Origin of the sequence: Citrobacter sp. Ct235, assembly GCF_030332305.1 — a bacterium.
Taxonomy (GTDB): Bacteria; Pseudomonadota; Gammaproteobacteria; order Enterobacterales; family Enterobacteriaceae; genus Citrobacter_A; species Citrobacter_A telavivensis.
Genome location: NZ_JAOWIC010000049.1, coordinates 622932 through 680602, shown reverse-complemented (window position 1 = coordinate 680602; position 57671 = coordinate 622932). Strand labels below are relative to the sequence as shown.

Here is a 57671-nt window from a genome sequence, read left to right as displayed (position 1 = left end):
GTTGCGCAGGATGTGCCAACTGATCAAATGCCAGCGGGAGGCGCCGTACGTGCGGGCAGCCTGCACATAGGCAAACTGGCGCACGACCAGCGTTTGTCCGCGCGCCAGTCGCACATAAAAGGGAATGCGCACAATGGCAATTGCCAGCATCGCGTTAAGCAGGCTCGGACCCAGCGCGGCGGCCAGCGCCATCGTCAGCACCAGAGAGGGGATCGACAGCATGATATCCATCATCCGCATGATGATGGCGTCAGCGCGACCGCCCATCACGCCGGACAGACAACCGAGCAGTGAGCCAACGCCGCCGGCAATCCCGACCACCACCAGCCCGGCGACAATTGACTGCTGGCTGCCCACCAGCACGCGACTGAACAGATCCCGTCCGACCTCATCCGTTCCGAACCAGTGCGCCGCCGTCGGCGGCAACAACCGCGCGCTTAAATCAATGGCATTCGGATCGTAAGGCGTTAGCCACGGCGACAGCACCATCAGCAACAGCATCAAGACAATGATCGCCCCGCCAATTAGGGTCAGCGGACTGCCCTTCATCAGCCAGAACAGTCTGGCCCAGTCTATGCGCCGACGCGTCGCGCGAACCGGCGTCGGGGTCTCTTCGGTTAACATCATTCAGCACCTCCGCGCCCGATGCGTGGGTCCACCCACAGATAGAGCAGATCGACCACCAGGTTGACCAGCACATAAGCAAAAGAGACCACCACGGCAAAGCCCATCACCGCCGGGAAATCAAGCGCCTGAATCGACGTTACAACCCAGGCGCCCATACCGGGCCAGGCAAAAACAGTTTCGGTCAGTACTGCGCCATACAGCAAATCGCCCAGCGCCAGTCCAAGTACGGTGATCGACGGGATCAGCGCGTTGGGCAGGGCGTAACACAGTACGATGTACCAGCCGGGAAGACCGCTGGCTTTAGCCGTGCGGATATAATCTTCACTGAGCTGTTCCAGCATCGCAGAACGAATTTGCCGTGCCACAATCCCCAGATGAACGAACGCCAGCGTCAGCGACGGTAAAATCAGATGCTGTAGCGCATTGAAAAAGACCTCGCCGTTGCCTTCCAGCAGGGCATCAATCAGATAAAACCCGGTGACATGCGTCGGCGGATCCAACCAGTCATCCAGTCGTCCGCCTCCCGGTAAAATGTGCAGTTGTCCGTAAAACAGCACGATAACGCCCAGGCCCAGCCAGAATGCCGGCGTTGAAATACCGGTGATCGCCATCAGGCGCACCAGATGGTCCAGCCAGCGATTACGCCAGACGGCGGAGAGGATGCCTAACGGAATACCGATGACCAGCGCCAGCAGCAGCGAGCAAAAGGCCAGCTCCAGCGTGGCCGGGAAAAAGACGCGCAGCTCTTCCATCACCGGACGTCCGGTGCGAATCGAAATGCCTAAATCCCCCTGGAAGACATCGCCTACGTAGCGGGCAAACTGCACGTACAGCGGTTGATTCAACCCAAGCTGTTGGCGAATGTTCTCGACAATCTCTTCGCTTGCCCGGTCGCCCGCCAGCAGGCGCGCCGGATCGCCGGGGATCAGGTGCGAAATAATAAAGGTGATGACGCAAACGCCGGCCACGACAAGGACAAGTCCCCAGCAGCGCTGGCGCAAAATGCTCCAGAAAGTCATTGGCTTCCCCTGGCGGAGCCAGTACGGCTCCGCATTAACGTGGCTTATTTGCTCATGGTGCCGATATTAAAGACCTGCTCGAGCATCGGATTGAACACGAAGCCTTTGACCTCTTTGTTCATCGCTAACTGGTAGTTCTTCTGGAACAGATAGACGTAAGCCGCTTCATCAATGACTATCTTCTGTGCCTGTTGGTAGTCCGTGGTTCTGGCCGTCTGATCGGTCGTGCTCAGCGCACTGCGCAACAGCTTGTCGACCTCGGCGTTTTCATAGAACGAGCGGTTTCCGGGCAGTCCTTTCTTGTCAGACTCGAACCAGTAGTTCATGAACATATACGGGTCAGCGAAGTCCGGACTCCAGTTGCCGATGGCGATGTCGTAATCGCCTTTACCCACGCGATCGCGCATCGTGGCATTCGCCAGTTTTTCCAGCTTCACGGTAATGCCCAGTTTGCCGAGGCTGGCCTGGGTGGCGAGGGCAATTGGCTCCCAGTTTGGATCGTTATCGGAATAGAGGAAGCTCAGGCTGGTGGGTTTGCTGGCGACTTTCTCCCATTCTGCTTTCGCTTTGGCTTCATCAAAGTGATATTGCAGCGCAGTGGGGTCATAGCCCCACATGCCTTCCGGGATCGGCCCGCGCATCTGTTTGCCGTTACCGCTGAGGATCCCTTTCACCATGCCCTGATAGTCGGTGGACCAGGAGATGGCCCGACGCAGTTCCGCCTGATTCAGCGGCGCTTTGCTGTTGTTCAGATAAAGATAGGTCACGCGCAGCGACGGATAGTCCGCCACCGCAACGCTGCCTTCCTGTTTTAACGCGCTGAGCTGATCCACCGGCAGGGCATCGGCGATATCGATATCGCCACGTGACAGTTGCAGGCGACGCGACGCGCTCTCACCAATGATTTTCACCGACACGCGTTTAAAATTCGGTTTTGGCCCGGCGTAATGCGGGTTCGGAACCAGCACCAGTTGTTGACCTTTCTGCCAGCTTTTCAGCATAAACGGCCCGGAGCCTGCGGTGTTTTGCGCCAGAAAGCCGCGAGCGTCATCCGCCGCATGCGCTTTCAGCACGGCAGGGTTGATGATCGATGCACCGTCATTGGCCAGGGTATAAAGGAACGGGGCGAACGGTTGGCTGAGGGTAAATTTCACCGTGTGCGCATCAACGGCTTCCACTTTGAGATCTTTGGGAAACGCTTCTGCGGGCCCCTGGCTGATTTTCAGCAGACGCTCGAAGGACTGTTTCACCGCCTCGGCGGTCACGGCGGAGCCGTCGGCAAATTTGGCCCGATCGTCAAGCGTAAAGGTCCACTCTTTCTGATCGTCAGAGGCTTTCCAGCCGCTTGCCAGATCGCCTTCCACTTCGGTAGAGCCTTTGTCACCCTCGGTTTTATACTTCACCAGCCGCTGATAGGACGGATAAGTGACCGTCCAGTCGTTATTATCAATGGTAACCGCCGGGTCAAGGGTTTGCGGATCGGCGGCTTTGCCGATCACCAGCATGTCTTTCGGGACGGCAGCCTGAGCCGCAGGCAGGGTCATCGCCAGGGCAACAGCAATCAACGCGGGGCGAAATAGCAGAGTTAATTTCATGATGAAGCTCCGGAATCAAAAGGATGTGTGTGTCGTTGTGGTCGTAACGGGAAAGCAGGCAATACAGTCGTCCAGCAGCGGATAGCGACTCGCGGCGGGTAACTCAAAATGCCACCACTCGCTGCTGATGCCGACGAAGCCACCGCCAAACATAATGGCGTTGAGTAACAGTCGGTTACGCTGCGCGGCGGCAGGAACAGAAGGGTGGTACGCATGGGAACGGTCGTGCATCTCATCAAAACCCGCGCCCATATCCAGGATCTTGCCGTTCGCGTCTTTCAGGGTGACGTCGATGGCCGTTCCGCGACTGTGGTTAGAGCCGATGGCGACATCGACCACGTACTGCGGATCGGGGCAGGCATCCCACAGGATCGACTGCGCCTGCTGTGGGCGATAGGCGTCATAAACCACCAGAGAAAGGCCCGCCAGTTGCGCGATGCTGATGCTTTTTGCCAGCGCGGTGACGGCATCCTGATGCAGCAGGCAGCGCGATTCGCGATAAATCGGCGCGCCGGTCAGGTTATCGGCGGTCGCGTATTTGAGGTCGATATCCAGCGTCGGAAAAATCACCGACAGATCGGCCAGTTGCGGAGTTTCAGACATAGCACGTTTCCTGTTTATTGTTCGAATTGACCAAATTCTTGTTGTAACTGGCGGTTGGTCTGTAACCGCCCGGTAAGTGAATCGCCCAGTTGTTCCGCCACGCCGGAAAGCAACAGGTTGAACAGACAGCTCACGGGAGCCAGCGAATCCCAGAAGTGTCCGGTGTCGGTTTTCACCTGCAGTAAGTCGATGGCGTAATCTCGCGCCCAGGGGCACCAGATATCGGTTACCAGCGCCAGCGGTATTTGCCGCTCGCTGGCGACGCGGCAATACTGCCGGGCGATGGCGGAATAGGCGCGGGTATCGGTCAGCACCACATACGGTTTCTCAAACCCGGAATTGAGGGACTCCACCCAACTGCCGGAGAGTCCTTCGGAATAGTTCACCCTGGGCCGCAGATACTCGAGGTGACTGAAAAAAGCGTTGGCGATACCCCGCGTCGACTGGATCCCCAGCACATATACCGCTTCCGCCTGTGCCAGTTGCCGGATAATGCGCTGGAAAGTTTCCCCTTGCGCCAGTTGATAAACATGGGCGATCGCATCTATCTCCAGCGACAGCGACTGACGTGCGCGGTCCGGCAACTGCTGCTGTTGCTGCCAGGAGTCCAGACGCTCGTTCATGCCCCAGGGCTGATAGGGAACGCCCGGCAGTTCCCGCAGGCTGGCTTTGACATCTTCCAGATTGCGGTAGCCGATTTTGCGCAGGTAGCGTCCGACGGTAATCCCGCTGGTGCCCGTCGCTTTGCCAATGCTGTCGGCGGTTTCAAACGGGATCTGCGCCGCATGGGTTAACAGCCAGCTGGCAACGCGCTTTTCGCTCGGCGTATGCAGGCTGAAGGTCTGTTCAATTCGGGTCAGTAACTCAGGTTTTGCTGTCATCACCGTCTCGCTGTTACCAGGCTGTCAAAAGTCCGCTCACTGTTAGTCAATTAACAATGCAGGACGCGTGCCATGTTCGGAAACGCCGCCGCTGCGGGCGTCAATTGTTAAAATGACGCCGATTTTATTAACCAATGATCAACATTTGTGCAGCGTAGTGCAGTTTTGGTGCAACGGTAAGGTGGAAGGGCGTTTATCTGCAGGATACGCAGGCGGGATCACATTCTCGCGGCGAAATAAGCGGCAAACATCGGGATCGGTACAGGGAAATATCAATAACAGCCATAACACGTGTACATGTATTTATTTCTTTGAGGGGAAGGGTATTATTTTTCTCGTTCTACATTAACGGTTTAAAGCGCTCATGTAGAGGTTATTTATATCATTAACGGAGCCATCATAATGAACAAATTCTCCCTTTCTACAGCAGGTATTTTAGTGGCAGCGCTGTTGACCAGTGTTAGCGTAAATGCAGCAACAACAGACGCGAAAACCGACGTCACCCCCAAAAGCATGAGCTGCCAGGAGTTCATCGACCTGAACCCGCAGACGATGGCACCGGTTGCCTTCTGGGTATTAAATGAAGATGAAGACTTTAAGGGCGGGGACTACGTCACTTTCGATGAAACCGTGACAACCGCCGTTCCTCTAACGGTTGAAATCTGTAAAAAACATCCGCAAAGCGAATTGGCTAAAATCAAAGACGAAATCAAAAAAGAATTAAGTAAATAAGATTAAGCGCTTATTTAAACCCAGCCAGAGTGCTGGGTTTTGCTATTTGTGACAACGTCACATTATTAATTTAAGACAATATTGGATTTTGTATAAAGCTCTAAAACCACGTGCCGATACTGAATATAAATTAGTCTGGAAATAAAAGGATGTTTATATGGTCTGGTATCCGTCACGTATTTCGACTCGTTTGACACTCGGGGGGATCGCGTTACTTGCCGTAACGACGTTAGTTATTGTAGTTATTATGCTTTGGCGCGGGCAACCTCGCGTCGTTGAAATCAACACGGCGTTGATCGAGGAGACCGGGCATGGCCTGACGCGTCAACTCAGCAGCGTCCTGTCACGCATTGAGGGAGAAACCGTTAGCCTGTCGCGCCTGGCCGAAGTCCTGCCAAATGACGAAGCGCTGTACCGCGCGGTTGTGCCGCGTTTACTGGGCGAACAAAATAAGTCGATCATCACCGGGGGCGGAATCTGGCCTGAGCCCGATGCCTTCACGCCCGGTGTTGCGCGTCGCAGCTTTTTCTGGGCACGCAATACCGACGATAAGCTGGTGTTTTCCGATGAATATAACGCCCCTGGCGGCAACGGTTACCACAGCGAAAGCTGGTATCAGGGGGCGAAAGGTCATTCAAAGGAAAACTGCGTCTGGTCTGATGTTTATCAGGATGCTATTTCCGGAATCAACATGGTGACCTGCAGCATTCCGTATCAACTGGCGGGTAAATTCGCCGGTGTGGCAACGACAGATATTCGACTCGATAACGTTGCCAGCTTTATGCAGCAGCAGGGTGGGCGCACCGGTGGATACGCCTTTGTGGTCGATAAGCAGGGACAAATTCTCTATTTCCCGCAAAACGATCGGGATCATTACAAAACCGTTGGCGATCTGGTGAAGGCTTCCGCGTGGCTGAGTCCGGTCGCGCAGCGTTTGCAGAAACTGCGCACCGCAACCACCGATGTCTCCTCCATTGCACTGGAAAACGACGGCATTCTGAACGCGCCGTCACGCGTGATGCTGTTCCCGATGGCTGATACCGGTTGGGTGGTGGGGCTGGTGACGCCGCAAGAGCGCATCGTCGGACTGGCGAAAGTGATGATGCGCGATGTTCTTGAAGTGCTGATCCCGGTCATGACGCTGTTGCTGGTGGGCTCCTGGCTGGTGGTCCGCCGTTTAATTGCCCGTCTGGACGACACGCGCCGGGCGCTGGACGATATCGCACAGGGTGAAGGCGATCTGACCCGTCGCTTAGAAGTGAGAGGTAAAGACGAAATTTCGGCGATTGCGCAGGCGTTTAACCTTTTCGTGGATAAAATCTCCGCCATCCTGCTTACGGTGCGCAGCAGCAGTGAGGTGGTGGCGAACAACGCCGTCAGCCTTGCCGACAGCAATACTGAATTGTCATCACGCGTCACCCAGCAGGCGGCGGCGCTGGAAGAGAGTGCCGCCGCGATGGAGCAACTTAATGCGACCGTACATCAAAATGCCAGTAATACCCAACTGGCCGATGAGCTTTCAGAAAGTACAGCGCAAACGGCTAATCGTTGCGGAGACGTCATGCATGGGGTGATTTCGACCATGGATAACGTCAGTGCCTCATCGGGTCGAATGGTTGAGATCGTATCCGTGATTGACAGCATTGCTTTCCAGACGAACATTCTCGCGCTCAATGCCGCCGTGGAAGCGGCCCGCGCCGGGGATGCCGGGCGCGGATTTGCCGTCGTGGCATCGGAAGTCAGAACGCTGGCCCAGCGTAGCGCTACCGCCGCCCAGGAGATCAAAGCGCTGATTGATGAGTCGGTATCTCATGTCGATAACAGCAGCCAGCAAATTCATCATGCCGGCGATCGTTTACAGGAACTGGTGGGGCATGTTCGTCAGGTGCGTCAGTTAATGGGGGAAATTCGCGTGGCGGGAGAAGAGCAGCGCAAGGGCGTGGCCGAAGTTACGCTCGCCGTGACGGAAATGGACAGCACGGTTCAACAGAACGCCTCGCTGATTGATGATGCGGCGGCGCGCACGCATATCTTAAAAGCCGAAGCGGAAGAACTGGCCTTGCAGGTATCATCGTTTAAATTGCCGTAACGTCGTTGTGATGGAATTGCCGGAGGCGACGTTGTCTTATCCGGCCAACACATGACATCCCCCCAGAGGCCCGGTAAGCGACAGCGCCATCGGGCCTCTCATCACGGTGAATCAGATTTTCAACGGCAGCGCCGTCTGCATCCAGGTGGCTATCTCATCTGCCGGAATGGGACGGGAAAAATAATATCCCTGAATCACCGGACAATTCATTGAGCGCAACAGCTCAAATTGTTCCTTCGTTTCAACGCCTTCCGCAATTACCATCAGGTTCAGACTCTGCCCAATGCTGATAATTGCTTCCAGCAAAGACTGAATGCGTTTCTCGGTCTGGCAGCGATCGACAAAGGTTTTATCAATTTTTAATTCTGTTACGGGCAGGCTGACCAGGCGGGAGAGGCCGGAAAAACCGGTGCCGAAATCATCGATCGACAGTCCCACGCCCATGTTGCGTAAGATCTCAATGCGCCTGAGGATCTCTTCATCCTGCTCCATCATCATGCTTTCGGTGATTTCGACCGTCAGCTGATCGCCCGGAATGGCAAATTCCACCATCGCTTCCGAGACCTGGTCCGGCAGCTGATTGCTGCGAAAGTGCAGGGCGGAGAGGTTCACCGACAGGGTCGGAATGGTCAGCGACATCGTGCGCCATTCCGCCAACTGGCGACACGCTTCTCTGACCACCCAGCGACCAATATTCTCAATTTCGCCCGTCTCTTCAGCGAGCGGAATAAAACGATTGGGCGGTACGTGACCGTGCACCGGATCGCTCCAGCGCGCAAGCGCTTCGAAACCATACAACTCGCCGGTCTGGGCAAAGATCTGCGGCTGATACACCAGCCGCAACTGGTCATTGGCAATGGCATTTTTCAACGCCGCGCCCAGTTGCAGACGTTCTTTCACGGCGAGGTTCATTTCCGGGTTGAAGAACTGCCAGCCGTTACCCCCCGCTTTGCGAATGAAATCCATCGCGTTGTGGGCCGTGGAAAGCAGATAATCACGTTCTCGTCCCACCTCATAGCTAATCCCGATGCTGAAGGTCAACGGGAAGGGCTTGTCGTCATAAAGTGTCGCTTCACTGCCAATATTGATCAGTTCATCCGCAAACTGGGTGATATTGCTCATTTCGTGGTCGTCACTGACCAACACAAACTGCGTGCCTTCGATACGGCTTAAATACTGATTGGGTCTGAGCCGGTCGCGAATTTTATTGATAACCTGCTGTAAAACCTGATCGGCCACGGCGTAGCCAAGACTGTCGATGACATCCTGGAAGTGATCGACGCTGATGAGAAACACCACCGGCGAGAAGGCTTTTGCACCAACAATGAGATCGTCGAGATAGGCGTGCAGGTGATTGCGATTGGGCAGACCGGTGAGCGGGTCAAACTGCAGGAGATGCTCGATATGTTGACGGCTTTTCTCCTGTTCCAGCGCCAGGGCCGCCATATGCTGGCTGATATCTGCCACGCGTTCAATAAAGGCGCTGGTCTCTTTCCCTTTTGCCGTTTTAATTAATAGCGTCCCGGCCGGCTCACCATCACGTTGACGAATGGTGAGCGTCCAGACGCTCAAATCCTTCGCGTCGATCTCTTTTGATGACGCGGCCCAGAACTGGCGGGCGTTATCTTTCAAGGCATACAGCGAAACATGCGTATCCCGCAATACCGCTTCGATATTGCGGCAAATAATGTCACCCATTTCGTGAAACGGCGGGCTGGTGCACATTGCCGCCAGAATATTGCCTTCGAGCTGGCGAATCTGCCGTTCTTCGGTGATATCAGAAAAGGTCATGACCAGGTTTTGCAGTTCACGACGCGGGTCATGAACCGGGCTGACAGACGCTTTAATCCAGATCTTTTCGCCCGCACGGGTGACCATCAGAAACTCATCCTGATCGCGGGTCGTTTTCCAGAGTAGCTGTTTGAGTCTCAGGCGATTATCCGACGGCTCTTCGGGAATATTGAGCAGGTCATCCGGTTGTTGACCCGACGCATCGGTAATGCCGTAGCCAAACATTTCGGTAAAGGCGCGGTTACACTGAACAATGCGGCGCGCAGGGTCGAGCACAATCACCGGGCGGTCGAGATGATCGACCGCCAGCACCAGCAGACGTTTCTGTTCTTTTTGTTCCATCTCTACGCTGGCATCTCGCACAAACGCCAGATAGAAAATCTTGCCAGCCACGTTTACTTTTGACAGGGCAAAACGCGTCCAGACTTTGCTGCCGTCTTTTCGTTCCAGCAGCAATTCCCGGCTCATCCCTTCGACACGCGCCTGGCCGCCTTCACGGTTATGACGAATGTAATCCGGGTGAGCGGGGCGCAAATCATGGGGAATGAGCATCGAGATGCCATTACCGATCACCTCGTCACGACGATATCCCCAGAGCTTTTCCGCTGCCGGATTAAAAAACAGGACTTCGTCATTCTCATTAATTAATACCGCTCCCATCATATTCTGCTCAAGAGCAGGAAAGAAAATGCTGTCTCCGGAGCCTTCAACGTCGGTTAGCTTCATTTTTTACCTCTGCATCCGGATATTTCTCAGGAAGCTGGTTTCCAGAGTTCAACACAATTCCTGCCTCGTCTTTTTGCCGTATACAGAGCTTCATCTGCGATCTGAATTAAGCGCTCGTAATCCGGGTGACCATTAAACATGGCGGCGCCAATTGACAGTGAAAGCGGAATGATTTCGCCATTCGGCGATTTAATTTTGGTTTTCTCGACGCGACTGCGAATACGTTCGGCAGTGCGCAGCGTATCGGTTTGGTTCGCCTCGGTAAGAACGATAACAAATTCATCGCCCCCGTAGCGGAAAACATAGTCACTGCTGCGTACGTTATCATAAAAAGCCTGAGAAACCCGACGCAGAATATCATCACCGGTATTGTGTCCCCAGGTGTCATTGATCTCTTTAAATTTATCGACGTCGATAATCAATACCGAGAGCGGAGTGCCGGCGCGATTAGCATGGGCGATCTCACGTTTAAAAATGGTCGGCAGGAAGCGACGATTCAGTAATTTAGTTAACACGTCCATCCCCACCTCATGGCGGGAAACTTCTTCAAACAATTCGCGCAGCAGGGTGATTATCTGCGAGATGGAATTGCGGATTTGCAGCAGGAACTTCACTCGCGCCGCTTTATTGTTCAGCGCTTTTGTTGAGCCATTGGCGTTATGAAAAATGCCGTCAAAATCCTGAATTAAGCGTGAAATATGGCCAACTTCAGCAATGCCACTGAAATAATGCCGACCTTTGTGATTGAACCACAGGCCAAAATCCGCCTGACTCAGCGGCAGGCTGTTGCCCAGATCGGAATCGAGTAACACTTTATAAATAATGTCCATTTCCCATGAAAGCAGGGCGCCAATTTGTCGCTCTTTCTCTTCTTCCGCATTTTCCAGCAGGGTGAAAATACGATAATTTTCATCCTCTTTGGCGGCCGTACTTTCACTGAATGAGAAGGCGCGGGACATCACTTCCATTGCCAGATCGATGCTGTTTATAGAAAAATGATAAACCTGTAATTTTTCAATTGAATCATGGTGACCATCAATAATGATGGGGTAGAGGATCTTTTTCAGAACCCGGAAACCCATTTCGACCAGTTCAACCGGAATACCTATACGCGCATGCACCTCAGCAACCGTATGTTGATCTTTTATAAGCTGGTCAATATCGTCAACCTTGCAGGAGAGAACGTTGATAATCCAGAGTTCGAGGGCATTTTTAAGCTGTCTCTCAACCTGTTCATTACTCAAAAACTCTTCGGCATGCGGATCGGTGAGAACATCGCGATAGAACTCAATGCTCAGGGTATGTGCATGGGCCTTTGCGATCTCAGACGCAAGCTGGCGAATGTGAGGGTGGGTGTTTTCAACCAGTGCCTCCCATTCGTTTTTCATTCTTTTAAGATACATCTCCATGATGCAGATCCTTACAGTGGTTAGCGAACAACATTGCGGCCTGGGTCATATGCACATTCGGGATAGTAAGATGAATCTAAAGCACAGAACACCTGAAATGTAGCATGGGTACATTAATGAAATAGTGTAATGCCTTAAGCCATATTTTCATGCAATCAGGCGAAGTAGGCCTGAAATAATTATGGATATAGCCAAAAGTAGCAAAAAAAATCCTTTTTAAGCGACTTTTTAAACTAATCGACTTCTGAAAAGTATAGTCCATCCTTTTGAGCGTTGAGAGGAATGAGTAACCCGCGCAGGATGACGAATGGTATCTTTTATCATCTCGCTGTTTTTCAATTTCATGAAATGACATGAGTGATTTTTTGAAAGAAATCTTCATCATTATGTAATAAATCCTATTTTTTACGCCGGGGAATAATCAGCGTATTTTTTGACGCTTATTTCCGCCGTTATTTATTGATCATTCGCCGTAGAGTTGATCGCCAACAACCCTTCAGATCACACGTTGCGTTCTACTCTCTCCTTAGCCACAGCATATCGGCAGCGAAATAGTGGAGGTTACGATGGGACGACAACTCGTTATTTTTCTGGATGGCACGGGCAATCGCTTCAGTCATAAACCAACGAATGTTATTCGGTTGCTACGCTCACTGCCTAAAGACCGCGAGAACGTGCTGACCTATTACGATCAGGGCGTCGGGACGTTTGGCGTTAAGGAAACGCTCTTTGAATGGCAAAAGTTGCCTTCGCGGATCTGCGGACTGGCGTTTGGTTGGGGACTCAAGCGCAACGTCGAAGGGGCTTATCACTTCCTGGCAGCGAATTACCGTCAGGGAGATGAAATCTATATGTTCGGTTTTTCCCGCGGTGCCTATGCGGCCAGAGCGCTGGCGGCGCTGATTCACACGGCGGGTATTGTTGAAGGCTATCAGGCGCATCTCTTTGACTATGCATGGGCAATGCTGCTGGCAAGAACCGGGGAGAATCATACGCCAGACTTCAAACTTCAGGCGCGTTTCAAGTCTACCTTTGGCAGGCGGGTGAACGTCCATTTCCTTGGCCTGTTTGATACGGTGAAGTCGGTGGGCTGGATTTACGATCCGGTCATCATTCCATATACCGCGAACAACCCGGCTGTTGAGATTGTCCGTCATGCGGTGTCCATTGACGAGCGGCGCTGCTTTTTTCGCCAGCATCTCTGGCGCAAAAATGATGATATGAAAACGGATCTAAAAGAGGTGTGGTTTGCCGGGGTGCATTCCGACGTTGGTGGTGGTTATCCGCCACCGCAGTCGCAACTGGCGTTGACGACGTTTCGCTGGATGTTGGGTGAAGCCTGGCGCGCTGGACTGAGCATCGATTTTTCCCGTGCTAAAAAGGAACTGTCGATTCGCATGCGGGGATTCCCTGCTATTCATGACTCCATGCTGTTGGGGTGGAAGTTTGCCGAATGGTTACCTCGTCTGGTCTGGACCGGAGAAGATCATCAGCGTGAACTCAAAATTGGCGCAATGCCCCCGTTTGGTCAACCGGTTCCGCGGCCAATGACAGGCGTCATCAGCGTACATGAATCGGTGGTTAATTTAATGAACGCCAATCCGGATTATCGACCGTCCAATCTTCCCCGTTATTATTCGATTGAGGGCGACGATCCGGGGATCGCGAGTTTACGCTGAAACCGCTTACGTCGCCGGGTTATTATTGCCGCTGTTTACCCTGTTCTGAATATTCGTGAACAGGGTAAACAGATTAATGCCTCAGTGTGATGTCCTCTGCCGGAATAACCTTTTTCTCTTAGAGTCCCCCTGAAATTCACTGCACTATCCTGAAGTGTGTAAAACGCATAAATACGGCTATCCGGCCGGTTCAGGAGTGAAACCATGAGTACACGTTATACCGTAGAAATTACCTCTTCCGACGGTCATTCTGCCCGTTTAAAAATTGAGATTTCCTTTCTTCCTGGACAGTCGGAATGGACGTCAGAGCAGCCTGATGTCTTCTCAATTAATACTGGCCCAATGCTTAACAATTTTCAGCTAATGGGACTGGGCGTTACGCCGGTGGCTTTTCTGACGAATTTCCCCGGCAAAAGCAGCGGAAAGGGCGGGAAGAACGATCCGGGAGGGTCATTTCCACATGGGGAGCTGGACTGGGAGATTGTGCCATAAGCGTGACGCGTTCGGCTGATACCGCAGTTTCATTATTCCCTGGAGGTTGCAATGTCAGAACTCACCACCGCCTGGCAAGACTTAATGGAAAGCATTGAAGCGGGCTGGCGTCGCAGTCGACGCAGCGATCGGGTCAGCCTTTTACCAATGTTCAATAAGAATAACGACCTCCAGCTAAAATTTGATGTGAATGGCGTCGTCGCCGTGACGTTTGATTCCCGCCAGAATCCCTCTTTTCGCTGGGCGCCATCGACAAAGCGTCCGGGTTTTTCTGTGCTCACCGCCACATTACCGCTACAGAAGGCATCGCAAAAAACGGTCTATTTTGATGGGCTGGCGCTGAACCTGGCGACGTCCGGACATGTGGTCAGCCTGTTTCTGAAAAAAGACACCTTCGATATGTACTACAAACTGACGCTGCAACTGGACAGCGTCAGTCTCTCGCCGGTACTGGCGGAATCGAATTTGCATCGTTCAGCCCTGCGCAACATGACGGCGGAAGAAGCGGGGCATGAACCACATTATTTCAGCGCCAACTGCGGTGAGGGCATTGCGATCGCCGACTCGCAGGCTAAAGCCAGTCTGAAGATCGTGTGTGAAAGCGGGCAGCCCGGGCGGGATACGACGTGGACCGTCACGCTGGAACAGGCGGAGAGCATTTTGACTCCCCGGCAAGGGAGCGCGATTCAGATTAGTCACACGCCGTTTATTGTCTCGCAACTACAACAACCGACGCTGGCGGAAGAGGCCGGTAATATTATTGCGCAATGGAAAAGTGACGATCCTGACGGGGCACAGTGGCGGTTCGGTATTGAGAGCGTTTCGCTGAATTTTCCACCGCAGGCGGTGGGTGAAGCGATGGTTCGCGGGGAGCGTTTTCGTCCTGTCGGGCAGGCCAGCCCCATCGATCCACATAAACCGATTCCGTTTCGCTTTTCTCGTCGCACCGAGTTGACGGTGCGTCCTTCTCGCGTGGACCGCCGCTATACCGTACATCCTGGCGACACGCTATCCGTTCTGCGGGATGCCGAACTGACGCGGATGGTGAGCGAAATGGTGTATCCGCTGGAGTTGACCTATCAGCGCACGCCGGAATTACAGCGCACGGTGATTGTTTCCGAGATAGCCAGCGCGCTGGGTCAACCCGCGATTGCCTTGCCGGTCAGTGACCAGAGCTTTGCTATGAGTCCGCTACTGGAAACCTATTTTCGCCATCACGCGGCAAAAGAAATGGGTGACCTGAAAACGCGTATTACCACGCTGAGAACTCACCATCTCGCCGCCCGGCAAAATTTCATCCATCGTCTCGCCCGGTTCACGCTGAAAGAGGCGAATTACCCGCTGCGCAAGCTGGATCTGACGGAAGGTCTGAGCGCCACACTGCGTGGCAAAAAGCAGGGGGCAGCCGCTGTCTGGCCCCTTCCCGAAGGGGCATCGCTGAGTGATTCCCAGCGTATCGCGCTGGATAACTATGTGGACAGCCTGCCAGACAGTCCTGCCGCTGCACGTTCGCTGCCCATTGGACTGCTGTACTCCATTGAGTTTGCCTCTGAACTGATGGCGGTGTTACACACCCCGGTCACGAAAGAGGTTCGCCTGCTGGAACTGACGCTCTCGGTACTCGGTGCAACCGGCGCGGTACAGGCGGCCTTTGACGAGGGGCGCACGCAGTTCGATGCCAGCGTTGAAAACGGTCAGCTGTCACGGCTGGTAAAAACGCGCTATGGCCGTATCGCCACCGTCTGGAATAAGGCGCGTCACGTGGTGGTTTATACCCGCAGCACCGCACCCGGCGCACAATTTGCCGGGGAGCAGAAAGATGAGGAATTTTTAGGGCGTCCGCTGCTGCGCAAAATGGAAGAGTACATTGAGATCCTCGAACCGTACCGCCTTTTCGACGGCGAAGCGTCTGCGGCGAATAATAAGCCGGGATGCCTGCACGCCTTTCATTTCGCCACGCAGCGCATTTATGTCAATGGTTCATGGGGACACGACGTGGATGAGGGCTACGAAATCCCGTTGTTTAACGAACTGGACAGCTCCGGTTTTTACGTTAAGCCGTGGGCAGGCCCGGTTGCGCGGGGCGGAGGGGATGAACTGACGCAACACTGGCATGACCAGCCACAGCATCTCTACTTTTTTACCACGACAAAAGCCGGGGCCGGGGCGGATACGGACACCTGGGCGTCGCAGTTAGCCATCGATTGCGACGAGAATTACAGCTTTGGCAGAATGACTCGACCAGAGACAGGCGAGCTTCTGAAACCTGTTCAGCTTCCCAGCCTGACGTTACAGGCGCTGGCCAATCCCCGATTTTCGATGCCGCTACGCCCGGAGGGCGTCTCTGACATTGTTCATGGTCGTGGCACAGAAGAACTGGTCGCCAGTATTCGCACAATGCAGATTGAACGTACGCTCGCAACACGCAGGGTGGATCTGAGCACACTACCGGATGATAAGGATAAAAACATTGCGTCGCTGATCCAGCACGCGACATACAGCGCGGAGCTAAAAAGTCTGGAAGCGACGCTTCAGACGCTGTTTCAGGATGCCAAAAAACTCTGGGCGCTATACGAGGGTAACAACGTCAAGACGTTCAAAGAGCGTCTGCTCACACAGGTGGATGACGTCTTTAAAGAATGCAGTGACCGTCTGGACATCAAGGTTAGTGATATAACACAAGGGAAGGGCGAAACCCTTGATCACGTCAAAAAGACCCTGGGGTTGGCGCGATCGCTATCGGTCCAGATGATCGATGAACTCTGTGCTCAGGGGCACGCGGCGACAGACAGCCTGCTGACAACATTGTCTGCGATCCACGATCCGAACCTTGCGCTGGATAGCGTAAAGACCTTGCTGGAGGAGCGTTATCTCAGCCTCCCCGTACAGGCCTTCCTCAGGCGTTCCGCTGAGTCATTGAACGGTGCAAAAGCGGTCATCGCCGATTTACGGCTCTTTTGTGCGAAAGCGCCCGACAACATTGCCGCCCTGTGGCCAGCGCTCAGAGAGATTATTACGCGTGCGGATACGGCGTATAAGGATCTGTTGGGTATAAAGGATCGGGATGCGCTGCTTCTGGCCGTCGACGCGTATTGTCACACGATGACGACCATGCTTAGTGGTGGCATGAAGAGCGTTGATGAACTCAGTACCGCCATTGGCGCGTTAAAATTCCCGGCACAGTGGCAGGGGCCTCAGCATCTTCGCGATATGCTCACGCTGCCGCTGACCAATCTGAAACGGGCGGTTGCCGCATTTAGCGCGACCATCAGTCATGTGTCAGAACAAATCAGGAACATCGGCGAGCTGGATGCCCAGCGTGCAGAACTGCAAAAGCTGATCCCGGCGGTACTCACGCCACTGGATGATACGCTCAGCCTGCTGGAGACGTTCGACTGGCAGACAATGCGTAACACGACAACGACGCTGGAATCGGTACTCGCTGCCATCAACACCCTGCAGGGCAACCTTTTCGGCCTGGACAATATCAGGCAAACATTCTCCCAACAGTGGCAACAGGAGTGCGCGGCATACCGGGCGCTGGTTAAAAACATTGAAGATAAAAAGCCGATTGATAAAGAATTTGCGGATTTTGTCACAGCGCTGGAGGCACTGAACCAGACTCTGGTTGTACCTGCTTTCCCCAACCGTTCGCCATTTTCAACCGCCCTGACTGATGACTGGAACCGGGAATTTATTTCCATCGATAGCGCGGTTTCGACACTCTCCACCAGCTTTGACGAGGTTAATAAACAGGCCACCGCGTTTTTGAGCCACAACGCCGCCGTCGTAAAGGCGGAGCTTGAGCGGCGCAGACTCGACGTGAGGGCGCTGATTGAGGGGCTGTCTGACGCCGGTCAATGGTTTGAGGTCGCGAACAAACTGCAAGAACAGTTAGCCGAGACGACCCGGCAGGTACGCGAACAGTTTGTTGATCGGGCCACGCGGTTGTTTGATCAAAAAAGTCGCGAGTACGCGAAGGCGATCGACGCGACGTTAAAGCAGGCGAATACGGGCATCGCCGGGGCACTTCCCCAAGCCGGTCAGGCCATAAAGCTGATGAAGCTGTTTTCAGATCCGCCACAGCTTCCGCAACTGACTATTCGTACCGACAACATTGAATATGTTTTCGACGATCTAAAAGACCAGATTGAAACATCGCCGTTTGTCGCCCGACTCCGTGAGGCCGACGCGGGGATTAAAGAACTGGGGCTGACGATCCCTTCCTGTGAACTGAACGGCAACATTGTCCCTGCGTCGCTTCGGGGCGTCGATTTCTCGCAGATCGTTCGCAATACGGCGATTGATTTTGAAAACTTTTTCAAGAAGTTCAAACTGCCGGACTTGCCCGATGATGCCATTCGTATCAGCCATCATATCGATGCCAAAACGCGTAGCGCCAGTATCAAAGCGGTTATTGATCATCAGTTTACAAGCACAGAATCGTTGTTTGAAATCCCGCCGCTGAGCCTTGATGTCCGTAAACCAAAACTGGTGGCCACCAGTGATGTCGATATCTCCGCCAGTGACGCGACCAGAAGCCGCACGCAGGCGCTGTTCAGCGGCGACTGGATCCTCAACTTTTCAGGCCAACCGCTGGTGACCTTTGCGGATGCCCGCATTCAGTACAGTGAAGCCAGCGGATTCACGTTCGATCTCGACCCGAAGAATATCGAACCACACGCCGCGCTGAAATTTATCGGCGACGTATTACGGGGCGCGATGCCAGACGTTCCTCCGTATGTGGAAATCGTCAAAAACAAAGCGGGGATCCCGACGGGGGCGTCGGTGAGCCAGAAACAGGCGTTTGGTCCGCTGGAGTATGGCGGCGTCTCACTGGGGAAATCTGTGCTGGCTTCCGGGTTCCGGCTGAATATGAACGACGGGATGATGCAGATTGAAACTTACTTTGGCCTTGGTGAAAAAGCCTCCCCGGTGTCCATGCAGATAGGCGTCTACGGCGGTGGCGGCTGGCTAACGACCCGGGCCGCCGCGGTGAATAAGGACGGCAAACTCACAGCGGAGTATGAGGCATCGATTGGCGTGGCATTGGTCTCGACGAAAACCTTCAATCTTGCCGGGGTCGCCGAGGGTCATTATGCCATTCGCCTGTTTGTCGAAGCCGGTTTTTCCTCCGACGCATCGCAGAACTTTTTTGCCGCCGGCGTGCAAATGACCGGTAGCGCGAAGGTACTGGGCTATCTGACCGCTTATCTGAATTTACTGGTGCAGGTCGAGCACCGAAACGGACAGATGAAAGGGCGCGGACATCTGGATATTTCTATCGAAGTTTGCTGGTGCTACACGGCGCATATTTCCCGCACAGTGGAACAAGATTTGTGAGGTGTCTATGTCATTAACAACGTTTAGCTGGATGATGCATGGCAATGATGAAGGGCTGGTGGATGGGGATACGAAACGGCGAATCTCAGTTAACTGGGTGATGCCGACGGGAGAACTTCCCATTGGTGTCCCGTCCATAGACGGACAGACGGTGATTGACACCGTCGGTTCGCTGCTCTGGCCCTGGCAAATGCGCATTACCGGCTGGGCGATAGTTACCGATAAACAATTTCACCTCGCCACGCCGGTCCCGACCAATGTGCTGACCGATCCGCAGAATCTGCAGGAAAAGATGGCGGACGAAATCGGGCAAAAGTGCAGCCGTTGCAAACTGCCGTTTTCCACCGCTATGGCGCAGGCCCAGGCCAGCCATGGTGAAATCTGTCTGCCGCACCTGTTTGCCCCCCTGACGCTGTTACCCGCTGGCGTGAGTCTGGATATACTGGGCATGACCCGCAGTCTTACCCTTGACGATGCAACACTCCCTGTTGCCTGTGCTCCGGAATTCACGATGACTCATAAGGGGCAGGATATCGTCTTTAGCCCTGTGAGTGCCGACACAAAGGGCGAGATAGTGACGATCGGCTACGAGGCAAAGGCGGAGAAAGAAGATAAGCCTTACTCGGGTTTGCCTGCCTTTGCTGTCGTGATGAAAAAGATCAAACCCGCCGACAGCGCGACGCTGACGCCGACACTGAAGAGCGCCGAACGAGCGGAAATGGGGATGCGTGCCTGGCTGGCCGATGCCGTTCTGGCACCGTTGCCCATGTTGGCTCACGTACTCAATGCCGAAGCGGCCAATGCCAAAACAGGCAATGGCGAATGGCAACCAGGCATTGAACAACATCAACTGCTGAACCGCGCATTAGGCCCCGGCTATCTGCGTACTGAAATACGCGATAAGTCGATTCGGCATTTCTGGTTCTGGGATCGCCTTCAGGGCAGTAACCCGGTGGCGATTTCTATCGAGACCTGGGACGCTAACACCCTGGTCTGGGAAACACTCAGGCAGGCGATTAATAACCCCGGGACGGGTGAACATCGGTTATTGCAACCCCTTGTCGACGATAGCAGTAAGACCATTACGGGCTTTGCGCTAAACGTGGGGATGATGCTCAGCACCGCCGATGGTCGACGGATAATGATGACTTCGTGGCTGGCGGCAGTGGCGGTGAATTTTCATCAGCCAGATGCTAACAACCCAACACTCAACTTTATCGAGTGGTATCAACTGATATCGTTACATTACTCAGACCCCGGCATGGCCGAACTACAGGCGCGCTGGTGGTTTTTCCATCTGTCGAAAAATGCGCCAGCGGCAACACAAGCACTGCACGCCGGCATCGAGTCCTGGATTGCCGGAGATGTTTCAACTCAGGCCACCGTTCTGAGTGACCGCTATCAGGAGATGCTGGCGTTGCTGGTGGAGTGCCCAACGCCGGACACGCAGAATGCCAGTATCAGTGAAGTACTTCAGACGCTACAGCAGCAAATGCAGTTACCCGGCGCGCAAAAGGTTATCAGTCTGGGCGAGGAGCGCGATCTGGCGGTTGAAATCTGCCCGCCAGACGGGGCCTATGACGATCGGGACATTCGCGGTTATGCCGTCGCCATGGCCATGGGGAAGGAAAGTATCGTCCCCAAATTAGGCTGCGCGTGGCTGACGGACACGGCGCTGAAAGTGCAGGGGGCGTGGCTGCCGGACACAGAGCGGAAAGGGCCCACACAGCGCTTTCACGACACCGTGGGGGCGACCGTGCAGAACGGTCGCAAAGCGGTGGCATTTGCCTATTCGGGCGCGCCGTTGAGCGGTGCGGTGAGCCTCAAAGACGGCGTCGACTGTCTCGATTTCGGCTGGCCCAAAGACCCACAGGAAAACTCGGATATCTATACCTCTCCCTGGCGACTCCCTCCGCTAGCCTATGGGTTCCGTTATTGGGTAACCGGAACGGCAATTGGCAACGGCGGGCAGATTCTGCAGGAGAACTTTCGCAGCGGTGACAATCCCTGTGCGCTCAAAGCCGCCAGCCAACTGAATTTCTTACCCGGTGAGGGCTATCTTTATTTGTGCCGGGTAGCACCAGGTGCCGTCACCGTGCAGTCCACAGAGAAGGCCGTCGATCCCTGGCTGATGGAAGGGGAATCCCGCGCCTGGAATCAGCAAGGCTTAGCGGCGGATCGGGCGCAGGCCGGTGAACACCCGAAAGTGGCAGACGGCAGGCGCCCCCGTGTTGTTGTCATTTGCGACGGAAAAAACAACTGGAACAGCAGCGCGCTCACGTCGGCCACGCTGACGTTGACCCCGCCCGATGCCACGGAACAGGTACTGACAAAGTGGATGGAAGCCGACATCTGCCTGGAATTGCTCAAACCCGACCTCGGGAAGAGTGCAACGCTCAGAGCCCAGCGCGCCACACTACTCAATAAACTGCGTAAAACAGGCAAAAACCTGCCTGAAGATGTGGTCGATCTTCCTCGCCATCCCGCCGTTAAGGCTATCGGGGTGAGAGTGAAATTTGATGATGGTCCGCAAGTCGATTACCTCGTCACCCCAACATACCTCACAGAACGAGGTTTTTTAACGCCAGCCACACTGCGCGTAGAGGCCGGAAGCGCATCACGCGTCCTGCCGCCAAAGGGCACGGATACTGGCACGATAACGCTCATCCTGAAACCGGGAACGATTGCCACCGTGACCCTCTGGTCTCTGGTGCCAACGACATTCTTTATCCCAGGGCCAGATATCCGGATGGCAGACTTTGCCACTGATAATAACGACAAGACACACCCGACCTGGAGCGAGGCGTCACACCGGGGGTTTTCACCCGTTGTGCACCTGTTTGAGTGTTTACCTGACACCATAACGCTGTTCGAAGGTGCGGGCAGGGCGCTAAAAGAGATTCAGCAGGCGCTCCGTTTTGTGCCACAAGAGTCAGATACCGTCGCCTATCTGGCAACGGAGAAGGGGTTCGACGCGAACGGGCTGAAGGGGTTTCTGGTTCAGCGACACGAATGGCACTGGACGGGCTACCCGCTGGCGCTGCCCAAGCGGCTGGATGACAACACTCAACTGGAGCAGTGGTCCGAAGCGTTTGCTGGCACCTCGTCTTTACGCGAAACGCAGAGCCATATTCTGCAAACCAGTCGTGCGGCAACACCCGCGGACTGGCGCTTTGGCTCACTTGCCGAACCGGCGCTCCTCTGTCGACTGCGAATGCCCGGCTATCACGGTGCGCGTTTTTTCGCCTGCGTCATGCGCCCGATCCTGCGTTATCGCCGTTGGCTGAAAACCAGCGCGGTTCAGGATCTTGAGAACACGATTGTCGCTAAAGGCACCGTCGTGCCCGCACGTATCAACTGGCACGATCCCTCACTGCGGCTGGCCCCGCCGACGGTCCATACCACGATCCCGCTGGTCCGCACGGTCATGGCGATCGAGAAGGAAAAGCTGGCGGAGATCCGTACCAGTGCAAACGGGGCGCTGATTTGCCTGAACGACGCGCTCTGTCGAACGGAGGCGCTGACGCAGTACAGCGGCGTCGGGGAAACCTTCGACGTTGACCTCGAAGCCACGCGTTATGCCACGGTGAATGAAATTGGCCCCAATCCCATCTTCCACGCAGGGCCGGGGCAGCGCGTGGATGATACGAAGAAGGTCACGCTTTTTCTGCCTGAGAGTAGCTGGTTCACCCAATTGGGCGAGCCGGTCATGCCTGAGCGCGAGATGAACTGGGGAATCGAGGTCGAGCGTCCCTTTGGCCTGACTTACGATACCGACAGCAATGCCAAAGTGGTGCAGACGGCCATCATCGTCCGCCCGACGGGACACGATGTTTTTGCCTACTGGATAATGGCGAAGATCCGTATCCGTCGCATGCTTGACCCACACGAGAAGTGGACGTTGAGCGATCAATTTCCCCTCAGCGAGGATAAGCAGAGTTGGTTACTCGGGCGCCGGGAAGAAGGCGACGATCGCGTTCCGTTTGATTTCGTCATCGAGATCCCGCCGGGAACTGATTTTCTCCTCTCCCTGCATTTTGCAGAGGGAAAACGCATTGAGAAAAATGGCGACGCGAACGCGTCACGCCGTCTGTTGTGCAGTTGGCACAAAGGCCAGTGGGACGGGACGGCGGCAATGCGCTGGGGAGTGCAGGTGCTTGATCAGGTCATGGCCTTTGGGAGCGATCAATGGGCCACCGTCAAACGTTATTCGCCGTGGGAAACGACAGAGGCGACGACCGGATTGCCAATAAAGTCGGTGTTGCCCATTGCGCTGAAAAACGCGGAAGGTTGTAAGGCCCGCCGCCTGTTACTCAGCGACTATGGTGAATCGCACTGGTTGACCTTTATTGGCATGCCGTACCGGCATCTGGCCATTGCCCGGGAGTCTTTGCGGATGGCTATTGAGGATAAGTACGATCTCGCGCAGTCAAACAAAGAACACGCCATCACGCTGACCCGCAGTAGCGTGGTACAAGCCAGTGAAAATATCTCCCGCGATTTACTGATTGAACCTCTGGAACCGATTAAGAAAACGGCTCCAGGGGAAGAACCGCCCCGTGTCAGACCGGGTGGCGGCACCTTTCACCTGTTGTTGGTGTTTGAACCCGTCAATGACGTGGCAACACCGCTAGCCAATCAGCAACTGGGGAGGCTGACAGGCGTTTATTATCCGCAGCGCGATCCCATCACGGCTAAGACGCGTTATCCGCAATTGCGCTTTCATTCTTACATGGCGGATTCGCCAATAAAGAATAAATTACCTGATGGCTCAATCGGTTATATCTATAAATTTCACTATACCGACTGCCTGCCAGCGGACTGGACAACGCTGCAAGCGCAGTTGTTTCCCGTCAGGAACGCGGACGGTTCAGGAGAAGAAGCGAAGGTTCGCTGGCTGCCTGAAATCATTGGCCCCATTACCACCGCGCCGCTACCTGTGCATGATGGGCACTGGCCGAAGCCCAACATAACGCTTAAGCGAAAAGAGGGGAAAGAGAGGTCCATTGACCTGAATGTTGATGAAGACCGGGGATGGCGCTGTCAGGTAACAAAGGAAAAAGGAACCGATGTGTTCAATGCGCTTAGTTGGGCCGATGACCTGCCGGGAGGGCTCTGTACCGTGCTGGAGGGCGATCGGCTGGCGCTGGTTGGCAGTGGAGGGCGACTTATCGCAACGTTCACAGACTGGTCGCAGAAGAAAGGGGATGTACAGACGTATGATGACAAAGGCCAGCCCCGAAGTGAGCGCTGGGGCTGGAACTGGAACGCGTAAATGACGACGTAAAGAGAGAACGGCGTCTCTCTTTACGTTACAGTGTCACTTAGACCAGCGGTTTCTCAAATAACTGACGACCTGCTGGGCCTGCGGTTGGTTGAGATTGTTTTCTCTGAACAAAATCGTGCCGCTGATTTGTGGCATCGATTCATTTAAATCGAGTTGTTTCTTCAGTTCCGGGACGCCGCCGTTGACCGTCCAGTCCGGTTCATTGCGTGAGGGCTCGCCGACCTTGTACAGCGCAACACCGATATACAGCCGCGTTTTTGTCGGCTTCACGACGTCCGCCCACCATTTTGCCAGCACGTCATAGCGCGCTGCATCGCGGGAGAAGGGCCAGTAAATTTGTGGCGCGATGTAATCCAGCAGGCCCTGTTTCACCCAAAGCCGTGTGTCCGCATACGACTCATCATAAGCCGCCGCGCCACGGGTATCGGATCCGGCGGGGTCATGCGAACGGTTACGCCAGACGCCAGCCGGACTGACGCCAAACTCCACGTCCGGATTGATTTGTCGGATAGTACGGGAAACCTGCTCAATTAACTGTTGCGTATTATGGCGACGCCAGTCAGCTTTTGAGCTGAATCCCTGGCCGTAACGCTGGAAGGTCAGACTGTCGTTCAGCGCTGAACCGGGGGACTCGGCATAGAAATAATCATCAAACTGGACGCCATCCACCGGATACCGTTTCACCACTTCAGCCACGATACTGGTTATCCAGTCACGGGCTTCCGGGATCCCCGGGTCGAGAACATAGCGATCGCCAGCGGTACGGATCCAGTCACGATGGAGGACAAACACGCTGGCGGGCTGAAGCGACACGGTGCGGTTTAGCGCATTCACCGTTGACGATTTCACATTGGTGGAGACGCGATAAGGGTTGAACCAGGCATGAACGCGCATGCCGCGCTTGTGGGCTTCATCGAGCATGAACTGGAGCGGATCGTAGCCTGGATTCTCACCAATCTTCCCGGTGAGCATATCCGACCACGGTAAAATGGATGACGGCCAAAGGGCGGTGCCGTCGGGTTTAACCTGAAAGAAAACGGTATTAATACCCAGTGACTGTAAGTTATCGAGTTTATCCGTTAACGCCTTTTTCTGCATTGCAATGCGCGTAGCGGCGCTACTGACATTAACAGACGCTACCGGCGGCCAGTCCAGCCGGGAAACCGTCGCCAGCCACACGCCGCGAACCGGCTCATTCAGTTTCTGCGCTTTAGACGGCGATGTCGGCGTCGATTTCGGCGGCGTTACCAGTGAAACCGGGGGTTTTGATGAACAGCTCGCCAGGAAGAACGCTGCCACCACCAGGGCACTGATTTTTTTAACGCGAAACAGAGAGAAAACGCCACGAGAACAGATATCCATATAGGCCAGTCATCCGGTTAACACAAAAGAGAAATTATTTTGTTCCTAATCGACGTTAAGTCAAGCTGGCGAAGGGGTGAGGCGTGCAATTTTGCCCGGTTCCAACCAGACTGGGGCCCGGTATCGCCTTCAGCGTTGAATCGCGAGCTATACCGCACGCCATGTTGGCGAAAAACAAAGAAAATATCTGACTAGACCCTCAGCGGCACATTGCCAGCCCGATATAGCAATGGGTCTGATATTGAGAGTTAATTAAATGTAATTTTTTACGGAGGATAAATCGACTTCCGGTCATTATTTGGCTACTTTTCATATAGTAGAATTTATATTGAAAATCGACCAGGTGTTGCGAGGGTGTAATTTTAATTATGAAAATGAATTGTTAATCAATTTAGTAGAAAAAAACACATGCAACACTTTAAGATTATTCTCGTGAAAATTCGGAAAAATCAATATAAATAATAACAATTGAATTAATTTTAATAATACAGTATATCTTTATTTATTTGATTTTATTGGTGTTTTATCGTGATTGCTGGGTTATAAAATAACTTTTATTTTTAAATATTTAAAACGCAAACTATTGACTGCGGTATTGATATTCATTAAGCTAAAAATAATCTTATGATTAGATAATAGTATTGTGAATTCTATAGTAAATAGTATTCAAATTCATAAATCAGGAATGAATTATAATGGATAAGGATATCAATTCAAATGACCTTACTATCTGCGTTTTACCGCCATAAAAGGCATTTTCAGATCACGGCGATTGCACTGGCCATCAGTGGCGCCCTGGTATCGTCACAAGTTCATGCCGTTGTTACCACCTATGTCATGGCTTCGGATGGACAGGAGGTGACATTAACGCCTAATGAACAGTACATAACGAATGATATTGCTGCGTTAATCGCTGCTGAATCGGGAACGATTAGAGGAGAAGGGGTTTCTCTTACTGTAAATGATGGAGCGGCCGCAATTACTGCGCATTCCGGAGGAAAGATATTTCTTACCGGGGCAACGATTAATTATGTAAGAAGTCAGCCCAGTTTTAGCGTTGACCGCACGCAGGCTATTCAGGTAACGGGTCTGAATTCACTTGTCGATATCTCTGACTCCAGAATAGAGAGCTTTAATTACATTGTAAAAGTGCTTGAAGGGGCAACAGCCCGCTTCCATAACACGGTGATGATCGCGAATTTGCATGGATTGAATGCGAAGGATATTGGTTCAAGCATTCATGTCACTGATTCTGATATCACGTTCCTTGGTCAGTCGACCGGTTTTAATGCACGCAATGGCGCGCTGGTCACCGCCCAGAATACCTATATTCATGGTGATGTCAGTTATGGCTCGGCACTCTCCTGGGATTCAAATTTCCAGGTGCCAAACCAGACGCTGGCGTCTAAAGGTATTTATGATAATGTCACGATCGAAACACAGCGAAATGAAAATGTAGGTTATGCGATCTGGCAAATTGGGCGTTCTCATTTTTTGATGAACGACTCACATATTATTACGCATGGTAGCAATACCAGTGCGGTATTTGCCGATAAAAGTCAGGAAATATCGGAAGTTCGCAATACAAAAATGGAGACGCTGGGTAATAATGCTATCGCTGTTAGCATGAGAAATGGTAGCCAGATTCTGTTTGCGGACAACAGTGAAATTATTACCTCTGGTGATAACAGTTACGCCCTGTATGCGCATCATAACAATAGCGACAACGTTGCTCCCACCACAATTACGGCATCGGATACCGCCATTACACTTTATGGTACAGGGAGTTACGGCGTCAACGCTGAATCTGCGGGGTCACAGGTTTACCTCGATAATGTTCAACTGACCACGCACGGAAATACCTCAACGGGGCTCCAGGCAAAAACGGCAGGGAGTATTTTACATGCGAACCGTCTTAACGCGCAAATTCATGGCGATACTTCCGTCGGGGTGCGGGTACAAAACGGGGCTGACGTTCAACTGAATAATAGTCTGTTGAATATGACCGGTAACGGCAGCCATGGTATTGTTTTTAACACCGCCAGCACGAGTGATGCTAATAGTTTACAGGTAACCGGTAGCCATATTGAAACCAATGATGGCTATGCCATCCAGAATGAAAGCGGCTCGTTAGCCCTGAACCTGAATGACTCCACGATTATTGGTCGTTCGGGAGGCGAAACCGGTGTTGCCATCAACGTCAAAGATTTAAGTTCATCAAGGCGATCGGGCGCAGTGGATATCACGGCGGATAATTCGCATATTTTCGGCGATATTATTTCGCAGTCAATGAATGCCAACAGATCTTTAGACGTGACGTTAAACCATGCCTCCACATTCACCGGTCGGACACCCGATGTTGATACAATGACCCTGAATGATACCAGCCAATGGAATGTGACTGATAGTTCGACAGTTGCAACGCTTTCAAATAACGGTTCGGTCGTGTTTTCGTCCCCAGGCAACAGCGGCGGATTTAAAACATTGACGGTGAATGGCAATTATAGCGGTGGTGGTAACGTCACCATTAATACGACGTTAGGTGATGACGATTCTGAGACGGATAAACTGGTGGTGCAGGGGAATACGTCGGGGACAACCGGTCTGTTTGTTAATAACCATAATGGCGGCGGTGCTCAAACGACGGATGGTATTGAGATTATTACTGTCGCTGGAGAATCTGAGGGTATTTTCACTCTCCGAAATCGCGTCGTTGCCGGCGCTTATGAATATCACGCCGCTAAAACGGGTAAAAACTGGTATTTAACCAGTTTTGTCTATGAAGAACCGGAGGAACCTGTAACCCCCACTGACCCGGAAACGCCAGTCACTTCGCCAGATCCAGCGGCTCCCGCCACACCGTCAGAACCGGCAATTCCAGAAAGTCCGAATCAACCCACAGAGGAGAGTGGCGGTGGGGGCGTTAAGGTAATACGTCCAGAAGCAGGGGCCTATGTCGCAAACCTTGCGCAGGCAAATACCATGTTCGTTTCCCGTTTACACGACAGGCTCGGTGAAACACAGTACACCGACTTTTTAACCGGTGAGAGAAAAGTGACCAGCATGTGGTTGCGTCAGGACGGCGGGCACAATCGCAGTAAAACTCAGTCTGGCCAGCTAAAAACGCAGAGCAATCGTTACGTGGTGCAAATCGGCGGGGATATCGCGCAATGGAGCCATAGTGGCCTAGACCGTTTTCATTTAGGTGTCATGGCGGGTTATGGTTATGCACAGGGCAATACGAATGCTAAATACAGTGCGTATAAGGCCAAAAACAGAGTAGATGGCTATTCGCTGGGAATGTATGGTACCTGGTATGCCAACCAGCAGGATAAATCCGGATTCTATGTCGACAGCTGGGTCCAGCATGCCTGGTTTACTAACTCCGTACAGGGCGATGGATTATCCAAAGAGAAATATGATTCGCAAGGATGGTTAGCGTCGGTTGAAGCTGGATACAGTTTTAATCTGAGCCAGCACGATAACGTCAGTTACTGGATTCAACCAAAAGCTCAGGTGGTCTGGATGGGTGTCCATGCAGATAAACACGATGAAACGAATGGAACAAAAGTGACTGGCAATAGCGGGAATTTGTCGACGCGTTTAGGTTTGCGCGCTTATCGCCAGGAGCAACGTGAAACAGATGCAGGAACCACGCGAGCACTGCAACCGTTTGTTGAGGTTAACTGGCTGCACAATACTAAAAACGTCGGCGTGACAATGAATGATGTCTCTGATTATCAGGCTGGTGCACGCAACATCGGAGAAGCTAAAGTCGGTATTGAAGGCAACATTAACAAAAAACTGAGCGTATGGGGTAGTGTGGCCCAGCAAATCGGTGACCACGGATACCGTGATTCTCAGGCGTCTATTGGCATCAAATACAGTTTCTGATCCATTTGCCTGAAGGGACATTGTGTCTGACCGGAGCAAACCGGAAAAGGGAGTAATCGTTATTTCAGGACTGCAGTCACCAGAAAGGAGAATCTGGTGACTACAGTGCCTTAATCAGGACCGGTTCAGCAGTTTATTTGTGGTTGACATAAAAAGCGCCCACATTCAGAGTTAGCGACAGAAGTTTTCATTTTGTCGGGCTGGTGGGGGCATTTGGCGCGGGGTTGTCAGTTTTACGGTGCATTTAACATAATATACATTATGCGCACTCGCATAGATTCAGGGGGAATCCAGCCGTTCATGGCTGCGCCAAGTGTTGGTCATTACACTGTGGGCATAACCGTTGAAATGTCTTACGGCCTTTTACTGGCATTCTGTTCATTCCTCTGTTTCCCGGTTTAACCGACCATGCAGCCTAAGTACATTCCCCCTGATTGCCATCGCGACGTTCTCCGGAAAATCTGTTGGTAATGCGGCAGTCACGTTATCCAGTGCTGCGGGTATCTGCTCTGCAAACGTACACAGAATTTCTCGCATCTGCTCTTGCGGAAATTTGAGCGCCTTTGCCGTAGCCATAAAATGACGCGGATAAATTTTATCAATAGCTGTTTTTCTGCCTTTGGATGCGTTAAGCCCCATTGCCAGTTTCAAATCGCTGATATGTATTCCCGTACCGCCAAGAACCGGAAATGCCGAAATAATGTCGTAAAATGGCGTGAGCCGATAACTGCCGCCGGCCTGAATAAAAACAGAGAAGTTTTTCGCATGGCCATCCGTTGCGCCAATCAACCACTGGAACACCTGAAACTTCATAAAATCATAGCGATCTTTCAGCGCCTCGCTGGACCCCATCAAGAACGCCATGATTTGCGCGATGCCAGGTCCTCCGTCAGATTCGTATTTGACAGATGACGGTAAACCGAATGTCTGGCACATATCTTCCTGCGGCAAGCGGAGTAAAACTGACCGTTCAGCATTCCAGCGTCTGTCAAAGCGCTCGACCGCTAACGCACGCACCCTTCCCGCGTTGATAATTTCGGCTCCGGGAACATCCAGTCCGAGTTGTTTCGCCAGCAGTAGACAAAAATATTCATTATCAACGCTTTGGCTAAGATCGAGTGTCGCATTGGGCTGTCTGATTTCGCCAATAGGCAACTTAATAATATGCGTAGTTGGCGTTATCCCTTTTGGGATGCACCAGTCATTGCCCATTCTGAGCAGCGCGGTCTTTTCCTGCGCGCCGGCAACTGAGATGCGAAAGTCATTTTCTTCATTAATCATGCCCAACGGAATATCTGATTTATAAGCCGACAACACCTCTTCAAGCTTTGCCTCGCTTAACTTTTCCCATGTCATCACCGGATTTGTCACCGCTTCATTTTCCGGTAACAACGTCACTGCCCCCACGCTATCTCGACCCACTTCTGACAATAAATCAAAGGGTTGCTTTGATTTTGCGCGATAGCGTTTAACGATCCTGTCACGCACGATTGGACTATCAGGCAACAAGTTATCGAAGAAGTTAAACACGGCATCAGAAGTGATATTCCCCACCTGCAATGGCAGCGAAAGCGACAATGGCCTGGCGTAACGGTTGGCTAACCAATCCGGCGCATATTTAAATGTATGCGCACCGTTAGCCAGTTTCGTCAACTCACCTACCCGCTGATTATTCATCCACGTTACGAGTTTAGGCATTACCACTCCAGACTCTGTTGATCAGTCGATTCTGGCGCAGCGTCTTTTGTTTCGCATAGCGTCATTGAGAGCTCAAGTGACTGTAAAATTTTAAAAAAGGTCATCAATGTGGTGTTGTCAGGGTTATTTTCGAAATTGGAAATGGTTGCCTGCTTTATGCCGATTTTTTTTGCCAGCTCGCTCTGCGTCCAGCCATTTTGCTGACGAACCAGTTTCATTGCATTCGCTAATTGCGTTGGGCTGTAGATCATCGGTAAGCTCTTCATGTCATTCGTCCACAGGAAAATTATCCGCGTAAGAGGATATTACCGGTTTTATCCCTTCTCGAGGATAAAGTCAATCTGTAAACTCATTTTATCCGCTATACGGGATAAGTGAAGAGATATCCGCAATCGCGGATAAAAGGAAGATAATGTCATTCGCTAAGAAAGTGTGTCACAGGCAACGACTCCCGCGATAATATTGCGTAATGACACAGGAGGACATATGAACTCAGAGAGTACATCGAATGAAGTGCTGTTTCTGCTCATTCCAGAATATGCAGACTGGGAGTTCGCCTTACTGGCGCCTGGATTGCGTCGGGGATTCGGGATCTGGGCCCCACAGTACGACGTTAAGGTTTTGGCGCCTGATGAAGGGCCAGTGATGTCCCTGGGAGGCTTTCGCTGCCTGCCGGATTACACGTTTGATTCCATGCCGGCAGATTACGCCGCGCTGATCCTGGTCGGAGGCACGAACTGGTGGGGAGAAGAGGCAAAACGCGTCGTCCCCATCGTGCAACAGGCGCTGGCAAGGAAAAAAGTAGTAGGCGCGATTTGCGATGCGTCAGCCTTTATGGGGGCCAACGGCTTTCTGAATGACGTCAGTCATACCTCCAATGGGCTGGCCTATCTCAAGGAGCGAGCCGGTTCAGCCTACACCGGGGCGGCGAGATATCAGGCTGTACCTTCGGTTCGCGACGGTAATTTGATCACCGCCAGCGGATGCGGGTTTCTCAGTTTTACCTGCAACGTACTGGCCGCACTGAACGTCACCGATGAAGCCAATATTGAGGGGATCAGAGAGGCATTTACCTCGGGCATTTTCCCCGAAGTTTGACGATTTTCACGCTGCTATCGGTTTCATGTCTGGCAATACACATCACGGCGGACCTCATCCTGGATGATAGTATCCGGTGAGATCACCGCTACGTGAGCGACCCGTTGGCGGTTGTCACTTCGTTCCGGATGTCTCTGTCGATTTCATTTTTTCGATGGCAACAATATTGTCTGACATCGCTTCGTTGAGGACTTCTACGGCCGTGCTGGCATCGCGGTTCTTAATCGACATATACACTTTGATGTGGGCTTCCACGCTCTCAAGGGTGATCCCCAGTGCACGGTTAAGCTCTTCAAGGTAGTAGTAATAGATGTCTTTAATTGAGTACATTACGTTGTAAAACACGCTGTTGTGCGAGGCCCTGACAATCGCCAGATGAAATGCGTAGTCCGCTTCCGAGTATTTCTTGTAGTCGCCCTTATTGATCAGCATATTGTCCAGCGCGTCGCCGAGTTCACGGATGTCATCATCAGTGGCGTGTACGACGGCGAGTTCCACGCATTTAAACTCCACGGTCTGACGGAAAATCATCATATCGTGAAACTCTTCGCGGCTGAGGTGCATGATTGGGCGGGGATCGTTACTTAACATCTGCGGGGTGAAGTTTTCGCTGACGTAGCTGCCGCTGCCCTGGCGTGTCACCACAATCCCCAGGTCGCGAAAGCGCTGAACCGCGCTGCGAACGCTGACCCGGCTGACGTTAAATGAGGCGGTCATCTCCGCTTCTGAAGGCAGACGGCTACCCGGCGCCCAGCTACCGTCCAGCAGTTTGCCGCTTATCTGATCATAAATTTCATTTACAACATTTTGTTTTTGAATGGATTTTATGCTCAAGGTGGGTATCCGCTACGATGTCGCTCAGGTTTTTCATTGTATAACAATTCACTTTTAAGAACAAAGCGCCCGGCCGGGCGCTCCACAGTGTTAATCAAAACGAATGAGTACCTTCGCAGAGACATTTTTGTCGGTGGCGGTAATCAGGGCATCCTCGATTTGCTGGGGAGGAAACTCTGCGCTAATGAGAGGACGAGGATCAACACGCCCGTCTTCCAGCCAGCGGACCGCAGTCACGAATTCGCCGATAAAGCGGAATGAACCTACCCAGTTGATCTCTTTGACAAGCATGGATGAGACCGGCCAACTGACCGGGCTTGCTCCCATCCCTACCTGGACAATGGTTCCGGCAGGACGAGTGAAATCCACGGTTGATGCCACGGCGCCCGGTGCGCCAGAGGCCTCAAACACAACGTCAAAATAGCCTTTTCGTTGCTGATAATGCGCCACCTGCCCTTCATCTCGTGGATCCATCGTGGCAGTAGCCCCCATCTGACGTGCCAGTTCCAGGCAGCGCGGACTGAGATCGGAGGCCACCAGTTCAGACGCGCCGGCACTGCGCGCGGCGGCAAGAATCAGACAACCAATGGGACCCGCGCCTATCACCAGTACGCGTTTTCCGGTCAACTGCCCTGCCACTTTTACCGCGTGAATAGCGACCGCCAGCGGTTCTGAAAAAGCCATCACGTTCGCAGGAACGCGGCTATCGTACGGAACACATTGCTCCGGTTTCACCACCACGTATTCAGAAAAACCGCCATTCACATGAGGATTGAACTGCGCACTGCCCATAAATCGCATCGATCCACACAGGTTCTGATGGCCGGAAAGGCACATTTCGCACTGATTACAAGGGCTGGACGGATTCACCGCAACCGCCTGACCGACAGTCAGATTGCTTCCAGCCGGAACTTTGTTGACCACGCCGACAAACTCATGACCAATCACCATGGGGTGTTTGAGAATCGACATCCCTGCCCGCCCATGTTGGTAGTAGTGAATATCAGAGCCACAGATGCCGCCACAGGCCACTTTCACGACAACGTCATTTTCTCCACGTTCTATTTCGCGTGATTCAAAACGTACGTCTTTTTCCGCATGGGCCAGGCAAGCGTTACAGGTTATTTTTTCCATTTTCATCATGACCTCATTATTTGTTGGCAGTTGCCGGATTAATTGCATTCTTATCCACGGTGTCGGCATTCTTTTTTTCGGGAACGATCACCTCAATTTTTCCGACCAGGAAAAGGTAGGCTAATAAGCCCAGCCCGGCGATGCCTGCGATATACCACATGGCATACTGGAAATTTTGTGTGCGCTGGAGAATAACCCCAATGACAATGGGACTCACGATCCCCGAAAGATTACCGCAAATATTTAAAAATCCCCCCATGGTGCCGAGGAAATTACGCGGAATGACATCACTCCAGACAACCCAACCCAGATTGGAAAAAGCATTAGCAAAGAACGCGATTGACAGAATCACAATCGCAATGACCGGTTGGTCTTCAAAGAAATTGACCAGGCCAATAATCATCGTGACACACAGTCCCGCCATTACCGGTAATTTTCGGGCCAATGTTCTGGATTTACCCTTTTTAAGCAGCATATCGCTTAAAGTGCCACCGCAGAGCACGCCAAACATCGCCATAATATAGGGCAGCATGGCACCAATACCGGCTTTAGAAATTGAGAGGTGCAGCCCTTTCTCCAGGTAGACAATAAACCAGGTCAGGAAAAAATAGAGTGTGGACGAGCAGGCAAACTGAGTAATGAACAGTCCCCAGATAGTCTTTTTGCTCAGAAAGAATTTAATATCATGCCAGCTGATTTTCTCGCTAACGGTGGACTGGTTGGCTGAACCATAGCCACCGCCCGCTTTAATGTAGTCCAGTTCAGCCTGGTTCACTGAGGTGCTGTGTTGCGGATCGCGATAATACAATAACCAGTAGATACCGAACAGAATCCCCGCGCCGCCAGACAGGTAGAAAGACATCTCCCAACCGTAATTAGCCACAATGAAGGAGAGTGCCGGCGTCAGTAAGGCCAGCCCGATATATTGTGCGCTGGAGTAAATCGCGGTGGCGCGTGCGCGTTCATGATCCGGGAACCAGGTGGCGATTATTTTCGTATTGGATGGGAAAGACGGCGCTTCAGCAACACCGATTAATGCGCGACAGGCCAGCAACATCGCAAATGACGCCGTCGCCGTTGCGAATAAATGATGCGAAGCAAATCCCATCATAAAGGTAAAAATACTCCACAGAATAATCGCGCCACCGTAAAGAATACGTGAACCGATGCGATCAAGGACATAGCCGACAGGAATTTGACTGGCAGCATAGGCCCAGGTAAACATGGAGAAAAGCAAACCCAATTGGGTGGGTGTCAGACTGAAGTCATTCTGGATATTCGTTCCCGCAACGGCAAGATTGGCGCGATCCATATAATTAATTGCAGTCACAATAAACAGCAATGTGAGAATAAAGAGTCGTGATCTTGAAGCCTTCATAATAATACCTGTGTTATATCGGCATGCTGAGTAATAAACACATGCCGTGAATTTTAAAGGCGAGTCATTAGAGTACTTACGGCTTACAGTACGGCGAGCCAGCCACCATCAACATAAATAATTTGCCCGTTGATGTAATCAGATGCTTTAGAGGATAAGAAGACAGCGGTACCGATTAACTCTTCCGGACGGCCCCAACGCTGAGAGGGGTTACTGCTTTTCACCCAACTGTCGAACTGCTTGTCCTCGATAAGCGCCGTATTCATGTCTGTCAGAATGTAACCCGGCCCAATGGCATTGGTCTGGATATTAAACTGTGCCCATTCGGCTGCCATCGAGCAGGTGAGCATTTTGATCCCCCCTTTCGCCGCGGTGTACGGGGCAACGGTCGGACGGGCCGCCTGACTGGTGAGGGAACCGATATTAATAATTTTGCCGCCACTGTTACGCGCAATCATCCGTTTCGCCGCCGCGCGGGAGACCAGAAACGCGCTGGTCAGGTTGGTATCGATAACCTTCTGCCAGTTTTCCAGCTCCAGTTCGACCATCGGTTTACGGTACTGGATGCCAGCGTTATTGATCAGGATATCGACATCGATTCCCTGTGCATCCAGTTTGCTGAAGGCAGCTTCAATCGCCTGTTCATCGGTAACGTCAAACGCCACCCCGTGCGCGTCGTAGCCTTTGCTTGCCAGTGAATCCACCGACTCTGCCAGCAGTGCATCGCGAATATCATTCAGAATGACCCGGGCACCCGCAGCGGCAAGCCCCTCCGCGTAGGCAAACCCCAGCCCACGCGCAGATCCTGTTACCAGTGCCGTTTTCCCCGTTAAGTCAAATAAAGCGCTCATGTTGTTTTTCTCCCTCGATTAACTTGTATGACGACTGTCTTATTTAAGGTTGAATTTTCACTTGGATAAAATCAACAACCCGCCCATGAATTTGCAACAAAGATCACAAACAGTTGCGATTCGTATTACTTCAAATCATTGTAAATCATGCAGTTAAATGAAATTAAAAATTCAGAGTCACAGGCAATTTGATCATCATCACAGAATGGCACTTTCAATATCGCGCGCTAAAGGAAGCGTGATATAACAACATCAAGTTGTAGGACAACTTACAAATAAGAGTCATGTTATTTTTAACAGTATGACATGCCGTAAATACGCTGAGTTGAGGAGTGAAAGTGAGTAACCTGAAAATTACCAATGTAAAAACGATTCTAACGGCGCCCGGCGGAATTGACCTGGCGGTCGTTAAGATTGAGACCAACGAGCCGGGACTGTATGGTCTGGGATGCGCAACATTTACCCAACGTATCTTCGCGGTAAAAAGCGCGATCGATGAGTACATGGCCCCTTTTCTGATGGGTAAAGATCCGACGCGTATTGAAGATATCTGGCAGTCGGGTGCGGTGAGCGGTTACTGGCGCAATGGACCTGTCATGAACAATGCGTTGTCCGGTGTGGACATGGCGCTGTGGGATATCAAGGGTAAACTGGCGGGCATGCCGGTTTACGACCTGCTGGGTGGCAAATGTCGCGATGGGATCCCCCTGTACTGCCATACCGATGGCGGCGATGAAGTCGAAGTGGAAGATAACATCCGCGCCAGAATGGAAGAAGGTTACCAGTATGTTCGCTGTCAGATGGGCATGTACGGCGGCGCAGGGACCGATGACCTCAAACTGATCGCCACGCAGCTGGCGCGTGCGAAGAACATTCAGCCGAAGCGTTCACCGCGTAGTAAAACGGCCGGTATCTACTTTGATCCGGACGCCTACGCAAAAAGCGTTCCGCGCCTGTTCGAGCATTTGCGTAACAAACTCGGCTTTGGTATCGAATTTATCCATGATGTGCATGAGCGCGTGACGCCGGTGACCGCGGTTAATCTGGCAAAAACGCTCGAACAGTATCAGCTATTTTATCTTGAAGATCCGGTCGCACCGGAAAATATCGACTGGCTGAAAATGCTGCGCCAGCAGTCCTCAACTCCGATTTCTATGGGTGAGCTGTTTGTGAATGTGAATGAGTGGAAGCCGCTCATCGATAACAAACTGATCGACTATATTCGCTGCCACGTAAGCACCATCGGCGGGATTACGCCAGCGAAGAAACTCGCCGTCTACAGCGAACTGAACGGCGTACGTACTGCATGGCACGGGCCAGGAGACATCTCCCCGGTCGGGGTCAGCGCTAATATGCATCTTGATTTGAGCTCGCCGAACTTTGGCATTCAGGAGTACACGCCAATGAACGACGCGCTGCGCGATGTCTTCCCTGGCTGCCCGGAGATAGACCAGGGTTATGCGTACCTGAACGATAAGCCGGGGCTGGGTATCGATATCGATGAAGCCAAAGCAGCAAAATATCCGTGCGAGGGAGGGATCCCGTCCTGGACAATGGCGCGTACGCCTGACGGTACGGCCTCAAGACCGTAAATCCGTAAATAATGATGACCCGGTTGATGATTGCCGGGTCGTCTTAACTGTCTTTCAACCTCTGCTCATCGCATGACATCTACTCTCCCTTCTTCAATGTATAGCGTTTAGATATACATTTGCTACGGTCTCTGGCCCATACCGCCGCAATGCCCCCGAATCAGTTCCCGTAGTGGTACGTCCTGTACGACTGACTCACCAGGCTTCTGGCTCTCTTAGCATATGGACGATGTTGCACGGATTCATGATCCAGCCGCCGTTGAAACCGTCGGGTAACGGCTCTACTGCATCACAGCATACGACGCCGCATTGTTCGGCGTATTCTTCTGCGGCACTGAAATGGGGCGTGAATAATTCCAGCCAGAGTTCAGCCTGACTGAGTCCCGGTGCTTCATCAATCCAGAGTTTGTTCGGTCCGAGTTCGAATCCGACCGCTGGCGGCTTATCGGTAATTTCAGGCAGCCCAATAATGTTCCGATAAAAATCAATCGTCTGTTGATACTGATGTGATGGCACCTTCATCGCGATGTCTATACCACCTCTGATATCTGGTTTATTCATAAGGAATTTCCTTACCGATGGCGGGCAATACTAAACTAGTATAGTTCATACGGTGTGCCCGCTTAGCTAACCCATCACAGGAGAATTGATGATGTCCGACTGGAATCCGGCGCTATATATGCAGTACGGTGCAGAACGCTCAAGACCCGCCGCTGAGCTGCTGGCCAGAATTCAACTTGAGCATGTCTCTTCTGTGGTGGATTTGGGTTGCGGGCCCGGTAACAGTACGTCGTTACTGCAACAGCGCTGGCCTGGCGCGAGTATTACCGGCGTGGATACCTCCCCGGCAATGCTGGATGAGGCGCGAAATGCCTTGCCAAATTGTCATTTCGTTGAAGCAGACATTCGTCAGTTTCAGCCCGTTACGCCACCCGATGTCATTTACGCAAATGCCTCACTGCAGTGGATCCCCGATCATTATGCGTTATTTCCCCGGCTGGTCGCCCTGCTTAAAGATAATGGCATTCTGGCCGTTCAAATGCCGGATAACATGCTTGAGCCTTCGCATGTGCTGATGCGGGAGGTGGCTTATGAACAGGATTATCCGAATCGTGGTCGCGACGCCCTGCCCGGCGTTCACGCGTATTACGACATTCTGAGCGAGGCGGGATGCGACGTGGACATCTGGCGCACGACCTATTATCACAAAATGCGTTCGCATCAGGCGATCGTTGACTGGGTCAGCGCGACGGGATTGCGCCCCTGGTTGCGGGATCTGAATGCACACGAACAGCAACAATTCCTGAATCGCTATCATCAACTGCTACAGGAGCAATACCCGCTGCAGGAAGATGGCCAGATACTGCTGGCATTTCCCCGCCTGTTTATGGTTGCGCGTCGCCAGTCCTGATCTCAGTCTCTCAGTGTACTGACCGCTTTCCTGGCGGCCAGTTTTGCTTCCTGTTTCGGTCTGTCACTCTTTACGTCAACTGGTAGTGTTTGTCCGGCATCCGTTTCGGCGGAATGGCCGATTCATCATTCATCTGCAAGAGGTCAATTTCGATAGCGTTGCAAATGGCATCAAGGGGCAAATCATTATTTTCGGTGCCGAATGGATCCTCCAGCTCTTCTGCCAGCGCGTCCAGAGAAATAAAAGTGTAGGAGATGAGTACCGAAATAAAGGGAGTCATGTAGTGCAGGTCAACCACCAGGGCAAAAGGCAGCATGATGCAAAACAGATAAACCGTACGATGGAGGATCAGCGTATAGGCAAACGGCACGGGTGTATTGGCAATTCTTTCGCATCCGGCAAGCACCGCGGACATGTCGTTTAACCGATTGTTCAGACTATGAAATAAGATATCCGATAGCTGTCCGTCGCGTCGACGCGTCGCCAGCCATTCTCCCATCATCAGCAAAATTCGGTTTGCCGGAGAGTGAGCAGCAAACACGCGCTGCAGATCTTCCGCGCTAAGATACTTCGCTATCGGCCCAGCCTGTGGTTTGCGCCGCAGCGTCATACGCAGGCAGTGAGCAAAGGCGATTTGTAGGCGGACAAACTGCCCTAACTCGCGGTCATCCGGTAAAACCGTTTTGACCTCCCGCAGCAACGAACGGGAAGCGATCATCAGTTGCCCCAGAGCTGACTCGCCTCGACATAACGGGAGTAACAGGCGTTATTGCGAAAGCCCAAAAAGATAGCGATCGCCACGCCGAGTATGCTAAACGGTGCGAGAGTAAATTTGATGCCCAGCATCGTATACCACGGCAGCAGGACGATCACGGCAATAGACAGCAGGAAATTGAGCAGTAAACGAGAAGAGATTTTTGCTAACACGGAACCATGCCAGACGAATATCAGGCGTAGCCAGTGCTGTTGTGGACGAACGATCATGACGGTGTTCTGAAAAGAGACGAATCTGACCATTAAACGTGATCTGGATCAAACATTCAAGTGAGTTAAAAGTGACATTGTCACTTACGCGATGCTGGACAGGTTCTTTTCAGCGCAGGACTTACAGACGAGATAATTAGTTAACTACATTGTATGTTGTAACTACATGGTTCTGATAAGAAACCCGGCCTTAGCCGGGTCCTGTATTAGCACAGCGGTTTCACCGCTTCGCGCATTCCCTTCGTCAGAATGGCATCGAGATCGGCCGTCACCTGCTCAACCAGCCCCGCCACCTTCGTCAGGTCTTGCTCCCAGTGCGCTTCTACTGCCAGAACGTTACTCACCAGTTGCTGAGTACCGATCTGGCGATCGCCATGCTGGCTCCAGAGCTGCTGGAAACGAGTTAGCCAGTGCGCATCATCCTGAACCGGATAAGATTCCCCGTTACGCTCACCACGATAGAACGCAATCAGCGCGGCTAAGGCGAATGTCAGACGAGCCGGCAGTTTGCCGTTCGCCTTCTGCCCTGCCAGTAACTGCGGGAGAATACGGGTACGGAATTTGGTCATCCCGTTTAGCGCAATCGACAGCAACTGATGCTTGATGTACGGGTTGCGGAAACGTCCGGTTACCGCACTGGCAAATGATTCCAGTTCATCACGCGGCAGATCGAGAACCGGGATGATCTCGTCATAAATCGCTTTTTCAACAAAGGCGCAGATCTCTGCGTCATTCATCGCCTCGCCGACCGTATCCAGTCCGGCCTGGAATGCCACCGGCACCAGCGCGGTGTGCGCACCGTTGAGGATGGCGACTTTGCGCTCTTTATACGGTTTGATGTCGTCGACAATCAAAACGTTAAGCGGATATTTGTCGAGACGCAGTTCTGCGGCCAGTGATTTCGGCCCCTGAATGACAAACAGATAGAAGTGTTCGGCGGTATCGAGGAAACCATCGTGATAGCCAAGGTCAGCTTCCAGCTGCACCGCTTCATCGCGCGGGTAACCGGTGACGATACGGTCCACCAGCGTAGAACAGAAGACGTTTGCCCGATCCAGCCAGGTAATAAATGCCGCAGGCAGCGCCCACTCCTGCGCATAGCGCAGTACCAGTTCACGCAGCGCATCACCATTATAATCAATCAGTTCGCAAGGGATGATGACCCAGCCTTTATCCTGCGCGCCGTTGAAATGGCTGTAGCGTTCGAACAGCAGACGCGTCAGTTTCGCCGGATAACTTACCGCCGGCGCATCATCAAATTTATCGCCAGCGTGATAGCTGATGCCCGCTTCCGTGGTGTTAGAGAACACAAAACGCATCTCAGGATTGTGCGCCAGTTTCAGGAACGCATCGTAATCACCGTAAACGCTGATTTCACGATTCACTGAACGAATCAGGCGGGCATCGCTGACGGCTTCTCCCTGTTCATTCAGACCACGAATGATTGTGGTGTAAAGGCCATCCTGTGTACTGAGTGACGGTGGGAATGTGCTTTCAATAGGTCGAACAATGACCACACCAGAATTCAGATCGGTATGTTCATTCAGGAGATCTACTTGCCAGTCAACAAAGGCGCGAAGGAAGTTACCTTCACCAAACTGAATAATGCGTTCAGGATAGTGAGCACCGGGAAAATCGCGACGGTTAAGTGTTTTCACAATGGGTTCCCTTTCGATTAGTCATACAACCTGATTAAATTGGTAGAACAGGTTAGCAAAACTTTACGAGAGTAAAACCCTGTTTTGATCAATTCATGACGACTATTTATAGAGATTTATAGAAAATCGTGGTGCCGGTCAGCTTTCCATCAGGCATCAGCGCATAGTTCGGGATCTCACCCGCTTTGAGCCAGCCACAAGAGTGGTAGAACAACTCAGCATCGCTTCCCGTTGCCGTATCCAGCACCAGCTGTGTTTTGTGCTGTTGTGCTGCGCTCGCTTCCAGCGCCATCATGAGCTGGCGGGCGAGTCCCTGACGACGGGCGCTGGAGTGAACGAGAAGTTTCGCGACGTCCGCGCGATGAGGTTGATTTTCCGGTTGCTGGACAATGAGTTGAACCGTACCGACCATTACGCCAGAAGCGTTGTCGACCGCAAGAACGACGCGCTCTCCTCTACTCACGCTTTGCGCGACGCCATGCCAGAACGCACGCGCTTTTGACGGTTCAAACGGTAAAACAAAACTGACCGACGCGCCGCGCGTCACGCAGTCGATCAGGACGTCACAGAGCTCATCAATTCTTGCCTCGATGGCTCCTGCGTCCAGCACATAACAGGGTTTTGATGGGGGCATGTTGTCTCCTTAAATTGAGACAACACCATGCACTTAACATTGTGATAACACAACGGGGAATAACATAGGATATTGTTATGCCAGATCGCTTTCGGTAAAGACTGCACTGCCGGTCTGGCGGTCGCTGGTACGATTTCGACCTTCGTTCTTCGAACGGTAGAGGCACTCATCCGCTTCAACCATCAATTTGTTAAATACGTCCGTCAGCGAATGGGGGCCGATGCTGCCGTTCCCCAGGCCAATGCTCACCGTCATATAGATGTTCTGCTGGTTCCAGGTGAAGGGTTGCTGCGCCACCGCTTTACGGATGTTTTCCGCCAGAAGCATTCCCTCTTCAGGGTGCGTTGAAGGTACCACAACGACAAACTCTTCCCCTCCCATACGCGCCACCAGTCCCCGATCGCCGACAATCTGCTGAATACGCTGGGCAAACACGCTCAGCACCAGATCGCCACATTCATGGCCGAAGTTGTCATTAATGCTCTTGAAATAGTCGATATCCAGCAGCATGACGGTAATATGCTGTGAGCGCGAATATTCCTGGCGCTTCAGCGCTTCATAGAGTCCTGAACGGGAATAGACCTGGGTGAGAAAATCGAAATCGGCGCGCAGGGAAACCTGCTTCATCAAGGAATTAATCGCCGCTACGCTGACTGAAACCATAATGGGACAAATCGCCATCGTGGCAATTCCCAGTCGTGCAGAGAACATCTGCGGCGTAGACAATGGCGACTCCACCGCGATATTGATGATCGAATTTGCCACCAGCACGATTTCAACGGCACCGGTAAGAAAGGTCAGCAGACAGGTGACCTGCGGCGTATAACGTACCGCACACCAGATCAGCGCCGGCAGCGGAAAAGCCAGGCTTCCGGCACCGCCAATAATGACCGACGCCAGTACCGAGATAATTAACGCCGCCACCGGCATCAGTTGTTCAGGCTTAAAGCGTTTGACCGCACCGGGAATACCCAGCGTCAGCATACAGGGCACAATCAGCACCCCTGTCGAGAATTGTTCGCTAAACCAGTCAGCAACCAGCGGCCAGAATGAAAGTCGGTCGATGCCAACGGACCCCATCGCCCCCAATATTGCGCAGAGCAGCGCCGCTACCAGACAGTAATTAAATAAGCGTAAGGCACTGATGGGCTCATATTTATTTTTCCCCAGTCGTTTATCGCGGATCACCAGTTGGGCGACAACCACGATAAACACCATGTTGGAGAGATTAATGACAAGCGACACCCAACCCCACTCGGTGGTGATTGCATCATAGCCCAACATCGCAACGTAGCTGACGGCATAATAATGCAGTTTGTTAAGCCAGACATAGCGGGCAAAAACCCCGGCGATCACGCCGTTTAGCGGCCAGAACAGAGAAAGTTCATGCACCAGACGCAGTTCCGCACCAATAAAGTAGAACAGTGTCGTTAAAGCAAAAATAGCGCTGGCGTTACGCAGTGGATGGCCTTCCTGAAACAACCGGAAAGACGGAATGTGGAGTGCGTGCATTAAATATCTATCCATATAATTGCCGTTGGCAATTATCTCTGGGTAATGATTATATTATTTAAGAGAATAGCATGAATTATTCTCAAAGATAGTCATCCCCCGCTGCGTTAACCTATTATTTTGTTAACCCCCCCACCAATAACCCTGGTTAATAAATGGGTATTTTCAGGGAGCGGTTGTAACCATTTAATTATTACTGTTTATTCATTTGGATAACTAACCAGTGATGGATAACAGCAACCACATACCGTTGTTGCTCATCGCTCAGCGGCTGTCCCTGCGCGATATTATGCCATTTAGCAAGACAACCGCGACAGCAGGTCGCCGTGGCGTGCTGGGCGATAAACACCGGATGACCGCGCATCGGCGTTTGCTTACCATCATTGACAGGCATCGCCGGAGCAAGCCGCTGTGCCACAAAATCCGCAGCATGCCTGTCGATAACCTCAGCCCCTTTATCCCAGCAATACTGTCTCTCTTTTGTTCCCAGACGAAAACGGGAACGAAACGTCGAGCGCGACAGACGGGCAAAAAGTGGATCAAACGTGTTCATCAGTACACTGAGCGTCCTAGTCGTTGAGTGAGTTGTTCCAGAACCGCAATGCCTGCCAGCGAATTACCGGTTGGATCCAGTTCCGGGCTCCAGACGGCGATCGCCATCTCATGCGGCACAATCGCGACAATTCCCCCACCAACGCCCGACTTCGCGGGTAAACCAACACGCCACGCAAACTCTCCGGCGTTCTGATACATTCCGCTGGTCGCCATCAGCGCATTGATCTGTCGCGCCTGCATCGGCGTCACCACGGGCTCATCGAGATGAAACGCTTTTCCCTGGTTAGCAAGAAAGACAAAGGTCTTCGCCAGCTCCACACAGCTCATTTTCAGCGCGCAGTAATGAAAATAGTTTTGCAGGACCGTCGTGACGTCATGGTGAAAATTGCCGAAGGATTTCATCAGCCAGGCGATGGCGGCATTGCGGGCGGAATGTTCGAACTCCGAGCGGGCCACCACCGCATCATAAGCGATATCAGCCACGCCGCTCAGCGCGCGCACCACTTCCAGCATACGTTGACGCGGTGCGCTGAGTCGTCCCTGCAACATGTCGCAGACGACCAGCGCCCCGGCATTAATAAACGGATTGCGCGGAATGCCGTGTTCCATTTCTAACTGTACCAGCGAGTTAAACGGCGAGCCGGACGGATCTTTCCCCACCCGTTGCCAGATCTCATCCTCTGAATAGTGACGCATCGCCACCACCAGACTGAGCACCTTCGAAATCGACTGAATGGAAAAGCGTTCTGTCGCATCTCCGGCATGCCAGAGCTGTCCCTCCACGGTGCAAATCGCAATACCCAGTCGGGAACCCTCAACCGAAGCAAGCGCAGGAATATAATCCGCCACGTTGCCCTGACCAATCAGCGGGCGAACCTCTGTCAGAATGGTCTCTAAAATTGAATTGTCCAGGGTGATTGCCACACCACACTCCTTGCCTGCCGGTCTGAAAAGGGCTGCGAGTATAGCAGAGCTAAATACCTCGCGTCAGGCCGGAAGACGGAATCTCGCCACGGCGTGAATCAACTGATGCGATTCATTATGCAACTGCCGTGAGGAGGCTGATGCGGTATCCACCAGCTCGCGGGTGTCGCGGGCAACCAGATTCAGCGCCTGCAACTGACGCGTCATCTGATGGATTCGGGTTCCCTGATGCAGCGTTGCGGCTGAGATATCATTCAGCGAGGCGCCCAGATTCTCCACCAGCGCGATCACCTGTTGCAGATTTTCTTCCAGATGCGTCACCGCACTCGACCCTTCTTCTATCCCCTGCAGGGAATGATAGATCAGCGCCTGAATATCCTGCGTAGACTGACTGCTCTTGCGCGCCAGCAGCCCCACTTCTTTTGCCACCACCGCAAAGCCGCGTCCTTGCTCACCGGCATGAGCGGCTTCAATGGCCGCGTTCAGCGCCAGGATGTTGGTCTGGAAGGCGACGTTATCAATCAGCGCAATAATCCCGCGCATCTCTGCCGAGCGCGTCACGATCGCCTGCATCGAACGATTCACCGTGTCCATCATTCTGTCACCGCCAGCCGCAATGGTACGGGCTTCTTCCGCACGCTGATTCGCCAGTTGGGCAAACCCGCTGTTATCTTCAACGTGCGTTTCCAGCACAGAAATATGCGAGGTGACGTTATTCAGCTCCTCGTTCTGTTTTTCGGACTGTTGATACAGGCGCGTATTGTTCTGCGCCAGCCTTTCGATATTGTCGGCCATCGCCGTGGTCGCCTTACTGACCTGTCGGACTAACTCGCGTAGTCCCTGCTGCATCGAACCGATACGCACGTGGAGTTGCGACACTTCCCGGTTCGCCCCGGACACTGCGGGAAGCGGTTGTGAAAGATCGCCAGCCGCCAGAATGTCGATGAACGCTATCAGCCGACGCAGCGGAGAAATGACCCAGCGCGACATCCCCCACCAGACCGCAACCGCAATAGCCAGCAGCACCCCCGGCAGTACCAAAAACAGATGCTGGAGACTCAACAGGCGATCCAGCAACTGCTGCCGTCCGCTTTCCCGCGCCTGCGCGCTGACCTTTTGCACTCTGGCATAGTTATCATTGAAGTCGGCCTGAAATGCCTGAATGGGCACGGCGAAGAACGCATCAATCGACTGCGTCTGGCTTAATCCTGCCACTTGTTCCTGAATGCCGCCGCTAAAGCGCTGATAGCTGTCGACCAGCCCGTCGTCCGCCTGCGGGTTCATCTCGCGCCACGCCTGCCATGCGGTTGTCGACTGGGTTAACGCCTGTCGGGCTTCGTCGATCAGCGGCTGCCAGCTTCCTTCAGAACCCGTGGCGGCATCCTGCATAAAGTAGACCCCCGCCCGGTTGAGCAGATCGCTGGCCGTCAGTAGCGCAATCCGCGCCTCTTCGACCTTTGTCTGCTGACGCAACGCCAGTTGGTTACGCTGTTCATTTTCCCGGGCCTGGCTAACTGAAAATGACAGCATCAGTGACGAGGTCAGTTGCAGTACGGAAAACAACGCAATGATGCAAAAAATCCCGGTCAACAGGCCAAACTGCTGCGGTAAAAAACGGCGCGCCTGGCGACGTAAAGTTTGAGTTAAGTTCATAATATTCTTCAGTATCAACACGTTAATCGCGAGTCTACGAAGCGTAAATGACAAAATTATGGCGGAAATATGACAAGACGCCCCGCAGGGCGTCAGAAAGATCAGCGTCGGTTTTTCCAGACGGTCTGCACGTTACAAAATTCATGCAGGCCAAAGTGCGAAAGCTCGCGACCAAAACCGCTCTTCTTCACGCCGCCAAACGCGACCCGGGCATCGCTGGCGCTAAAACCGTTAATAAAGACACCGCCACATTCCAGACGCGCAGCCATCTCCTGTGCACGGGCTTCATCGGCGGTAAAGAGGGTTGCGGACAGACCAAAATCACTGCAGTTTGCCAGTTCCAGCGCGTGTTCGGCACTCTTCGCCACGCCGATCGCCGCAACCGGCCCGAAGAGTTCCTCACGAAACGCGGTCATCTCTGGGGTCACATTCGCCAGCACGGTGACCGGATAATAGCTCCCACCGGTGGAAGGCTTCTCGCCGCCAAGCAGTAGCTGAGCGCCTTCGGCGATGGTAGCCAGCACCTGCTGATGCAATTCATCGCGCAGATCGGCACGCGCCATTGGGCCGAGTTCAGTCTCCTCCGCCAGCGGATCGCCCTGCTTCAGCGCGCCCGCTGCCGCCACAAAGCGCTCGATAAAGCGCTCCGCGATCCCCTCTTCGAGGATAAAGCGTTTCGCCGCCGCGCAAACCTGTCCGCTATTCTGATAGCGCCCGGCCACTGCCGCCTTCACCGCCAGATCCAGATCGGCATCGTTAAGCACAATAAACGGATCGGAACCGCCCAACTCCAGCACGCATTTTTTCAGCGCCGCACCGGCCTGAGCGCCAATGGCCGCCCCGGCTCGCACGCTGCCGGTCACCGTCACCGCCGCAATTCGCGGATCCTGAATCAGCGTACTGACGCCCTGATTATCCGCATTCAGCCAGCCGTAGACGCCAGCGGGGATCGCCGCGTCGGCAAAGACCTGGCTTATTATCTGCGCACAGCCGGTGACGTTGGGTGCAGGCTTGAGCAAATACCCATTCCCGGCCAGTAAAATCGGCACCGCGCCACGCAGTACCTGCCACAAAGGAAAATTCCACGGCATGACCGCCAGCACGGTGCCTAAGGGACGATACTCAATCACCGCCTGATGGTTTTCCACCTGTGTCGGTTCGGCGGCCAGCATCGCCGGACCCTGTTCAGCATACCAGTCGCACAGCGCCGCCGATTTGGCGACCTCCGCACGCGCCTGCTTAATGGGTTTGCCCATCTCGCGGGTAATGCACTGCGCCATCTCTTCGCCACGCGCACGTAAGGCCTCGCCGATATCGCGTAATTTCTGCGCCCGATGCGCTGGCGTCGTCAGTTTCCAGCCGCGCAATCCCGCAGCAGCACACTGTAGCGCCTGCTCGATTTCCTGAGCCGTAGACCACGGCAGCGCCGAAAGGTGTTCGCCATTATGCGGGTTGGTGGAAATGGCATGGGTTGCCGATGAAATCGTCATACTGTCTCTCCGTGGTTCTTGATGTCATCATCATGGACGCGTTTACTCTTTCCGAAAAATGAATAATATTAACTAAACTATTCACTATGAGAGAATGCTATGGATCTGACCCAACTGGAGATGTTTAACGCGGTTGCCGAAACGGGCAGCATCACCCAGGCGGCGGCGAAGGTGCATCGCGTCCCTTCCAATCTCACCACCCGTATTCGTCAACTGGAGGCTGACCTCGGCGTCGATCTGTTTATTCGTGAGAACCAGCGCCTGCGACTTTCTCCCGCCGGGCATAACTTTCTGCGCTACAGTCAGCAGATCCTTGCGCTGGTTGACGAGGCGCGGATGGTCGTCGCTGGCGATGAACCCCAGGGGTTATTCTCACTGGGCGCGCTGGAGAGTACGGCAGCCGTGCGTATTCCGGCCACGCTTGCCCGCTACAATCAGCGCTACCCCAAAATCCAGTTCTCCCTGGCGACCGGCCCTTCTGGCACGATGCTGGACGGCGTGCTTGAGGGTCATCTCAACGCCGCCTTTGTTGACGGCCCGATTACTCACCCCGGTCTTGAAGGGATGCCGGTGTATCAGGAAGAGATGATGGTGGTCACGCCGCACGGCCATGCGCCGGTAACTCGCGCCAGCGAGGTCAACGGCAGCAATATTTACGCCTTTCGCGCCAACTGCTCTTACCGCCGCCACTTCGAAAGCTGGTTTCATGCCGATCGGGCGATGCCGGGCACAATCCACGAAATGGAGTCCTATCACGGCATGCTGGCCTGTGTGATTGCTGGAGCCGGTATCGCGCTGATCCCCCGCTCGATGCTTGAAAGTATGCCCGGACATCAGCAGGTCGAAGCCTGGCCATTGGCCGAGAACTGGCGCTGGCTGACCACATGGCTGGTCTGGCGACGCGGTACGATGATGCGCCAGCTGGAGGCGTTCATTGAGCTGTTAACAGAGCAGAAATGAAAACGAGATCTGAGTCACAAAACGGTTGTCTTTTCATCAGCAAACGTTTTAAGATCCCCTTCTCTCCTTTTTCGCAACGAACCGATTCATTTTTATGACAACTCAAACGGTCTCCCGCAAAGTCGCATGGTTACGGGTCGTTACGCTGGCTATTGCTGCGTTTATTTTCAATACCACAGAATTTGTCCCTGTGGGCCTGCTCTCCGATATCGCGCAGAGTTTTAACATGCAGACCGCGCAGGTCGGGATCATGCTGACGATCTACGCCTGGGTTGTCGCGCTGATGTCCCTGCCGTTCATGCTGCTGACCAGCCAGGTTGAGCGGCGTAAATTGCTGATTTGCCTGTTTGCACTGTTTATCGCCAGCCATGTGCTCTCTTTCCTGGCGTGGAACTTTACCGTGCTGGTGATAAGCCGTATCGGGATTGCCTTTGCTCATGCAATCTTCTGGTCGATTACCGCCTCACTGGCGATCCGCCTTGCCCCAGCGGGCAAACGCGCTCAGGCACTAAGTTTACTGGCCACCGGAACAGCGCTGGCGATGGTGCTGGGCTTACCGCTCGGGCGCATTGTCGGTCAGTATTTTGGCTGGCGAACCACGTTCTTCGCTATCGGGATGGGAGCGTTAATCACCCTGATTTGCCTGATCAAACTGCTGCCAAAATTGCCAAGCGAACACTCGGGTTCGCTGAAAAGTCTGCCGCTGCTGTTCCGTCGTCCGGCGCTGATGAGCCTCTACCTGTTGACGGTCGTGGTGGTGACGGCGCACTACACCGCGTACAGCTACATCGAACCGTTTGTGCAGACCGTTGCCGGGCTAAGCGCCAATTTCGCCACCGCACTGTTACTGGTACTGGGCGGTGCGGGCATTATCGGCAGCATTATCTTTGGTAAGCTTGGCAATCGCCACGCTTCGGCGCTCATTACCGTTGCCATTGCACTGCTGCTGGCCTGCCTGATGCTGCTGTTACCTGCCGCGGACAGTGAGTCTCAACTGGCGGTCCTGAGTCTCTTCTGGGGGATTGCCATCATGGTCATTGGCCTGGGAATGCAGGTAAAAGTCCTGGCGCTGGCCCCGGACGCCACGGATGTGGCGATGGCGCTGTTCTCCGGCATTTTCAATATTGGTATTGGCGCAGGCGCGCTGGTGGGAAATCAGGTGAGTCTGCACTGGTCGATGTCAACGATTGGCTACGTGGGCGCCATTCCGGCCCTTGCTGCGCTTATCTGGTCGGTGATTATCTTTCGTAAATGGCCCGTCTCACTGGAAGAGCAGCCACAGCATTCCTGAAAAAAAGCCCGGTCATGACGACCGGGCTTTTTTTCAGTAGGTTTTAATAATTTCCAGCACGCCGTTAATAATAAACTGCACGCCCATACAGACCAGCAGGAAGCCCATCAGGCGAGAAATGGCTTCAATACCGCCCTTACCCACCAGACGCATAATCGCCCCGGAACTGCGTAAGCATCCCCACAGGATCACCGCCACCAGCGCAAAGATGATCGGCGGCGCGACGGTAATCACCCAGCCAGGAAAATCCGTTCCGTGACGCACCGTTGAGGCGGAGCTGATGATCATCGCAATGGTTCCCGGTCCCGCCGTGCTTGGCATCGCCAGCGGCACAAAGGCAATATTGGCGGTCGGCTCGTCTTCCAGTTCTTCCGACTTACTCCGCGCCTCAGGCGAATCATGCGCTTTCTGCTGCGGAAATAGCATACGGAAACCGATAAACGCCACAATTAAGCCCCCGGCGATGCGCAGGCCTGGAATGGAGATGCCGAAGGTATTCATCACCAGCTGGCCCGCATAGTAGGCCACCATCATGATGGCGAACACGTAAACCGAAGCCATAAGCGACTGGTGATTGCGCTCCGCACTGTTCATATTCCCGGCAAGGCCGAGAAACAACGCGATGGTTGTCAATGGATTCGCCAGAGGAAGAATCACCACCAGCCCCAGTCCTATTGCTTTAAACAAATCCATCATATTGACTGCCATTCCTGTTTAACCCTGTGTTAGCGGCAAGTATAAGTGGAAAACCATGAAGTTAGCCATTCTGGCGCTGTAAGGATTCGTTATCGGTTAGAAGCATAACCAGTAATTATCATTAATTAAATAAAGTGTGACGTGAGGCGCATCTTTTCCCTTTTAGCAATTCGTGTGATCGGTAAATCCATTCGTTTGACTTATAGTTGCCTGGGCAATATTATCTGCCGTAACTAAATACTTGCCAGGGCAACCATTGTGAAAAGCACCAGTGACTTATTCAATGAAATCATCCCACTGGGGCGCTTGATCTACATGGTCAATCAGAAAAAAGATCGTCTGTTGAACGACTATCTCTCACCGCTGGATATCACAGCAGCACAGTTTAAAGTGCTCTGCTCTATCCGCTGTGCGGGCTGCATTACCCCGGTTGAACTGAAAAAAGTGCTGTCTGTCGATCTCGGTGCCTTGACGCGCATGCTCGATCGTCTGGTCTGCAAAGGCTGGATTGACAGACTTCCTAACCCGAATGACAAGCGCGGCGTACTGGTGAAACTCACCGAGCACGGCGCGGCAATTTGTGAGCAATGTCATCAATTAGTAGGACAAGACCTGCACCAGGAATTAACAAAAAACTTAACGGCGGACGAAGTGGCAACGCTTGAGCATTTGCTTAAGAAAGTCCTGCCGTAAAACAAGAAGAGGTATGACGATGTCCAGACGCAATACTGACGCTATCACCATTCATAGCATTTTGGACTGGATCGAAGATAACCTGGAATCGCCGCTCTCACTGGAAAAAGTGTCTGAGCGTTCAGGTTACTCCAAATGGCACCTGCAACGGATGTTCAAAAAAGAGACCGGCCATTCATTAGGTCAGTACATCCGCAGCCGTAAAATGACCGAAATAGCGCAAAAATTAAAAGAAAGTAACGAGCCGATTTTATATCTGGCGGAACGTTACGGTTTCGAGTCGCAGCAGACGCTGACCCGGACGTTCAAAAACTATTTCGACGTTCCGCCGCATAAATTCCGTATTACCAATATGCACGGCGAATCGCGCTATTTGCTTCCGCTGAATCATTGTAACTAACCATCGCCTGTAAACGACGTAATCGAGGAAATCATGAAACTGTTGTCTTCTGCAATGCTGGCCCTGCTGCTTGTTGTCTCAGGTCAGAGCGTTGCGGAACAATCCGCGCAGCCCACCACGACGAACAGTCGTGACACGATGATTGTCCCCACCTCTCTGGAACAATCGCCGTTTGATTTTAACCACATGGGCGCGGGAAGCGATAAGTCCGACGAACTGGGCGTGCCTTATTACAACCGGCACCGCCTGTGATTCGTTTTTGCCCTGCTCATGCAGGGCTTTTTTTTACCCTCTCACCTGCGCCGTTTTGCGCCAGCGAAAGCCAAACACGTTGATGTACAGACCCGCCATAATCAGCACCGCACCAAACAATTGCAGCGCGCTCAGCGTTTCGTCGAGCAGCAGCGCTGCGCTTGCCAGTCCCACCACCGGCACCAGCAGAGAGAGCGGCGCGACACGCCAGGTTTCATAACGACCAAGCAGCGTTCCCCAGATCCCGTAGCCGACAATTGTGGCGACAAAGGCCAGATAGACCAGCGATAAGATCGTTGTCAGATCGATGGCGATAAGGCTTTGCACGATTTGCGCCGCGCCGTCGAGAAACAGCGAGGCGGCAAAAAACGGCAGTATCGGGATCAGCGCGCTCCAGACCACCAGCGACATCACCGGCGGGCGCGAGGCATGACCCATTATTTTTTTGTTGAAGATATTGCCGCAGGCCCAGCTGAATGCCGCCGCCAGCGTCAGCATAAAGCCGAGCAGCGCCACATGCTGCCCATTGAGACTGCCTTCAATCAGCACCAGCACGCCAAAGACGGCGAGCGCAATCCCGGCAATTTGTTTACCCTGCAAACGTTCGCCAAAGGCAAATGCCCCGAGCACGATGGTGAAGAAGGCCTGCGCCTGCAACACCAGCGACGCCAGCCCTGCCGGCATGCCGAATTTGATCGCGCAAAACAGAAAGGCAAACTGACCGAAGCTTATCGTCAGGCCGTAACCGAGCAGCAGCGAAAGCGGAATACGCGGACGCGCAACAAAGAATATCGCCGGAAATGCCACCAGTAAAAAGCGTAACCCCGCCAGCATCAGCGGCGGCATCGCGTGCAGTCCGACCTTAATGACGACAAAATTCAGCCCCCATACCACCACCACCAGTAATGCCAACAGCCCGTCTTTGCGCGTCATACCACGGCTCCGCGAAGTTTAAATTTTTGTAAACAAGTTAAAGTAGCGGAACTCCCTTCCCCGTAACAGATCATAAATTCTGGTAGGGATAACAGTGCACAATAGAACAATTTATCCGCTATACATCACAATTTTGCCGTGCTATTCCTTTACATATCTAAAAAAAACATAACGAATCGCACTGTCGGGCAGATACATGAACAAGACTTTGAGACGATCCACCCTCGCTTTACTCGCCTCCTCACTGTTGTTGACGATCGGTCGTGGCGCAACGCTGCCCTTCATGACCATTTATCTGAATCGCCAGTACGACCTGGGCGTGGATCTGATCGGCTATGCCATGACCATCGCGCTGACCATCGGCGTGGTCTTTAGCCTCGGTTTTGGCATTCTGGCGGATAAGTTCGACAAGAAGCGCTACATGCTGCTGGCAATTTCCGCCTTTGCCTTTGGCTTTATCGCCATTCCACTGGTGCATAGCGTGGTGCTGGTGGTGCTGCTCTTTGCCCTGATTAACTGCGCTTACTCGGTGTTTGCCACCGTACTGAAAGCATGGTTTGCTGACCATCTCTCACCCGGCGCGAAGGCGAAAATCTTCTCACTGAACTATACGGTGCTGAATATCGGCTGGACGGTGGGCCCACCGCTCGGCACGCTGCTGGTGATGCAGAGCATCAACTTGCCCTTCTGGCTCGCGGCAATCTGCTCCGCTTTTCCGCTGGTGTTTATCCAGCTGCTGGTCAAGCGCTCTGTCGCCGCCGTCGATGGCGAAAACAGCGTCGCCTGGTCGCCTTCCGTGCTGCTGCATGATAAAGCGCTGTTCTGGTTTACGCTGTCAGCGTTTCTGGCCTCGTTTGTGAGCGGCGCGTTTGCATCCTGCCTCTCCCAGTACGTTATGGTCGTTGCCGACGGCAACTTCGCGGAGAAAGTGGTGGCAGTGGTGTTACCCGTTAACGCCGCGGTGGTCGTCAGCTTGCAGTACGCACTGGGACGCAGACTGACGCCGGGAAACATTCGCCCTCTGATGGCCTTTGGCACGGTCTGTTTTGTCATTGGCCTCGGCGGGTTCATGATCTCCGGCAACAGCCTGCTGTTATGGGGGGTATCCGCCGCGATCTTTACCCTTGGCGAAGTGATCTACGCGCCAGGTGAGTACATGCTGATCGACAACATCGCTCCTTCGGGCATGAAGGCCAGCTATTTCTCCGCGCAGTCGCTGGGCTGGTTGGGGGCGGCGGTTAACCCGCTGGCCAGCGGCGTTATTCTGACCTCTTTCCCCGCGTGGACGCTGTTCGTCGTCCTGATGATAGCGATTATTGCCGCGTGGGCGCTGATGCTTAAAGGCATGCGCGCCAGGCCCTGGGGCCAGGCGGCGCTGTGCTGATCCGATGTCGCGCAGGCGCAGGCCTGCACGATTGTCAGATAGCCACTAATCCGCGTACCCCTTCTGACGCCATATTTTCGCCACGCCCGCGTTGAATAATGCTGCCGCGTGACATCAGCAAATAGTTGTCCGCCAGTTCTGCCGCGAAGTCGTAGAACTGCTCAACCAGCAAAATCGCCATGTCGCCGCGACGGGCAAGTTGGGCGATCACCTGACCTATCTCCTTGATAACAGAAGGCTGAATGCCCTCCGTCGGCTCATCGAGAATCAACAATTGCGGACGACTCGCCAGCGCACGACCAATCGCCAGCTGCTGCTGTTGACCGCCCGAGAGATCGCCGCCGCGTCGCTGTTTCATCTCTTTCAGTACCGGGAACAGCGTGTAGATCTCTTCCGGTACCGTTTTGGCTTCACGCGACGAAAAACGCGACAACCCCAACAGCAGGTTTTCTTCGACCGTGAGTCGCGGGAATATTTCGCGGCCCTGCGGCACATACGCGATACCCGCCTGTACCCGCTGGTGCGGCTTACGATGGGTGATATTCTTCTCCTGCCAGGTCACCGTTCCGCTACGTGCCGGAATCAACCCCATCAGACACTTCAGCAAGGTGGTTTTACCCACGCCGTTGCGCCCCAGCAGGCAGGTCACTTCACCAGGCCTGGCGTCAAAGGTGACGCCGCGCAGAATATGGCTGCCACCGTAGTATTGATTCAGTTCATTCACCTGTAGCATCTTCTGCACTCCTTAGCGCCCAAGATAGACATCAATCACCTGCTCATTGGCCTGAACGTCGCGCAGGCTGCCCTGCGCCAGCACCCGTCCCTGATGGAGCACCGTGACGTGGTCGGCAATGGTTTCCACAAACCCCATATCATGTTCCACCACCATCAGCGAATGCTTACCCGCCAACGTGCGAAACAGCTCTGCGGTGTATTCTGTCTCTGCATCCGTCATTCCGGCGGCGGGTTCGTCGAGCAGCAACAGATGCGGCTCCTGCACCAACAGCATGCCGATCTCGAGAAACTGCTTCTGACCATGAGACAACATTCCGGCGCGACGCCCTCTTTCTGTCCGCAGGCGCAGCAGACCCAGCATCTCATCGATGCGATCGCGCTGTTCGCTGTTTAGCCTGGCGCGCAGTGACGCCCACACCGATTTGTCGTTTTTCATCGCCAGTTCGAGGTTTTCCTCCACCGTCAGCGCTTCGAACACCGTCGGCTTTTGAAACTTACGGCCAATTCCCTGGCGGGCAATGGCGATCGGATCCAGCGTGGTCAGATCGGTTGACTGGTCATACAACGCCTTGCCGCTTTGCGGACGCGTCTTCCCGGTAATCACATCCATCAGCGTGGTTTTCCCCGCACCGTTAGGGCCAATGATGCAGCGCAGTTCGCCGACGCCAATATTCAGCGTGAGATCGGTTAACGCTTTAAAGCCATCAAAGCTGACGTTGATGTTTTCCAGTTGCAGCACCGGGTCCGTCTGCTGGCGATAGCGATCGCCGGGAACCTGGCGGGTAAAAAGGCCTTCATCTGGCTGCATTATTTTTCTCCTTTGCGGAACAGGCCTATCACGCCGCGCGGTAAAAAAAGCGTGACGCCAATGAAGATAAGCCCCAGAAACAGCTGCCAGTATTCCGGCATGATAACGGTGAAGAGGCTTTTAGCGCCGTTCACCGTCACCGCGCCGATGACCGGGCCAATCAGCGAACCGCGCCCGCCGAGCGCCACCCAGATGGCGGCTTCGATAGAGTTGGTCGGTGACATTTCGCTGGGGTTAATAATCCCGACCTGTGGCACATACAGCGCCCCCGCCAGTCCGCACAGCACGGCGGAGAGCGTCCAGACCAGCAGCTTGAAGCCTTTCGGATCATAGCCGCAAAACATCAGCCGGTTTTCCGCGTCGCGCACGGCGGTGAGGATCCGGCCAAATTTACTGCGCGCCAGCGCAAATCCCAGCCACAGTGCCAGCATCAGCAGTAATAGCGTCGCCAGAAACAGTCCAATGCGGGTAGTCGTCGCGGTGATCGGCATTCCGAGGAGAGTGGTAAATCCGGTAAAGCCATTGTTGCCGCCAAAGCCGGTTTCATTACGAAAGAACAGCAGCATACCGGCGAAGGTCAGCGC

43 protein-coding genes and 1 pseudogene (2 of these 44 cut by a window edge) are annotated in these 57671 nt (G+C 53.2%); 16 read left to right on the top strand and 28 right to left on the bottom strand.

All coding sequences use genetic code 11. The annotated features are described in order from the left end of the window. The 5 genes in view from ddpC to OGY35_RS20320 are tightly spaced (at most 44 nt apart) and all read right to left on the bottom strand, a layout consistent with a single transcriptional unit that may run on beyond the window. Positions 1 to 627: the 5' portion of a D,D-dipeptide ABC transporter permease gene (gene ddpC / locus OGY35_RS20340; protein WP_286633270.1), read on the bottom strand. 267 nt of this gene lie to the left of the window's left edge; 627 of the gene's 894 nt are visible here — the first part of the coding sequence; its start codon is at positions 625 to 627; its stop codon lies off the left edge, out of view. After that, positions 624 to 1646, bottom strand: coding sequence for an ABC transporter permease (locus OGY35_RS20335; protein ID WP_152404681.1), 1023 nt, complete (start codon positions 1644 to 1646; stop codon positions 624 to 626). The genes ddpC and OGY35_RS20335 overlap by 4 nt, the downstream gene beginning before the upstream one ends. A 44-nt stretch (positions 1647 to 1690) precedes the next feature. Next, positions 1691 to 3241, bottom strand: a complete 1551-nt coding sequence (locus OGY35_RS20330; protein WP_286633268.1) for an ABC transporter substrate-binding protein — start codon at positions 3239 to 3241, stop codon at positions 1691 to 1693. 15 nt (positions 3242 to 3256) lie between these two features. Next, the gene (gene ddpX / locus OGY35_RS20325) at positions 3257 to 3844 is read right to left on the bottom strand and encodes a D-alanyl-D-alanine dipeptidase (RefSeq protein ID WP_286633267.1); all 588 of its coding nucleotides are present in this window, start codon (positions 3842 to 3844) and stop codon (positions 3257 to 3259) included. Between the two features lie 14 nt (positions 3845 to 3858). Further along, on the bottom strand, positions 3859 to 4725 hold the full coding sequence (locus OGY35_RS20320; protein WP_286633266.1) for a MurR/RpiR family transcriptional regulator: 867 nt from the start codon (positions 4723 to 4725) through the stop codon (positions 3859 to 3861). A 402-nt stretch (positions 4726 to 5127) separates the two neighbouring features. Here OGY35_RS20320 and hdeB point away from each other — a divergent pair, with 402 nt between their 5' ends. Together hdeB and OGY35_RS20310 are read left to right on the top strand one after the other, a co-directional pair. Further along, positions 5128 to 5457, top strand: a complete 330-nt coding sequence (hdeB, locus tag OGY35_RS20315; RefSeq protein ID WP_286633265.1) for an acid-activated periplasmic chaperone HdeB — start codon at positions 5128 to 5130, stop codon at positions 5455 to 5457. 157 nt (positions 5458 to 5614) lie between these two features. Continuing rightward, positions 5615 to 7546, top strand: a complete 1932-nt coding sequence (locus OGY35_RS20310) for a methyl-accepting chemotaxis protein (RefSeq protein ID WP_286633264.1) — start codon at positions 5615 to 5617, stop codon at positions 7544 to 7546. Positions 7547 to 7657: 111 nt separating this feature from the next. Here the strand turns inward: OGY35_RS20310 and dosP are convergent, their stop codons facing one another. After that, on the bottom strand, positions 7658 to 10063 hold the full coding sequence (gene dosP / locus OGY35_RS20305; RefSeq protein ID WP_286633263.1) for an oxygen-sensing cyclic-di-GMP phosphodiesterase DosP: 2406 nt from the start codon (positions 10061 to 10063) through the stop codon (positions 7658 to 7660). A gap of 26 nt (positions 10064 to 10089) precedes the next feature. Beyond that, positions 10090 to 11472 carry a diguanylate cyclase gene (locus OGY35_RS20300; RefSeq protein WP_152404696.1) on the bottom strand — a complete coding sequence of 461 codons (1383 nt, stop codon included), beginning with the start codon at positions 11470 to 11472 and terminating at the stop codon, positions 10090 to 10092. A 566-nt stretch (positions 11473 to 12038) separates the two neighbouring features. Between OGY35_RS20300 and OGY35_RS20295 the strand changes: the two genes are divergently transcribed. The 4 genes from OGY35_RS20295 to OGY35_RS20280 all read left to right on the top strand — a co-directional run bounded on the left by OGY35_RS20295 (position 12039) and on the right by OGY35_RS20280 (position 24261). Beyond that, a complete protein-coding gene (locus tag OGY35_RS20295) occupies positions 12039 to 13151 on the top strand; it encodes a T6SS phospholipase effector Tle1-like catalytic domain-containing protein (protein WP_286633262.1) in 1113 nt (370 codons plus the stop codon). Positions 13152 to 13355: 204 nt separating this feature from the next. Further along, positions 13356 to 13643: a hypothetical protein gene (locus tag OGY35_RS20290; protein ID WP_152404700.1), complete on the top strand. Its 288-nt coding sequence runs from the start codon at positions 13356 to 13358 to the stop codon at positions 13641 to 13643. Positions 13644 to 13694: 51 nt separating this feature from the next. Then, positions 13695 to 18986: a hypothetical protein gene (locus OGY35_RS20285; RefSeq protein WP_286633261.1), complete on the top strand. Its 5292-nt coding sequence runs from the start codon at positions 13695 to 13697 to the stop codon at positions 18984 to 18986. Positions 18987 to 18993: 7 nt separating this feature from the next. Then, on the top strand, positions 18994 to 24261 hold the full coding sequence (locus OGY35_RS20280; protein ID WP_286633260.1) for a hypothetical protein: 5268 nt from the start codon (positions 18994 to 18996) through the stop codon (positions 24259 to 24261). Between the two features lie 45 nt (positions 24262 to 24306). On the opposite strand, the gene OGY35_RS20275 is transcribed toward OGY35_RS20280, so the two are convergent. After that, entirely contained in the window at positions 24307 to 25635 is a 1329-nt protein-coding gene (locus tag OGY35_RS20275; RefSeq protein WP_286633259.1) for a glycoside hydrolase family 10-like protein, read from the bottom strand. A 717-nt stretch (positions 25636 to 26352) separates the two neighbouring features. Between OGY35_RS20275 and OGY35_RS20270 the strand changes: the two genes are divergently transcribed. After that, positions 26353 to 29529: an autotransporter outer membrane beta-barrel domain-containing protein gene (locus OGY35_RS20270; protein WP_286633258.1), complete on the top strand. Its 3177-nt coding sequence runs from the start codon at positions 26353 to 26355 to the stop codon at positions 29527 to 29529. 378 nt (positions 29530 to 29907) lie between these two features. Here OGY35_RS20270 and OGY35_RS20265 read toward each other — a convergent pair whose 3' ends face one another. Next, the gene (locus OGY35_RS20265; RefSeq protein WP_286633257.1) at positions 29908 to 31227 is read right to left on the bottom strand and encodes a type II toxin-antitoxin system HipA family toxin; all 1320 of its coding nucleotides are present in this window, start codon (positions 31225 to 31227) and stop codon (positions 29908 to 29910) included. After that, positions 31227 to 31493 carry a type II toxin-antitoxin system antitoxin HipB gene (hipB, locus tag OGY35_RS20260; RefSeq protein WP_178827000.1) on the bottom strand — a complete coding sequence of 89 codons (267 nt, stop codon included), beginning with the start codon at positions 31491 to 31493 and terminating at the stop codon, positions 31227 to 31229. The genes OGY35_RS20265 and hipB overlap by 1 nt, the downstream gene beginning before the upstream one ends. 220 nt (positions 31494 to 31713) lie before the next feature. Here hipB and OGY35_RS20255 point away from each other — a divergent pair, with 220 nt between their 5' ends. Further along, positions 31714 to 32325, top strand: a complete 612-nt coding sequence (locus OGY35_RS20255; protein ID WP_286633256.1) for a DJ-1/PfpI family protein — start codon at positions 31714 to 31716, stop codon at positions 32323 to 32325. Positions 32326 to 32439: 114 nt separating this feature from the next. Here OGY35_RS20255 and OGY35_RS20250 read toward each other — a convergent pair whose 3' ends face one another. The 4 genes from OGY35_RS20250 to OGY35_RS20235 all read right to left on the bottom strand — a co-directional run bounded on the left by OGY35_RS20250 (position 32440) and on the right by OGY35_RS20235 (position 36522). Continuing rightward, positions 32440 to 33159: a FadR/GntR family transcriptional regulator gene (locus OGY35_RS20250; protein ID WP_286633255.1), complete on the bottom strand. Its 720-nt coding sequence runs from the start codon at positions 33157 to 33159 to the stop codon at positions 32440 to 32442. 90 nt (positions 33160 to 33249) lie between these two features. Next, the gene (gene idnD / locus OGY35_RS20245; RefSeq protein WP_286633254.1) at positions 33250 to 34341 is read right to left on the bottom strand and encodes an L-idonate 5-dehydrogenase; all 1092 of its coding nucleotides are present in this window, start codon (positions 34339 to 34341) and stop codon (positions 33250 to 33252) included. Then, positions 34310 to 35671: an MFS transporter gene (locus OGY35_RS20240; protein ID WP_178827008.1), complete on the bottom strand. Its 1362-nt coding sequence runs from the start codon at positions 35669 to 35671 to the stop codon at positions 34310 to 34312. Before OGY35_RS20240 ends, idnD begins: the two co-directional genes overlap by 32 nt. Positions 35672 to 35754: 83 nt before the next feature. After that, positions 35755 to 36522, bottom strand: coding sequence for an SDR family oxidoreductase (locus OGY35_RS20235; RefSeq protein WP_286633253.1), 768 nt, complete (start codon positions 36520 to 36522; stop codon positions 35755 to 35757). 338 nt (positions 36523 to 36860) lie between these two features. On the opposite strand from OGY35_RS20235, the gene OGY35_RS20230 reads away from it, so the two are divergent. Next, positions 36861 to 38114 carry an enolase C-terminal domain-like protein gene (locus tag OGY35_RS20230; protein ID WP_284554126.1) on the top strand — a complete coding sequence of 418 codons (1254 nt, stop codon included), beginning with the start codon at positions 36861 to 36863 and terminating at the stop codon, positions 38112 to 38114. A gap of 195 nt (positions 38115 to 38309) precedes the next feature. On the opposite strand, the gene OGY35_RS20225 is transcribed toward OGY35_RS20230, so the two are convergent. Then, the gene (locus OGY35_RS20225) at positions 38310 to 38675 is read right to left on the bottom strand and encodes a VOC family protein (RefSeq protein WP_286633252.1); all 366 of its coding nucleotides are present in this window, start codon (positions 38673 to 38675) and stop codon (positions 38310 to 38312) included. A 91-nt stretch (positions 38676 to 38766) separates the two neighbouring features. On the opposite strand from OGY35_RS20225, the gene tam reads away from it, so the two are divergent. Beyond that, positions 38767 to 39525 (top strand): trans-aconitate 2-methyltransferase, encoded by a 759-nt coding sequence (gene tam, locus OGY35_RS20220; RefSeq protein WP_286633714.1) that lies wholly within the window; start codon positions 38767 to 38769, stop codon positions 39523 to 39525. Between the two features lie 70 nt (positions 39526 to 39595). On the opposite strand, the pseudogene OGY35_RS20215 reads toward tam, so the two are convergent. The 8 genes and pseudogenes from OGY35_RS20215 to sad form a co-directional block, all read right to left on the bottom strand. Next, positions 39596 to 40509, bottom strand: a pseudogene (locus OGY35_RS20215) (bestrophin family protein). 206 nt (positions 40510 to 40715) lie between these two features. After that, positions 40716 to 42167 (bottom strand): tagaturonate reductase, encoded by a 1452-nt coding sequence (locus tag OGY35_RS20210; RefSeq protein WP_286633251.1) that lies wholly within the window; start codon positions 42165 to 42167, stop codon positions 40716 to 40718. A 106-nt stretch (positions 42168 to 42273) separates the two neighbouring features. After that, on the bottom strand, positions 42274 to 42801 hold the full coding sequence (locus OGY35_RS20205; protein ID WP_286633250.1) for a GNAT family N-acetyltransferase: 528 nt from the start codon (positions 42799 to 42801) through the stop codon (positions 42274 to 42276). Positions 42802 to 42876: 75 nt separating this feature from the next. After that, the gene (locus OGY35_RS20200) at positions 42877 to 44313 is read right to left on the bottom strand and encodes a GGDEF domain-containing protein (RefSeq protein ID WP_286633249.1); all 1437 of its coding nucleotides are present in this window, start codon (positions 44311 to 44313) and stop codon (positions 42877 to 42879) included. Between the two features lie 193 nt (positions 44314 to 44506). Next, positions 44507 to 44866: a DUF4186 domain-containing protein gene (locus tag OGY35_RS20195; protein ID WP_178825405.1), complete on the bottom strand. Its 360-nt coding sequence runs from the start codon at positions 44864 to 44866 to the stop codon at positions 44507 to 44509. After that, complete coding sequence (gene glsB, locus OGY35_RS20190; RefSeq protein WP_152404726.1) at positions 44866 to 45792, bottom strand: glutaminase B; 927 nt, start codon at positions 45790 to 45792, stop codon at positions 44866 to 44868. Before glsB ends, OGY35_RS20195 begins: the two co-directional genes overlap by 1 nt. A 63-nt stretch (positions 45793 to 45855) precedes the next feature. Then, positions 45856 to 47445, bottom strand: a complete 1590-nt coding sequence (locus tag OGY35_RS20185; RefSeq protein ID WP_286633248.1) for a methyl-accepting chemotaxis protein — start codon at positions 47443 to 47445, stop codon at positions 45856 to 45858. 101 nt (positions 47446 to 47546) lie between these two features. Continuing rightward, on the bottom strand, positions 47547 to 48935 hold the full coding sequence (sad, locus tag OGY35_RS20180; RefSeq protein ID WP_286633247.1) for a succinate-semialdehyde dehydrogenase: 1389 nt from the start codon (positions 48933 to 48935) through the stop codon (positions 47547 to 47549). Positions 48936 to 49034: 99 nt separating this feature from the next. On the opposite strand from sad, the gene ptrR reads away from it, so the two are divergent. Both ptrR and OGY35_RS20170 read left to right on the top strand, forming a co-directional pair. Then, positions 49035 to 49895 carry a putrescine utilization regulator PtrR gene (ptrR, locus tag OGY35_RS20175; RefSeq protein WP_286633246.1) on the top strand — a complete coding sequence of 287 codons (861 nt, stop codon included), beginning with the start codon at positions 49035 to 49037 and terminating at the stop codon, positions 49893 to 49895. A 94-nt stretch (positions 49896 to 49989) separates the two neighbouring features. Then, on the top strand, positions 49990 to 51186 hold the full coding sequence (locus tag OGY35_RS20170; protein WP_286633245.1) for a sugar transporter: 1197 nt from the start codon (positions 49990 to 49992) through the stop codon (positions 51184 to 51186). Positions 51187 to 51219: 33 nt separating this feature from the next. On the opposite strand, the gene OGY35_RS20165 is transcribed toward OGY35_RS20170, so the two are convergent. Continuing rightward, a complete protein-coding gene (locus OGY35_RS20165) occupies positions 51220 to 51882 on the bottom strand; it encodes a MarC family NAAT transporter (RefSeq protein ID WP_152404736.1) in 663 nt (220 codons plus the stop codon). Between the two features lie 258 nt (positions 51883 to 52140). Here OGY35_RS20165 and marR point away from each other — a divergent pair, with 258 nt between their 5' ends. Genes marR through marB form a run of 3 tightly spaced genes read left to right on the top strand, consistent with a single transcriptional unit; the run spans position 52141 to position 53227 of the window. Then, positions 52141 to 52575, top strand: coding sequence for a multiple antibiotic resistance transcriptional regulator MarR (marR, locus tag OGY35_RS20160; protein WP_046480788.1), 435 nt, complete (start codon positions 52141 to 52143; stop codon positions 52573 to 52575). 19 nt (positions 52576 to 52594) lie between these two features. Further along, on the top strand, positions 52595 to 52975 hold the full coding sequence (marA, locus tag OGY35_RS20155) for an MDR efflux pump AcrAB transcriptional activator MarA (RefSeq protein ID WP_152404738.1): 381 nt from the start codon (positions 52595 to 52597) through the stop codon (positions 52973 to 52975). Between the two features lie 33 nt (positions 52976 to 53008). Then, on the top strand, positions 53009 to 53227 hold the full coding sequence (gene marB, locus OGY35_RS20150; RefSeq protein ID WP_152404740.1) for a multiple antibiotic resistance protein MarB: 219 nt from the start codon (positions 53009 to 53011) through the stop codon (positions 53225 to 53227). Positions 53228 to 53260: 33 nt separating this feature from the next. Here marB and eamA read toward each other — a convergent pair whose 3' ends face one another. Further along, positions 53261 to 54160 (bottom strand): O-acetylserine/cysteine exporter, encoded by a 900-nt coding sequence (gene eamA, locus OGY35_RS20145; RefSeq protein WP_152404742.1) that lies wholly within the window; start codon positions 54158 to 54160, stop codon positions 53261 to 53263. A gap of 196 nt (positions 54161 to 54356) precedes the next feature. On the opposite strand from eamA, the gene ydeE reads away from it, so the two are divergent. Beyond that, the gene (ydeE, locus tag OGY35_RS20140) at positions 54357 to 55544 is read left to right on the top strand and encodes an efflux MFS transporter YdeE (protein WP_286633244.1); all 1188 of its coding nucleotides are present in this window, start codon (positions 54357 to 54359) and stop codon (positions 55542 to 55544) included. Between the two features lie 34 nt (positions 55545 to 55578). On the opposite strand, the gene urtE is transcribed toward ydeE, so the two are convergent. The 3 genes in view from urtE to urtC are tightly spaced (at most 12 nt apart) and all read right to left on the bottom strand, a layout consistent with a single transcriptional unit that may run on beyond the window. Next, entirely contained in the window at positions 55579 to 56277 is a 699-nt protein-coding gene (urtE, locus tag OGY35_RS20135; RefSeq protein ID WP_152404746.1) for an urea ABC transporter ATP-binding subunit UrtE, read from the bottom strand. Between the two features lie 12 nt (positions 56278 to 56289). Then, complete coding sequence (gene urtD / locus OGY35_RS20130) at positions 56290 to 57087, bottom strand: urea ABC transporter ATP-binding protein UrtD (RefSeq protein ID WP_286633243.1); 798 nt, start codon at positions 57085 to 57087, stop codon at positions 56290 to 56292. Further along, positions 57087 to 57671 carry the 3' portion of an urea ABC transporter permease subunit UrtC gene (gene urtC, locus OGY35_RS20125; protein ID WP_286633242.1) on the bottom strand. The gene runs 489 nt beyond the window's last position, so the window shows 585 of its 1074 coding nt (coding positions 490-1074); the start codon falls outside the window, past its right edge; its stop codon occupies positions 57087 to 57089. The genes urtD and urtC overlap by 1 nt, the downstream gene beginning before the upstream one ends.

Excerpts from the sequence above, each read along its gene's own strand:
- OGY35_RS20335 (WP_152404681.1), bottom strand. The coding sequence starts at position 1,646 with ATGACTTTCTGGAGCATTTTGCGCCAGCGCTGCTGGGGACTTGTCCTT.
- OGY35_RS20330 (WP_286633268.1), bottom strand. The coding sequence starts at position 3,241 with ATGAAATTAACTCTGCTATTTCGCCCCGCGTTGATTGCTGTTGCCCTG.
- ddpX (WP_286633267.1), bottom strand. The coding sequence starts at position 3,844 with ATGTCTGAAACTCCGCAACTGGCCGATCTGTCGGTGATTTTTCCGACG.
- OGY35_RS20320 (WP_286633266.1), bottom strand. The coding sequence starts at position 4,725 with ATGACAGCAAAACCTGAGTTACTGACCCGAATTGAACAGACCTTCAGC.
- hdeB (WP_286633265.1), top strand. The coding sequence starts at position 5,128 with ATGAACAAATTCTCCCTTTCTACAGCAGGTATTTTAGTGGCAGCGCTG.
- OGY35_RS20310 (WP_286633264.1), top strand. The coding sequence starts at position 5,615 with ATGGTCTGGTATCCGTCACGTATTTCGACTCGTTTGACACTCGGGGGG.
- dosP (WP_286633263.1), bottom strand. The coding sequence starts at position 10,063 with ATGAAGCTAACCGACGTTGAAGGCTCCGGAGACAGCATTTTCTTTCCT.
- OGY35_RS20300 (WP_152404696.1), bottom strand. The coding sequence starts at position 11,472 with ATGGAGATGTATCTTAAAAGAATGAAAAACGAATGGGAGGCACTGGTT.
- OGY35_RS20295 (WP_286633262.1), top strand. The coding sequence starts at position 12,039 with ATGGGACGACAACTCGTTATTTTTCTGGATGGCACGGGCAATCGCTTC.
- OGY35_RS20290 (WP_152404700.1), top strand. The coding sequence starts at position 13,356 with ATGAGTACACGTTATACCGTAGAAATTACCTCTTCCGACGGTCATTCT.
- OGY35_RS20285 (WP_286633261.1), top strand. The coding sequence starts at position 13,695 with ATGTCAGAACTCACCACCGCCTGGCAAGACTTAATGGAAAGCATTGAA.
- OGY35_RS20280 (WP_286633260.1), top strand. The coding sequence starts at position 18,994 with ATGTCATTAACAACGTTTAGCTGGATGATGCATGGCAATGATGAAGGG.
- OGY35_RS20275 (WP_286633259.1), bottom strand. The coding sequence starts at position 25,635 with ATGGATATCTGTTCTCGTGGCGTTTTCTCTCTGTTTCGCGTTAAAAAA.
- OGY35_RS20270 (WP_286633258.1), top strand. The coding sequence starts at position 26,353 with ATGACCTTACTATCTGCGTTTTACCGCCATAAAAGGCATTTTCAGATC.
- OGY35_RS20265 (WP_286633257.1), bottom strand. The coding sequence starts at position 31,227 with ATGCCTAAACTCGTAACGTGGATGAATAATCAGCGGGTAGGTGAGTTG.
- hipB (WP_178827000.1), bottom strand. The coding sequence starts at position 31,493 with ATGAAGAGCTTACCGATGATCTACAGCCCAACGCAATTAGCGAATGCA.
- OGY35_RS20255 (WP_286633256.1), top strand. The coding sequence starts at position 31,714 with ATGAACTCAGAGAGTACATCGAATGAAGTGCTGTTTCTGCTCATTCCA.
- idnD (WP_286633254.1), bottom strand. The coding sequence starts at position 34,341 with ATGCAATTAATCCGGCAACTGCCAACAAATAATGAGGTCATGATGAAA.
- OGY35_RS20240 (WP_178827008.1), bottom strand. The coding sequence starts at position 35,671 with ATGAAGGCTTCAAGATCACGACTCTTTATTCTCACATTGCTGTTTATT.
- OGY35_RS20235 (WP_286633253.1), bottom strand. The coding sequence starts at position 36,522 with ATGAGCGCTTTATTTGACTTAACGGGGAAAACGGCACTGGTAACAGGA.
- OGY35_RS20225 (WP_286633252.1), bottom strand. The coding sequence starts at position 38,675 with ATGAATAAACCAGATATCAGAGGTGGTATAGACATCGCGATGAAGGTG.
- tam (WP_286633714.1), top strand. The coding sequence starts at position 38,767 with ATGTCCGACTGGAATCCGGCGCTATATATGCAGTACGGTGCAGAACGC.
- OGY35_RS20205 (WP_286633250.1), bottom strand. The coding sequence starts at position 42,801 with ATGCCCCCATCAAAACCCTGTTATGTGCTGGACGCAGGAGCCATCGAG.
- OGY35_RS20200 (WP_286633249.1), bottom strand. The coding sequence starts at position 44,313 with ATGCACGCACTCCACATTCCGTCTTTCCGGTTGTTTCAGGAAGGCCAT.
- OGY35_RS20195 (WP_178825405.1), bottom strand. The coding sequence starts at position 44,866 with ATGAACACGTTTGATCCACTTTTTGCCCGTCTGTCGCGCTCGACGTTT.
- OGY35_RS20185 (WP_286633248.1), bottom strand. The coding sequence starts at position 47,445 with ATGAACTTAACTCAAACTTTACGTCGCCAGGCGCGCCGTTTTTTACCG.
- sad (WP_286633247.1), bottom strand. The coding sequence starts at position 48,935 with ATGACGATTTCATCGGCAACCCATGCCATTTCCACCAACCCGCATAAT.
- ptrR (WP_286633246.1), top strand. The coding sequence starts at position 49,035 with ATGGATCTGACCCAACTGGAGATGTTTAACGCGGTTGCCGAAACGGGC.
- OGY35_RS20170 (WP_286633245.1), top strand. The coding sequence starts at position 49,990 with ATGACAACTCAAACGGTCTCCCGCAAAGTCGCATGGTTACGGGTCGTT.
- OGY35_RS20165 (WP_152404736.1), bottom strand. The coding sequence starts at position 51,882 with ATGATGGATTTGTTTAAAGCAATAGGACTGGGGCTGGTGGTGATTCTT.
- marA (WP_152404738.1), top strand. The coding sequence starts at position 52,595 with ATGTCCAGACGCAATACTGACGCTATCACCATTCATAGCATTTTGGAC.
- marB (WP_152404740.1), top strand. The coding sequence starts at position 53,009 with ATGAAACTGTTGTCTTCTGCAATGCTGGCCCTGCTGCTTGTTGTCTCA.
- eamA (WP_152404742.1), bottom strand. The coding sequence starts at position 54,160 with ATGACGCGCAAAGACGGGCTGTTGGCATTACTGGTGGTGGTGGTATGG.
- ydeE (WP_286633244.1), top strand. The coding sequence starts at position 54,357 with ATGAACAAGACTTTGAGACGATCCACCCTCGCTTTACTCGCCTCCTCA.
- urtE (WP_152404746.1), bottom strand. The coding sequence starts at position 56,277 with ATGCTACAGGTGAATGAACTGAATCAATACTACGGTGGCAGCCATATT.
- urtD (WP_286633243.1), bottom strand. The coding sequence starts at position 57,087 with ATGCAGCCAGATGAAGGCCTTTTTACCCGCCAGGTTCCCGGCGATCGC.